This is a genomic window from Haloarcula limicola, from assembly GCF_010119205.1.
GTDB classification, from domain to species: Archaea; Halobacteriota; Halobacteria; order Halobacteriales; family Haloarculaceae; genus Haloarcula; species Haloarcula limicola.
The window spans coordinates 721,816-776,282 of sequence record NZ_WRXM01000001.1; the positions used below are offsets into that span (position 1 = coordinate 721,816).

The following is a 54,467-nucleotide window of genomic DNA, read 5'->3' on the forward strand; positions in this document are numbered from 1 at the left end:
TTCGATGTACTTGAAGTCGGGTTTCGACTCGACGTTCTCGTTCGCGACCTGGCTGTCGGTCAAATCGGTGTATTTCGCCGGGAACGGGGCATCAGCACCCTGTTCGGTGACGCCGACGGTGTTGACGGTCAGTCCCGCGACGTCACCCTGGAACGTCTCACCGGAGTCGTCGTAGTTCATCTCCAGCGCGACGGCGTTGTCGCCCTGCATGAGGTTCACCGAGACAGTATGGACGCCGTAGGTGTCCCAGTACTCCGTGAACGACGGGTTGATCTTCTCCGTCGACCCGTTGACGTTCAGCGTGAGTTGCGGACCGCTGGCGTCGATGACTCGCGGGGCGTTCTCCTCGGCGTCGCTCGCATAGCGGATGTGCAGGTCGTAGGTCCCGGCTGAACTGACGTTTTTGACAGTGAAGGAGACGTTCGACCCGGAGTCGTGTTTGTTCGGGTCGAACCCGACGTAGTTCGTTCCGAAGGTGTTGCGCCAGTCGTCGCCGGTGGTGAGTCCGTCGATGACTCCGGAGGGGGCTTGGACGTACTGGCCGACCTCGAACGCCTCGTCGATGTAGGCCTCGACGCGGTCGGCGGCCATCTGTATCCCGGCGTTGTACGTGGGATACATGGCGAGTTGCTTCGCGCGCGTCGTCTGAATCTGGTCGCCCTCGCTGTCGTTGAACGTGATGTCGAAGATACCGGGCTGGTAGCTCGTCGGGCCGGCCAGCATCCGCGTGAAGGGGAGCGTGACGTGGTGCTCGCGGCCGACGTTCGAGCCGAGCGCGCCGAACCCGTCGTACTCCTGGGCCTTCACGACCTCGCGGGCGGCGACGTTGGGATACGTCCGGCGCTCGCCGGTCGGGACGATGCCCTCGTGGATCTCGAGGGTCTGCCGTTCGCTCGCGGCCTCCTCGATGACGGTTCGGTGGTGATTGACCGCCAACTGGCAGTGCTGGTTGTGACTGGGCGAGCTCTGATTGTCGCCGAACAGACCGGGGTCGGAGACGTAGCCGTTCTTGATCGAACGGATGCCGTTTTGCTCGTACTCGTCGAAGATGCCGTTGTTCAGGATCTCGTCCTCGTAGTTCGGGAGGTTCCCCGACGTCTCGTTGTGGATCGTGAACTCGACGGGGTTCGGGAGGTTCGACCCGTACGTCGTTATCTCGCCGACGTCGAAGTCGGGGTAGGAGTCGGCGACGCCCATCTCGAGTGCGGACCCGGTCGCGCCGGCGTCCGACCCGTAGGAACTCCACCCCTTGTTCCATCCCTCCGCCAGCACGCTGTCGATCCCGTTCTGGCTGGCGAAGTGCATGTAGCGTTTCATCCGCTCGGTGCGCGCGCCGTGGATGTACGCCGCCGGGTTGTTCCCGTTGGCCTCGATGTCGGCGTCGCTCTTGTACTCCCACTTGGCGTTGCCCGCGATCATCGTCCACCAGATGCCGATGTACTTCCGGGGGGTCAGCCAGTCCGTGTCGACGCCGCCGTTGCCGTCGCTCGGCAGGACGGTGTCGTCGCGGTCCTCGTTCAACAGCGGCAGGAGCGACGATTCGACGAGGTCGCCGGGCGTCGTACCCAATTGGACCGTCCGCCACGGCGTCGCATTGGGCAGCGTCCACGAGACTTTCGTCTCGCCCGAGAGCGGCGCGAGCTGCGTCGCGAACTCGGTCCCACCGGAGTCCGATACTGGTGCCAGTGAGGCCAGCGCGTAGTCGTCTAAGTCCGCCTGATGCACGCTCAGATACGCGCTGTCGCTCGCTTTGACCGTCAGCGGCATGTGCGCGCCCTTCCGGCTCGGATCGTCGTTCGGTCGAACCGTCTCCGACCCGGCGGGAACTTCGCTGAGTTTCGATTCCGTGTACTCGGATTCGAACCGGGGATTCGTAAAGGCGTTCTCTATCCACCAGCAGGTGTAGTCGCCGGCGAAGTCGACCTGCGTGTTCTCCGAGATGATGACGGCCTTCCCGCTGTTGGCGGCGAAGTCGCTGTCGTCGAAGACGAAGCGGAAGCCGAGACCGTCGTCGAAGACGCGGAGTTCGAGATTCGCCGAACGTCCCGGGCCAGCCGTCTCTTCGAGGCCGAGTCGGAGCTCGTTGTAGTCCTCCGAAACGCTGCTATACTGGTCCCACTCGGGGGTCCAACTTTCGGTCTCCGTCCCACTTTCACTGCCGGTGACCGAGATCGCCGCCCCGCTCGTGCCGTCGGCGCCCGCGCCGAACGTCGCCTGATTCTGGAAGTCGAAGCCGAGTGACGACGGTTTGATGTACGTCGTACCGTTGAAATCGACGCTGTACGTGGGTATCCCCCCGGACACGTCCACGCTAACGCTGATGTTTCCGTTCGGTGAGCTAACGGTCCGCGTATCGCTGTCGTCGCCGCCCATTATCTGTGCGGCGACCGACTCGGGTACGTCCCGCGTGTACGCCGCCGCTGCCAGCAGCGACGCCACCCCGCCGAGGAACTCTCGGCGGCCCACCCCGTTAGGAGTTTGTTGAGATCGTCTAGTAACCATTTCCAACTCAGTAAGAACGGTTGTACAACATAAATCCAACGGTTATGTACGATTATGATATACGTCTGTGTGGGAATAGAACGTTATCAGAAAAGATACTTCAAAAGTCGCCCACAGGTTGGCTAGAGATTCGAGAGTGATTCTCAGAGGAGCGAGAGATAGGTCTCGTATTTTTCGAACGTTCGCCGGTGCTGCGCTGTCGTCGGCTATCGACCCGACTAATCGGTCTGGGGGAGGAGCCACGCGCCGACGAGAAAGCCGACGACGGCACAGACCGTGAGGACGGCGAGCGGCGTGATGGCACCTCCCTCGCCCGTCGTCGCCGCGCGCACGCCTCGCGAGAAGTACGTCAGCGGCGAGAGCCACGTCGGGAACCACCCCGGGAGGAGTTCCGGCGGGACGAACGTCTCCGAGAGGAACAACAGGGGAAGCGCGATGGCGTTGCTCGCGGAGATGACGCCGTCCTGTGAGTCGGCCAGACTCCCGAGCATCGCTCCGACGCCGCAGAACAGCCCCACGCCGAGGACGACGAACGGAATCAGCAACGGCGACAGCTCTATCTGTGCGCCGGTGAGCACGACCATCAGCGCCAGCAGGAGTATCCCCGCCAGGCCGATGACGACGACGTTCACGAGCGTCTGGGCGAGCAGCCACTCCGGGCGGGTCAGCGGCGTCGTCGCCAGTTTCTCGAAGCGGTTGCCCGCTCGGTGACGCGCCACCTCGCTCCCGACCCGAGAGAGCGGCGTGAACAGCACGACGACCGCGAGGTAGCCGGGCACGTAGTACGCCGGGGACTCGGTGAAGAGGCCGCCCCCGCCCGGCCGCGTCTGGACGAGGACGCCGAAGATGACGACGATGATCAGCGGGAAGAAGAAGGTGAAGAAGACCGCCGTCCGCCGACGGAGGAACGCCCGCGCCGCGGCCCGCGATTCCGCCCGAAGGCGACCGAGTCGGCTCACCGGACACCACCCGCCGTCGCCTCCTCGCTCCGCGGATCGCCGCCGCGACCGACGCCGGTTCCCGTCAGTTCGAGGTAGACGTCTTCTAGGTCCGGCTCCTTCCACGTCAGGCTGTCGTAGCCGACGCCGGCGGCGTCGAGTTCGGCGACGACCTGCCCGATGGACTCCGGTCGGACGCCGTAGACCACGAGTCGGCCGTTCCGCAGGACGGTCCGCGCCGGATAGTCGATGCGGTCGGGAGTCGTCTCGTCGAAGTCGCCGTCGACGATGAGTTGGCTATCGCCGCCGTGTTCGGCGACCAGTCGAGTCGGACTGTCCAGCGCGGCCAGTCGCCCGTCGGCGAGCAACCCGACGCGGTCGGCGAGTTGCTGGGCCTCCTCCATGTAGTGTGTCGTGACGACGATGGTGACGCCGCGGTCGGAAAGGCCCGACAGCAGGTCCCAGAGGGCCTGTCGGCCGGCCGGGTCGATTCCCGTCGTCGGCTCGTCGAGCACGAGCAGGTCCGGGTCGTTGATGAGCGCCGTCGCCACGCAGGTCCGCCGCTGCTGTCCGCCCGAGAGGTTCTCGTAGTACGTCTGGGCGCTGTCGGTCAGTCCCACGTCCGACAGCACGGCGTCGACGTCCCGCGTCTCGTCGTAGAGACCGGCGTAGTACGCGACGAGTTCGCGCGCGCTCAGGCGCTCGTGCGGGTCGAACGACTGCGGGAGGAGACCGATGCGCGAACGGTCCACGTCTCTCGGTGACTCCCCGAACAGTTCGACGCGGCCCTCCGCGTCGGTGGTCCCGGTCAGCGCGCGAACCAGCGTCGTCTTCCCCGCCCCGTTCGGTCCGACCAGCGCCAGCACCTCGCCCGCCGCCGCGGAGAGCGACACGCCGTCGAGCGCGACGGTGTCGCCGTAGCGCCGACGGACGTCCTCGGCGACCAGTACCTCGTCCATAGTTCACCGTCGGTCATCCCCTCCGAAAGCCGTTCCGTTCTGGCGATGACTACAGGTGACTCCTGACCTCGCGGACGATGTCGTCCACGTCGAACTCGTCCTCGTCCTTGTCGTACACCGTCCGGCCGTCGACGCGGACGCTGAAGACGCCGTGGTCGCCCATCACCAGGCTCAGTCGGTCGATCTCCTGTTCGACGCCGTTGAGTATCGCTCGCTCTACGTCGAGGGCGCGCTCGCGGAAGCCACAGGGCACGCAGTACTCGATTTCGATCTCGGTCATGTGTCGACGTACGTACCCGATAGTGACAAAGGCTCGCCTCGACGGACCGTCACCGGTACAGCGAGTAGGATATCAGTCCCATGCCGGCGAGGACGAACCCCGTTCGGAACAGTCCGGTGTGGAGCAGGCTCGGCAGATACGTATTCAACAGAGAACAGTCCATCACGCCGCCGAGGCTGATACAGACGAACCCCGCCGAGATGTACAGCATCGTCGCGTTCTGATGCCTGCGATACCCCCGGAACGACTGGGCCGCGATGAGGAAGCCGAGCGCGATGACGAGTAAGTTGGCCGCGACGAGCAACGCGCTCATTCGTCACCCCCGCGGATGTCTTCCCAGACACGCGTGAACCGATCGACCGCGTCAGATTGTTGTGTGATTGTCACGTCTAGCTCACCGTCTCGAACGTCGACATCGATGTGTTCGACTGCCGCTTCGTAGGAGGTGTAGTGGTTCCCCGACGGGTCGAGCTCGTTGTTTTCGACCACGAGCCCCGCGTCGACGAGGTCGTCGACCCGGCGGTACACCGTCGGGAGCGAGAACCCGCACGCCTCCGCCAGCTCCTTCGCCGACATCGCCTCCCGACTCGCCGCCACGAATATCTCGCGGGCGTACTCGTCGTGGAGTAGCCCGAGCGCGGCGATGCCGTCGGGGTCCTCGCTCACGGCCGGGCAATCAGCGCGGGCGTTGAAGTATCTCGCGGATACCTCCCTACCGTGCGACGAGATAGCACGATTTTTCCGAGTCTGAAAACGGCGACGGCTCACTATACGGACGGTCGGCGAAGGCCGCTACGTGACTCGAAAGACACGTCGGGCGTTGTTGCGGGGCGGCGTAGCGGCGACTATCGCCGGCCTCGCCGGGTGCAGTACCAGTGACTCGCAATCGACGTCGACGCCGCAGTCGGGCGCGTCCGCCTCGACCGACGCGGAAACGGCGTCGCAGTCGACGGCGACCGCGGAGGCGACTGACCGGCCGACACAGACCGAGGAATCGACGCCGATCTCCTCGAAGCCCGTCTCGCCGTCGTTACACGCGGCGTCCGGAACCACCGGCTTCGACGTCGACCTCGCCGGCAACCCGATAGTCGGGTCGCCCGACGCGGCCCTCGACCTCTACTACTGGAGCGATTACCTCTGTCCGTTCTGCAAGAAGTTCGAGGAGCGGACGTTCCCGAAGCTCGTCCGCACCCACGTCGCCGAAGGACGGATCCGCGTCGTGCTCCTGCAGTTCCCGAACATCGGCGAGAACTCCATGACCGCGTCGGTCATGAGTCGGTGCGTCTGGCGACAGGTCCGCGAGGACTCGCCGGACACCTTCTGGAACTGGCACTCGACGGTGTTCGACGAACAGGGGTTCACGCAGGGCGACTGGTCGAACCGGTCGAACCTGCTGGAGCTGACGGAGTCCGTCGAGGGCGTCGACGCGTCGGCGGTCGATTCCTGTCTGTCCGAGAACCGAGAGACGCTCGTCTCGGCGGTCGAGGCGGAACGCCAGCGCGGAAAGCGAGCGGGCCTCGACGGGACTCCCTCGTTCGTCCTCTACGACCCCGACTCCGACACCGCGGCCGACCTGCAGGGCGCACAGCCCTACTCCCGGTTCGACAGCAAGATCCGGTCGCTGACGGAGTGACGATGACCGAGCATACGGCCGACGGCTGGCGACGGCGGTTCGAACAGTTCGGGAGTAGACTCGGCGCGGCGCTGACGTATCCGCTCACGTCGTGGCCCCGGATACTCGCGGCCGCCGCTCTCGCCGTCGCCACCTTCGTCCTCCTCATCCTCAGTACGTTCCCGACCTACACGGTGCAGATGCTCGGGGCCGGCGTCCAGCGGTATCTACTCCGGGCCTTCCTCGATCTGCTCGATACGACGTACCGCTCCATCGGCGTCTTCGGCGTCGGTCTCATCGCCTGTTACGCCGTCCTCACCGGCGTCGCCGTCGTCAACGTCGCCGCGCAGTTGCGCGTCGTCGGACTGTCCAGCCTCTCGGATCTGACCGGCGTCCTCCCCGGTCTCGTGGCGTCCGGTTGCGCGAGTTGCGGGGCGGGCGTCCTCGGCTTTCTCGGGTTCACGGGCGCGCTCGCGGTGCTCCCGTTTCACGGTGGCCTCCTCCGCGTCGGCGGCCTCCTGCTCCTGCTTCTCTTCCTCGGACGGGCCGGCGACCCGCGGCAGTGTCGGCTGACCTGAGACGGGGGGAATCGGCATCGTCTCCGGCGCTTACCGTCCGATCGGTCGCCAGTACAGCAGCGCGAGCGAGACCAGATACACCACCGTCGCCGCGCCGTAGGACTGGGGGACTAACTGGCCGACGGCCGCGGCGGTCCCGCCGAGCACGCTCGATATCGTCGGCACCAGAATCCCGAGGACGCAGGAGACACAGGAGAAGAGGCCGGTCAGACTCCCGAGCGAGAGCCCCGACGTGTCAAGCACCATGACGTAGACGAGATAGGCCAGCGCGCCGTAGCCGACCAGTTTGTACGGGATGAGCGTCACCGACACGACGTTGCCGAAGTACGCCAGCATCGGGTTCCACCCCGGCGGGAGCTTCAGGAGGTTGAACTGGACGTACGAGACGATGTCCGGCGACCCGGGGCGAACGATCCCCCCGATGACCGCCAGGACGAGGAAGTAGGCGACGCCGACCGCCAGCGCGCGGCGTCGCTGTTTCGTCGAGGCGGGCGGCGGTGTCGTCTTCAGGACGACCAGCAGGCCGGCGTTGATCCAGACCAGCGGGTAGACGTACTGGGCGACCCCGCGCCACGAGGTGGCGCTGGTCCCGCCGAAGAGGACGTGGGCCGCCACCAGCAGTAACTCCGTATTGAGAAGCAACGCGCCGTACAGCAGCGTCTCGCGGTCGAACGACGGGTCGAAGCGGCGGGTGATCGTACTCATAGGACGAGCGCGTCGGCGACGATGGCCAACAGGAGCAGACCGAGGTACGCGTTCGAGGCGTGGAACGCGCGGAACGCGGCTTCCTCGGTCTGCTCGCGGTGGAGGCGGACGACGGCCCAGAGGAACACGCCGCCCAGCGTCGTTGACGTGAGCGCGTACAACCACCCCAGGGACGTGAGCGCGGCCAGTATCCCGGAGGCGACCAGCGTCGCACCGAGGTAGTAGACGATGTGCTTGCGCGTCTCCGTCTCGCCGCGGACCACGGGCATCATCGGGAAGCCGCCGGCCTCGTAGTCGTCCTTGTACGCGAGCGCGAGGTTGTAGAAGTGCGCGGGCGTCCAGAGGAAGATGACGCCGGCCAGCGCCAGCCCCGCCAGCCCGATGGTCCCGTCGATCGCCGCCCAGCCGATGAGCGCCGGGAGCGCCCCCGCCGCACCGCCGATGACGGTGTTCTGGACGGTGTTGGGCTTGAGGACGAGCGTGTAGACGACGCTGTAGAAGAGGATGGCCGTCAGCCCCAGCGCCGCCGCGAGGACGTTCACCTGCCAGAACAGCGCCATCGCGGCGGCCGCCAGCGCGACGCCGAAGGTCATCGCGTTCCGGACCGGAATCTGGTGGGTGGCGATTGGGCGGTCGGAGGTGCGGTCCATCCGCTTGTCGATGTCACGTTCGAGGACGTGGTTGAACGTGCCCGACGCGCCGATGGCGAGGACGCCGCCGCCCAGCGTCAGCAGCACCGTCCGAACGGTGAGCGACTGGCCGGCGTTCAGCGCCATCCCGGCGGCGGCGACCAGACACAGGAGCCACATCAGGCGCGGTTTCATCAGCCGGAAGTAGGCGTAGGCCGTGCCGAGGAGGCGCTCTCGCGTCGAGAGCGCGGCTCGCGGAACCGAACCGTCGTCGCTCTCCTCGGGCATCGGGGCCGGCGAGAGGTCGTCGACGGGCTCCTCGTCGTCGCTGCCCGTCTCGGCTTCGAGGTGCCACGCCAGCGCGAGGACGAACGCTCCGAAGATTGCCATGCCGACGGCCAGGTGCGCACCGGGGAGCCCCCCGGTCGCGCCGGAGGTGGCGACGAACGCGCCCAGTGCGACCTGAATCGGGTACAGGGCGATACCGACCAGCAGCGCGGCCTCGACGCGGCGGCGCGTCGCCGCGCGGAGTCCGAGGAAGACGGTGACGAGCGCGAGGACGCCGACGACCGCGGCGGTCAGGCGGTGGCCGCTGGCGATCAGCAGGGACGGGTTCGAGAGCGTCACCGGCCCCCGACAGAGCGGCCACGTGGTGCAGGCGGTCACCGCGTCGGTGATGGCGGCCGTCGCGCCGGCGATGACGAGGAGGTAGACGCCGACGGCGGTGGCGGCCAGCGACCCGGTGAACGTACGGCTCTCTGCCATTACCGTATCCTTCGACGGCGCACACTTAGACTCCTCGCTTTTCCCGTCGGGTGAGCCGGGTTCGTGCGACGGTGCCGGGGAGAAAGAACGCCCGCGGGCTTCGACAGCTCAGTTGCCGCCGACCTCGGCCCCGGTCACCCAATCGGAGACGAGCTGCTGGATAGTCGCGTCGTCGATGGTCTGTCCGTCGGTGCCGGGCACCTCGGTATCGGTCTGCCACCAGTTGATGGCCTGTTGGATCTCGCCGTCCTCGACCCGCGAGTCGTCGCCGTCGCCGTAACTCGCGACGGCCTCGCGCACGGTCATCGCCTCCGTCGACTCCACTGTGACGGTGACGGCGTCGGTGTCGGCGACGTACTCGGAGGTCGACGGGTAGATACCGGACCCCTCGTTCTCGACGGGGTACTCGCCGGCCGAAGCCGTCGAGGGAACCGTGAGCGTGTACGTCACAGTGTAGTCCCCGGCGGTGAGCCAGAGCCACTCGTTCGTCGAGGACTTGTACGTTCCACCGTCGTCGTCGGTGGCCTCGACCGCCCAGCCGTCGGGCACGTTGGCGTCGATTAGCGGGCCGTGGACGCCGTCGCCGTCGATGGTGGCTTCGACGGTGATGGTGTCGCCGGGTTCGACAGTGGTGTCCGAGACGGTCGTCGTCACGCCGACGGCGTCGGCCGGGGCGGCGACGGCGGCCGTCGGCGCGAGGGCTGCCAGTACGAGCAGGCAGGCGACGGCGACGACGCCGCGAGAGTGACGGCGCATGGTCAGTGGGAATCAGCCGCTCGAAGCGACTGTGAGACGGTGCGGTCGGGCGCGCGAGACTCCGGATGCATCAGTGTGCTGGCTTCGGTAGTTCCGGCCATTGTTATGGAGCGTTTGACCCCGGTAACACGCCGCCTTCGGTCCGAGCGCTCGGGTGTCAGGTGATCTATAAACGATTACCGGGTCGAGCAAGCGGCGGCATAACAATGCGGTGGGTGGCGCTATCGAACAGATATTCTGACATGACCAACCGCAATCCGATTTCGCGCCACGGGCTGCTCAAACGGGGGGCCGCCGCGCTCACCGCACTGGGGACGACCACCAGCGTCGGGCGGGCACGAGCGGCGACCGAACATCCCTTGCTCAATACGGCCTTCGACACCACGGACCGCTACGAAGACAGCGGCCGACTGCTCGACGACTTCGAGGACCTGAGCCAGTGGGAAGCGCGGTCTGGGCATCTCAATGCCGTGACCGACCAGCCCTACCGCGGCGACCAGTCGGCCGAGCTGCTACTGGGTCCGGACGAAGGTACCGACCTCGAGATCGTCCGCGTGTTCGACGATCCGATAGATCTCTCGAACAAGGACCTCTCGATCGCGCTCCGGTTGGAGAGCCCCTCGACCGAGCAACTCGACGTCCACCTCTACAACGGCAGCGATTCGGTCACGATGCGTCGGCGGACCATCACGACCTCCTACGGGTGGTTCCGCATCGACCTCGGCGTCACCAGCGAGTACGGCGACCCCGACCTCAGCAGCGTCGACGCCATCTCTCTGGAGTTCTATCGGGACTTCGAGACGGACCTCCGAGTGTGGGTGGACGACCTTCGGACGACCGAGCGAGCCGATACGGGGCGGGTCATCGTCACGTTCGACGACGGCGGTATCACCCAGTACACGAACGCGCTGCCCATCATGGAAGACCGGGGTATCCCCGCGCTCACGATGATAAACTCCGGGCGAGCGAGCGATAGCGACTTCCTGGGCGAGGACGAGATGCGCGAGATGCGCGGCGCCGGCTGGGAGATCGGTAGCCACACAGTCGATCACAGACATCTCCCTGATCTCTCCGACGCCGACGCTCGCGCGCAGATCGAGGAGAACAAGAAGTGGCTCCTCGAACGCGGGTTCGAGCGCGGCGCGTCGATGTTCTCCTATCCCTGGAGCGGGAACTCGCCCCGAATCCGTGACATCGTCAGCGACTACCACTACTTCGCGGTGACGGACGGTAGCTTGCCCCACGGGCAGCAGCTCACCGGCCCGCTGACCGTCGGCCGGGTGTTCGGCGAGGAACTGGAGCGGGTCTACGACGTGCTCGACATGGCCGAGAAGTACAACCAGACGGCCGTGCTGGCCTACCATCAGGTCGGCGCGAACGGCTGGATCTCCGAGGACGACTTCCGGGCGACGATGGACCGGATCGCGAGCGGCAGCATCGAGGCGATTCGGCCCTCGAAGCAGTTGACCGAACTCCAGTCGCCGCCGGTCGAGGAGATCGTCCCGCTCTCCATCCGCGAGGCGGTGGCCGGCGACGGGGTCTTCGAGGGTAGCGAGGCCCAGCGAGCGGTCCACTGGTACCGGGAGGACGAGTACGTCCCGCGGACGAACGGGAAGAAGATCGACGAGGCGACGATGAACGAGCTGGCCGCGGCGTGGTCGAACGACTGATAGATCAGCGAGCGTCGGCGGCGGCCACGCTATCGGCCAGTCGGCCGACCCCCATACACGCTTTCTGGAGTTGCTCTAACGCGTAGAACACGCACAGCGTGCGGAGCGGAAAGGTCGTCCCGGCGCGGTCCTGAACGTCCGTCGCGGAGTCGCGGAGCTTTCGCGGGGAGAGCGTCGGGAGGTAGTTCGCGGGCGTGAACAACGGGTGTCTGTCGAATCGGTCCGGGTAGTAGCGCCGTCGCTGGCTGAGTCCGCGGCCGATCCTGACGTACTTTTCCGCGAGCTCTCGCACCGACCGCGGCGGGTGGTACATCGTCACCGACGGGTCGAAGGCCTGCTCGAACCCGGCGTCGTGGACCCGACGACCAAACTCCAGATCGCCCGAGGAGCGGAACCGCTCGTCGAACCGCCCGACGGTCTCGACCACCTCGCGCCGAACCGCGAGACAGCAGGTCGGCGCGAACTGTTCCTCCTCGACGTAGCGTTCGATGGGAAACTCCGAGACGTGGTTGAACGCGACGACGGGGCCGTCCTCGGGTCGCCCCTCGATCTGTACGTCGAAGCCGACGTACTCCGCCGACTGCATCGCCGCGGCCACGTCGTCGACCCATGCGGGCCCGACCCGCATATCGGCGTCGACGAACGCCAGTATCTCGCCGCTCGCCCGCTCGATGCCGGCGTTGCGGGCCGCGTAGGACCCCTGAATCTCGTCCTCGACGAGGAGTTCGACGAGGTCGGGACGCGCCCGGCAGTACGACGCGACGACCGCAGGCGTCCGGTCGGTCGAACCGTTGTCGACCACCAGCACCTCGTAGGGCGTCGAGACCGCTTGCTCGGTGAGCGTCCGCAGCGTCCGGTCGACGCCCTCGGGATCGTCGTACACGGGGACGATCACCGAGACGGTCGGCGCGGCTCCCTCGGCGGTCATCTGTCTGCCTGCGATGCCGCACGATACCGGCATAGCTATGCACTGGCTTCCGCGCTCTCCGGTCCGTCCCGTCTCCGATTGCGGAACGCCGCTCCGGTCGTAGGAGTCCCATAACTTTGCGCGACCCCGCTCACAGCGCCGCCGTGGGACTCGTATCACGGCTCGTCGGCGCGGTTCGACTCGTTCGACTGGTCCCGCGCCTCCTCACGCCGGGCGACTCGGTCATGGAGCGAACCGCGACCGGCGGCGTCTGGCTGTCGCTGCTGACGGTCGCCGACCGAGTCCTCCGGCTCGGGATGTTCGTCGTCCTCGCGCGAGTGCTCGCCCCCGCGGATTTCGGCCTCCTGGGCCTGGGACTGCTCGTCCTCGCCGTGCTTCGACGCGTCTCCAGACTCGGTCTCGACGAGGCGCTGATACAGCGCGAGGAGGCGGACGTGGACGCCTACCTCGACACGACGTGGGTCCTCACCATCGCCCGCGGCGTCGTCATCGCCGCCGTCACCGTCGCCGCCGCGCCGACCGTCGCCGGGGTGTTCACTGAACCGGCGTTACGAACAATACTGCCGGTATTGGCCCTCTCGCCGCTCCTCGCCGGCCTTCGTAATCCCGGCATCATCTACTTCCGGAAGGAGCTGGCCTTCCACCGCCAGTTCGCCTACACGCTCTCGGGGACCGTCGCCCAGGTGGCCGTCGCCGTCGCCGTCGCCCTCGTCTATCAGAACGTCTGGGCGCTGGTGCTGGGTGTGGTCGCGGGCGCGGCCGTCCGCACCGCGGTGTCACACGCCATCCACGGCTATCGGCCCGGACTGGCGTTCGACGCTACGGCGGCGCGGGAGCTGCTCGGGTTCGGGAAGTGGATCTTCGGCTCCGGACTGGTGCTGCTGGCGCTCAACCAGGGCGACGACGCGCTCGTCGGCTGGCTGCTCGGCGCGTCGGCGCTCGGGTTCTACCAGATGGCGTTCCGGCTCTCGAACGCGCCCGCGACCGAGGTGAGCCACGTCGTCTCGAAGGCGACCTTCCCGGCGTTCTCGAAGGTTCAGGACGACGTCGAGCGACTCCGCGAGGGGTTCTTCAGGACGGTTCGGATCGTCGTCGCGCTCGCGTTCCCGATGGCCGTCGGCATCGCCGTCGTCGCCCCGGCGTTCGTCCGAGCCGCCCTCGGTCCCGACTGGCTCCCCATCGTCGATGCGATGCGGTTGTTAGCGCTCTGGGGGGCACTCCGGGCGCTGGTCGCCGTCGTCGGCCCGCTCTTTCAGGCGACCGGGCGACCCCAGTACAGCACGGTCCTCCAGCTGTCGCGGCTCGCCATCGTCGCGGCGCTCGTCTATCCCGCGGCCCTCCGATGGGGCTTCAGCGGCGTCGCGAGCGTCCTCGTCGCCAGCGCCGTCGTCCAGAACCCGGTCGCGCTCGCCGTCGCGCTCCGCGTCGTCGACGGGAGTCCGCGGCGGTTCCTCCGGGCGGTCGCCCTCCCGACCGTCGCGGCGCTCTCGATGGGTATCGTCGTCCTCGCGACGGCGGCGGCGCTCCCGCCGCTCTCGTCGCTGGCGGCGCTGTGCTGTCTCGTCGCGGTCGGCGTCGTCACCTATCCGCTCTTCCTCATTTTGGGCGCGCGGGCGCTCGAGACGAAACTCGGCGACGATCTCACCGTCGTCCGCGAGGCGCTCACCTGACTCGCGACGCACTACTGCGCGTACCGTCGAGCGCTCGCGCGAGCGTGCGCCGACACGCTCGGGCCGGAACCCACGTGTACTTCCCGCCGAGCGACGCCAGGAGGTACGCGTAGGTGCGAAGCGTCGTCGGGCGGTGACGGAGCGACCGGCGTAGATACGAGACCGCCTCGCGGCGGCGTCCGTTCCGGGCGGCGGCGACCGCGAGTTCGCGCAACAGGGCGGCGAGGAACGACCGTTCGTAGCTCTCGCCTCGCGCTGCGACAGTCTCTCGGTGCTTCTCGACCAGCAGCGGGAACGCCACGTCGCGCTTTCGCGCGTAGTCGTCGGAGATCTGCTCGTGGCCGGTGAACCGTCGAACCGTCAGCGGGTCGGGGACGGCCACGCACTCGAACGCGGTGGCGAGACGGAGGTACCACTCCTTGTCCTGCCAACACGGGAACCGCTCGTCGAGGACGCCGACCTCGTCGAACACCGAGGTGTGGACCGCGACCGTCGAGAACGGGCCGTACTCGGCGCCCGAGACCAGATTGCGCAGAAACTCTCCCCCGGTCGCCGGACGCGTGACGGCGGTGGTCGCCCCTGACGCGTCGACACATCGCTGACCGGTGAACGCGACGGCCGCGTCGTCGGCCGCCCGCAGCGCCGCCACCTGTCGAGTGAGCTTCGTCGGCTCCCAGCGGTCGTCGTCGTCCAGAAACGCGATGTACTCACCGGTCGCCGCCTCGATGCCGGTGTTCCGGGCGGCGTTCGCGCCTCGGTTCTCGTCGTGACGACGGACCGCGTATCGCGTGAGATCCGACAGCGACGCGTCGCCGAACGTCGCGTCGGCGAGCGCCCGCTCGACGTCGGCGCTTGAGCCGTCGTCGACGACCACCAGTTCCATCGGTCGATACCGCTGTTCGAGGACGCTCTCGACGGCGTCTACGAGGAACGTCGGCCGCTCGTAGGTCGGCACGACGACGCTGACCAGCGGGGAGTCACCGGCACCCATCGGCCGACTCTCGGCGGACGAACCACTTTGTTAGTCAATTTATACGGGCGGTGCCGCGAGAGGCGCGTTCGAAAAAACGGCGAGTTGTGTCGGGTACCGCGCTACTCGGGCACGTCGACCGTCACCGTGTAGGTGCCGTGGTCGTACGTGTCGGTCACCGAGTCTTCGAGTTCCTGCTGGTCCGCGCGCTCGCGGCTCCAGCCGGGGCCTTCCTTCTCGTAGCTCACCAGCGTGAGCTTCATCTCGCAGTCCTTCTTGACCTCGAACGTCATCGTCGCCTCGCCGTCGTCCACGTCGTAGTCCTTCACTTCGACGCACTCTCTCGTCTCCTCGCACAGCGTCGAGGGCTGTCCGTGCCGCGTGATCGCGTCGTCGGAGCTACCGTGGACGTACTTGATGAGGCGCTTCTGGTCGCTGTAGAACTTCTCGCTGTCGGCGTCGCCGAACTCCGCTATCGGCTCGCCCTTGACGAGGTCGATCTGGTAGTAGGCGTCTGCTCGGTCTTTGCCTTCTTCACCGTCTTCGTGGTCGTGTTCGTCGCCGTCTTCGCCGTCGTCACCGTCGTGGTCGTGACCGTCGTCGCCGTCGTGTTCGTCCTCATCTTTTCCGTCGTCACCGTCGTGTTCGTCCTCATCTTTTCCGTCGTCGCCGTCGTGTTCGTCCTCATCTTTTCCGTCGTCGCCGTCGTCACCGTCATCTCCGTCGTCTCCATTCTGTCCGTCATCGCCGTCGTCACCGTCGTCACCGTCATCGCCGTCATCTCCATCATCGCCGTCATCGCCATCGTCTCCGTCATCGCCGTCGTCTCCGTCGTCTCCATCCTGTCCGTCATCTCCGTCATCGCCGTCATCGCCATCGTCTCCATCCTGTCCGTCATCTCCGTCATCGCCGTCATCGCCATCGTCTCCATCCTGTCCGTCATCGCCGTCGTCACCGCCGTCGTCGGGCATCGAGCAGAACGCGAGGTAGCTGATCCCCTGCGTCGTGCTCACTTCGCCGCTGCTCGCACCGCCGACGTCGTTGACTTGCTCCGGCTGGCTGCCGCCGCCGGCCTGGACAACCACGACATCGACGTTCTCACTGGAGTCCCAGTCGACGTGGGTCGGCCCTTCCGCGGGGTTGCCGTCGTCGTACTCGAAGTCGCTGAACGAGACGACGTCGTCGCCCTGGTCTAAGACGAAGCCGTAGTCGCCGTTCGTCTGTTCCCAGTTGTACTTCGCGATCAGTTCCTCGTCGACGGTACAGGGACTGGACGGAGTGCGGTCACCGTCCTGGCCGTCATCCCCGTCGTCACCGTCCTGACCGTCGTCGCCGTCGTTACCGTCCTGCTCGTCTTCTTCGTCCTGCTGGTCGGTAACGGTGATCGATGCGCCCGCGGTGTCGGACACGCTGTACTCCTGGCCCTGGATGGTTCCGAGGGCGCTGACCGAGATCGAGACGGACGCCGTTCCGGGCTCGTCACCTTCGACGGTGACGGTCCCGATCGTCACGGTTCCGCTCGGCGACGAGCTCATGCCGGCCATCGACACCGAGGCCTCGGAGCCGTCACTCGCGACGCTGGTCTCGTTGAACGACGGGTTGCCGGCCGCGGAGATGTCCGCGATGGTCGCGACGTTCGTGTCGTCGACGCTGACGGTGTACGTCGCCGCGCCGACGCCGTCGCTCGCGCCCTCGACGACGACGTCGTAGGTCGTCGCTCCGCCCGCCTCGACCGACGAGCTGCCGGGATCGAGGGTTACGGTGACGCCGTCGGGTGCCTGTTGCTGCGCTACCCCACCGCCTGGACCGATCGCGGTCGCGGCCGCGCCGGCACCCGCGAAGGCGACGGCGACGGCCAGTGCGATGACTAGCAGACTACTCGCGCTCGCTCTGTTCTGTGGTTTCCGTATCTTCATATTGTGGTTCTCTCGTCGGACGGCAACGGGTACTGCCGACGGTGTACTCGACGCTGCCGTCGAAGTCGGACTGCACCGCCGGGTCCCGTCATCGGGCCGTCCCCGTCTGCGGGCGCTCCCCACCCCTCACCGCACCGAGGCTCTCGGTGTCGTCCGACCGCTCGTCGGGAGGGAGTGAACGCGGGATCGGTCCGCTGGGCCGGCGCTGGTCCGACATGCGTGCGATAAAGCGGCGATAAGTGGCTTGGTAATGGTCGAGTTATCGCGTCTTCCAGTTCCTTGCAAAGCTATCAGTATCTGGTTACTCACCGTTCGGAACCGTCTAGTTCGAGTGGTGACCGCACTCGAGACAGACTCGAAGAGCGACGGAAAAAGGAGAGAGAACCGACAGTACGGAACGCTGTCGTCTTTCGGCGACGACGGGCGGATTCCGCCCCCGGAAACCGAAGACAGCAGTTATTTATTCGTGACTTCCTAAGCCGCGAGCATGACCCGGAGACGTGTCGGTCTTGCCGCTCTGTTCGGCGCGGCGTTACTCGCGCTCGCCGTCGAACCGGTCGCCGCACAGCCGTCCGCCTCGACGACGGTAGAGCAGATCTGGGACCTGAACATGAATCTGCTCTACGTCGCGATCCCGATCACCGTCCTCGTCGAGGGGATCCTCATCTACACCGTCTGGCGCTTCCGTAAACAGGACGAGCCCCTACCGACGATGGAGAACCGCCGGCTCGAGATCACGTGGACGGTCGCCACCGCGATCATCCTCCTGTTCGTCGGCGTCGCCTCCTATCAGGTCTTGGCTAACCCCTACGTCACGGCCGAAGCGCAAGGCGCGAACATCCAGCAGGAGAACCCCGAACACATCGAGATACAGGCGTATCGCTACGGCTGGTCGTTCTACCACAACGGTTCGAGTTTCAGTAACGAGGCCCAGGCCACATCGACCGGAACGCTTCGGCTCCCGGTGGATAGAAACGTGAAGTTGCGGGTGACATCTCGCGACTGGCTCCACGCGTTCCACGTCCCGAGTCTGGGACTGAAAGCCGACGCCTTCCCGGGACAGTACAACCGCCTCACGACGAAACCGACGGAGACCGGAACGTATCAGCTCTACTGCGCGGAGTACTGTGGCTCCGGCCACTCCCAGATGCTCGGCGAGGTCGTCGTGATGCCCCAGGACGAGTACGACCAGTGGGTCCAGCAGCAGGCCCAGAGCAGCCAGTCGGGCAACCAGACGAGCCAATCGGGCAACCAGACCAGTCAGTCCGGCAACCAGACGACGGGAACGCCGCAAGGCACGCAGACGGCAGAAGGCAACGAAACAGGAACGCCACAGGGGACGCAAACTGAAACGCCTCAGGGAACCCAGAGCGGGCAGGCAACGCAGACCGCACAGCCGACGCAATCCGGTGAGGCAACGCAGACGCCCCAGACCACCGGAACCGCACAAGCGACCCAGACCGCGAACTAACGACGGCCGAATTTTTTCCTCGCAACTGTTAGGACCCGACCCCCGCTAGCGGTCGGTATGGAGTACTTCGAAGACCTCGCGATCGGCGATTCGGCGACGTTCGGCGAGTACGAGGTGACTCGCGAAGAGATAACGACGTTCGCGGGCCAGTACGATCCCCAGCCGTTTCACACCGACGGGGACGCCGCCGAGGAGTCGATGTTCGGCGGACTGGTCGCGAGCGGGTGGCACACGGCGGCGATGACGATGCGGTTACTCGTCGACCACCGGTTGTCGGGTACCGGTGCGATGGGCGCACTGGGCGTCGATTCGCTTCGGTGGCCGGTACCGGTTCGGCCCGACGACGTGCTCTCGGTGCGAACCGAAGTCGTCGAGAAAGAGGAGTGGGGCGACGCGCGCGGTCGCGTCGCGACGGAGGTCACGACGACTACCGACGCCGACGAGACCGTCCTCTCGATGATCGGACAGGTCCTCTGGCAGCGGCGTTAGTCGCCGGTCGCTGAGTACGCGGACTCCTCAGTAGCGGCGACGGCGCGACGACCGTCTCCGGTGACACGGTATACCGGTTCTGCCGTGACTCGTTCGAGGAGCCCTGCCGCCGCGAGCTGCTCGCAGCGCTGTCTGGCTTCGTCCAGCGGGACGGGACACCGACTGGCGGCGACGGTGGGGTACTCGGGCGCGGTCTCGGCGAGCGTTTCGAGGAGCGTCGAGTCGGTCGACGGCAACGATGGCGCGCGTGATTGTGCCATGGTATCGTATACCACGGTCGACGAACGGATATCTCTTAAACCTATCGGCCATAAAACGGCGTCTAACTGGTCACCCGCAGATGTTCGCGGTCGCGTATACGTCGCCGTCGTCGGTCACGACCACCCCGACGCCGAGTCGTTCCGCGTTATCGAGGAACAACCGTTCGCGGTAGGTGTCAGAGCGCAGCCACTCGTTTACGATCGCCTGTGCGACGGCGCTGTCGTTCGCGTTGAACTGCGTCTCGCCGTTCGCTTCGTAGGTCTGTCCGGCGACGGTCGCGCCGACCGCCTCGAAGCGATTCCGCCGGGGAGTCTCGATGTAGGAGTGTTCGGCCGACTTGAACTCGCAGTACTGCGTCAGGTCGTGGTTCTCGTATCGCTCCGCGCTGGTGACGCCGTCGATAGTGTGGGCCGCGTTTCGAGCCTCGGCCATCGCTTCGCTGTGACCCTGTGCCATCGCTTCGACGCGCTTTGCCGTTCTACCGCCGGTTTCGAACCTGTCGATTCCCTCAGCCGCCCGCGCGTCGCTGAGGTACGTGGCGACGTACGTGGAGATCGCAGTCTCGTTGAACCGCGACGGTGATATCGACGTTCGCCGTTCGGTTCGAACTGGCGTCGCCGTCTTCGTCGCCGTCGCCGGCGCGGGCGTCGCCGTCGCGGTTTCGATATTCCCCTGCGATTCCGTCGGCGTCTCGGTCGGCGCACTCGCCAGTCCGCCGTCGAGCTGTGAGCCGATTATCACGCCGACGCTGACCGCCGAGAGGAGGACGACCCCCGCCAGACCGATGAGGACCTTGTTGACCATCTGCTATCCCGTTACTTGTTCTGATATGTAAGTGTACCTTCACCGGTGGCATCGGAAAGGCACTTTAGCCAGGGAGGGCCACTGCCCGTATGGTCGAGAACGTAATCTGGCCGGCGGCCTTCGACGCGGAGCGCTCGCGCAGCGAGGGCCGACGGGTCCCCCGCGACGTCGCCATCGCCGATCCGACTGTGGACGAGATCGCCAAGGCCGTCCAGCAGGTCGGCTACGACGCCGTCATCGAGCGCGACAAGGCGTATCCGAGGGAATACGAGACCCGCGGGCGCGTGCTCGTGAAGAACGCCGACGACGCCACGAAGACGGACCTCCTCGGTGCCGTCGCCGTCTATCTGCAGGCCTTGCGCGAATGAAGCGCGTCGGCTCGGTCGTCAGAGTCGCTCAGGGCCTCGCGGTGGTCCGCTCGCCCGACGAGGGGTACGCGGACGTGGGCACGGAGACGCTCGACGAGGAACTGACGACGGTCGGCTCGGTCGTCGACGTCTTCGGGCCGGTGGACCGCCCCTACGTGGCCGTCTCGCCGGCCGAGGGCGTTCATCTCCCCGGACTGCTGGGAACCACGCTGTACGCTCGGTAGCGGCGAACTCTGCGGAGACGACGCCGTTCGCGCGCCTCCGTAACCCTGAAATCGCGGCCTCGCACACGTTGTCACATGGATATGCGCTGGCGTGCTGTCGCGGGGTGTGGCCTCATCGCGGGTATCTTCCTGTTCGTGCAACTCGGCGCGCTCGCGCTGGTCGAACCGTTTCAGAACGCCGGGTATCAGGCCGTTGAAGACCCGTCAAACCCGGCCAACAGCATCTTCTACATACTGGGGATCCTCGTCGCGACGGGCGTGATGTTGCTGGCGTTTCGCTACGACGCGGACCAGTTGATACGCGGCCTCGTCGTCTTCTCGGGGGCGTGGCTCTCGCTGTACGTGTTCCGAGTCCTCATCCCGCCGGTCGTCACGTACGGGGGTATCAACGTCCTCGCGGTCGGACTCGCGGCAGCCCTCGGTATCGCCCTGCTGGTCCACCCCGAGTGGTACGTCATCGACACCGCCGGCGCGGTGATGGGCGCGGCCGGCGCGGGGCTGTTCGGCATCAGCTTCGGTATTCTGCCGTCGCTCGTCTTGCTCACCGTCCTGGCGGTCTACGACGCCATCAGCGTCTACGGCACCGAGCACATGCTGACGCTGGCCTCGGGCGTGATGGACCTGAAAGTCCCCGTCGTGCTCGTGATCCCGCTCTCGACGTCGTACTCCTTCCTCGACGCGGAGACGCCGGACCCGACTGGTGAGCGGAACGCCGACGCCGCGGCGGACGGCGGCGACGCTGCTTCCCAGTCTGAAGACACTGCTGACGACGGCGAGGTGGATGGCGGTGCGCTCGAACGGGACGCGTTGTTCATCGGACTCGGCGACGCCGTCATCCCGACGGTGCTGGTCGCCAGCGCCGCCTTCTTCGCACCCGAGGGCGTCACGACGGTCCTCGGCGTGGCGCTCCCGGCGCTGACCGCGATGGTCGGCACCTTCGTCGGCCTCGCGATCCTCCTCTGGATGGTGCTCAAAGGTCGCGCACACGCCGGTCTCCCGCTCCTCAACGGCGGGACCATCGCCGGCTATATCGTCGGCGCGCTCGCGGCCGGTATCACCCTCGTCGACGCGCTCGGGCTCGGCCCGTACGTCTAACGGCCGTCCATCGCCTCGCTGGCGGGCGAGAACTCGATCTCCTCGCCGACGCCCGCCTCGCGGGCGCGGTCATACAGCATCTTCCCGGCCGCGACGGTCTCGATCGCCGTTCCGCCCGAGTCGAACACCGTGACCTCTTCGGGCGACGTTCGACCCGATTCCTTGCCGGCGACGACTTCTCCGAGTTCGGCGTGAACGTCGTCCTCGTCGACGACGCCCTCGTCCATCGCGTGGATGAACGACCCGGCGTCCCGCGTGACGCGGGCGCGCAGGTCGGGCACGTAGGTCGCTCGCTCGATGGTGGTCGTGTCGAGTTCGCGTCTCTCCGAGTGGTACTGCCCCATCGCCGTGACGTGTGCGCCCGGTTCGATCACGTCGCCGTCGAACACCGGCTCGCTGGCGTTCGTCGCCGTGATGATCACGTCCGCGCCCTCGACGGCCGCCGCCGACGAGGCGACGGCGGCGACGGTCGCGTCCAGGTTCTCGTTCATCTCCGCCGCGAACGACTGGCGGTGGTCCTGCGTCGGCGAGTACACCTCGATACGGTCGAAGTCCCTGACCGTCGCGGCCGCTCGCACCTGTCCGCGGGCCTGCGTTCCGCTCCCGATGACCGCGAGGTCGGTGGCGTCCCGTCGCGCGAGCGCGTCGACACCGACCGCGCCCGCGGCACCGGTCTTCAGGGGATTCATGCTCGCGCCGTCTAAGAGCGCCAGCGGGTCGCCCGACTCCGCATCGAAGATGGGCAGCGAGAAATGGGCGTCGCGGCCGCCGAATCCCGCGGCGTACGTGTATCCGCCCATCGCGCCCGTCTCGGGGAGGATGGCGAGATACCCCGTGAGCATCCCGGTGGGGTCGTCGTTGAACAGCGTCGTTCGCGGCTCCGCCGGCGCGCCCTCGCCCCGTTCCCGGTACCCCTCGCGGACGGGATCCACGTAGTCGGCGGGGTCGGCGAGGTCGGCGATCTCGTCGCTCGTGAGGAACAGCGCAGTCGCGTCGGTGGCCATACGCCACGTTTCGAGCGACCGCTTGTTAACGTACGGGACAGCGAAACCAGCAGAAGTCGGGACCGACGGGCGACGGGCTCAGTCTGCGCTCTGGAGCGAGTCGGACTGCATCGCGTCCGCTTGCGCGGCCGGCTCCGGGACCGGGTCTACGGGCGCGCGGACGAACATCGCGTGGCCGATGAGGCCGACCGCGACGACAGAGGCCATCGGAATGGCGGTCGTCAGCGCGAACCCGGAGATCGAGAGCACACCGGTGATTCCAGCCATCGCGAGCGGGATGAGACCGAGGACAATGTCGTAGTAACCCGTCATAAGTGTGAACTATACTTTGTGCTATGGGTACATAAGTGTTTCCCGTAATCACTGCATAGTATTTCATATAGGCATTCGATATTCTGTATAACTGCCTTGCAGACTATTTCTATAACTTATGAGAAGGTACCACTGAGGATCACACCGTAGCGGCCCGATATCCCCCTATTCTCGGAGAAACGTACCGGAGGCTACCCAGCGGTGTTGAAGGGCCGAAGAGACGTAACCGACTCTGTCAGTTTTGTTACGTTCGACCGCGAGTAGGCTATCCGATGCAGTCAGCGTCTGAGCGAAGCCGCGGCTTCGCGAGCCGTTTCAGCTTCTGAGAACTAGATATGCGGGACTACCGCCCGATCGCTGCCTGTTTTCTCGGGTGATAATTGGGTCCGAGCGCTTATTATATGTGCCAGGATAGGCTCGATAGAGGGAGAAGCGAACCCGCTGACTTCCCTCGTGACCAATGAGTACGAACGCCACGGACGACACGAACGACGCCGCGATGGACGAATCGGCACGACGCTACGCCGAGCTGAACATCGGTGACGAAGAGTTCGTCATCTACGACCGGGAGAACCACCAGGCGTGGATCCAGTCGACAGTGTCGCTACACGTAGACGAACTCCGTTGACCGTGGCGCGTTACTCGCTGTGGTAACGGACGCGACGACGGTGGACTGACGCGACATCTCTCAGACCCATTTTTCATTTTTAAAACCGCGAGAGCGCGAGCGTCGCGGCCGCTCGCCAGAGACAGAGGAGCGTCCCGCCGATCAGCACCGAGACGACAGCGAAGGTCAGCGCCGCGTCCCCGTGAAACACCGCGGTCGCGCGCAGCCCCATCGCGACGACGACGGCCAGTATCCAGCTGACAAGAGTGACGCCGAGCGTTCGTCGGAGGTCCGCCGTCGCGTCGGTCGCGTAGAGCCCCGCTGCTCCGGCCATCAGCACCCAGCCGACGAGAAACGGCGCGAACGTGCCGGCGACGCGCCCCACGTCGACGAGCGGGTTGTAGCCGTGTTGGTACTCGCCGGCCGCGACGAAGAGGAGGATCGCCGCGAGGTCTCCGACCGCCAGTACCGCCGTCCGCGCGGACGGCTCGATGCGTCGCCATCCGACCGTCGAGACGCTCATACGTCGCGTTCGGACTCCCCGTACTTCCCTGTCCCGCTCGTGACGCCGGCGACCGTGTAGCCGAAGCCCCGTTCGACCACGCGCGGGGCGAACTCCGCCGTCGCCATCCGCATCGTCAGTTCGTCCGGTCGGAAGAAGGTAGATTCGAAGCCCACGAGGTGCTCTACGGCCACCAGCGCCCGTCCTCGGAGCGTCCCCGGGTCGAACTCCCTGACGACGAGGACGCCGCCCGGACGCAGGACGCGACGGGCCTCGGCCAGTACAGCGTCGACTGCACCCATGTGGTGCAACGCGTCGACGATCAGCACCGCGTCCACGCTCGCTGTGGCGACCGGGAGCCTGCCCGCGTCGCCGACGACGGTATCGAGTCCATGTCGCCGTGCCTGTCGAAGCATGCCCGGTGCGGCGTCCACGACGATCCGTCGCGGGACGTCGAGCGACCGGACGGCCCGTCCCGAACCGCCGCCGACGTCGAGCACCCGTCGAACGTCCCGCTCTGCGGCTCCGAACCCTCGACGCAACTCGCTCGCTCGAGCCGGCGGCATCAGGCGGTCGTATGCCCACCCGAAGCGGTCGAACGGACCGACGTCGCTCTGCATACCCCTCGTTTGGAGAGCGAGCCCTAAATCGCTCGCCCGCCACAGCGTACAACTTTCCGGACCCCGAACCCCGCGTATGGAGTTCGTGTTGCTGGGGTGGCCCGAGGACGGCCACCGCCTGCGCCTCGATCACCGGCGCTTCGCCTACGCCGGGAAGTTCGTCATGACCTCGACGGGCAAGGCCGTCGTCGGCGACGACGGCGTGGTCGCCGCCGCGGCGTTCGACGCCGACCGAACCGACGCCGAGACGCTCTGTGTCCGTTACGTCACCGTCCGAGACGACCGGCGGGGGGAGCGGCTGGGCGCTCGGCTCCTGCGTTTCGTCAGAGAGCGGGCGAGAGAGCGGGGCTACGAGCGGGTGACCATCGGCGTCAACAACCCCTTCTCCTATCAGGCGGCCTACCGCGCGGGGCTGTGTTTCACGGGCGAGGAGAGCGGCCTCGCGGAGCTCACTCTCGCCTGGCCCGGTGACCGAAGTACGTCTCGGTACCAAGCGGGACTGGACGTGTTTCGCCAGCGCGACCTCTCGGCGGAAGAGGTATCGTTTCTTGACGACAAACGCGAGAGCGACCCGCCGACAGTGCTGCCCCCGCCGGCTTAGACCGGTTCGGACTCGAAGAGGCGCGCGTCGCAGTCCCCGCAGGCGACCGCGGCCACGTCGTACTCGCTGCAACAGGACTGGACCGTCTCCGTCCCGAACGTCGGGGTGCCGCCACATGCCGGGCAGGTGTCGAGGAACAGTCGCAGGCCGTTCAGTACTTGCCCACGCTGGCGGACCGACAGCCGTTCCCAATCGTCGTACTGGTCTTCGAGCACCCGCGCGGCGGCGATGTCGGCTTCGAACGCCGCACGCGACTCCCACGTCCCGACGTACCCCTCGTCGACTCGCGCGCGGAACGCCTCGCCGTGGTCCTCGAACTCGATCTCCGTGTCGTCGAGGTTCAGTTGCGCGAGCAGCGCCGTCCGGTCCGGGTCGGCCTCGTCCAGCGCGCCGCGCCACGCCTCGCTGTACCACTCGGTCAGACAGAGGTCGTCGCCGCACGGTTCGAGCGCGCCGATGTCGAGCAGCAACTGTTCGACGTCGACGGCCTCCTCGGGCGTCGTCGCGGTCTCCGACGGCTCCGCCGCCGGTCCCTTGCCGAACAGCGCCAGCGCGCTCGCGGGCATGTATCGCTTCGTCAGCGTCGGCGTCCCCGGCACCAGATACCCCCGGAGGTAGATCGCGGCGGCGGCGGGCAACAGGACGGCAGCCGCGGCGAGCGTCGCGACCGTCGAGCCACCGGCGCGGAAACCGAGAGCGGCGGCGACCAGCGCGAGACCGACGGCGATGACGCCGTTGACGACCGTACAGGGGAGACAGCGGTTCTCGCCGATGTACTCCGGTCGCTTGAGGCGGTCGACTACGCGCATCGACGGATAATTCGGCGTGCTCCCTGTTGAATCTTACCCGTCCCGGGAGATTCAAACCGCTGTCCCACCAACGAGGGCCAATGGGAAACGCAGACCTCCGGTCGCTCGCGGTCATCGAAGACGTCTCCTTCGACGATCTGGACGGAACCGTCGTCGCCGTGGACGCGCACAACTGGCTCTATCGCTATCTGACGACGACGGTCAAGTTCACGAGCGACGGGAAGTACACGACCAGCGACGGCACTGAGGTGGCGAACCTCATCGGCGTCGTCCAGGGGCTCCCGAAGTTCTTCGAGCACGGCCTGACGCCGGTGTTCGTCTTCGACGGCGCGGTCACCGACCTCAAGGACGACGAGGTCGAGAAGCGCCGACAGCAGCGGGAGCGCTACGAGGCGGAACTCGAAGAGGCCCGCGAGAGCGGCGACAGCGTCCGCGCTTCCAAACTCGACTCGCGCACCCAGCGACTCACCGAGACCATCGTCGAGACGACGCGTGACCTGCTTGAACTGCTCGACGTGCCCATCGTCGATGCTCCGGCAGAGGGCGAGGGGCAGGCCTCCTACATGGCGCGACAGGGCGACGTGGACTACGTCGGCAGCGAGGACTACGACGCCCTGCTGTTCGGCGCGCCCTACACGCTCCGGCAACTCACCTCCAAGGGCGACCCCGAACTGATGGACTTCGAGGCGACGCTCGACGAGCACGACCTCACCTGGGAGCAACTCGTCGACGCCGCCATCCTCATGGGGACCGACTTCAACGAGGGGATCGCCGGCATCGGTCCCAAGACCGCCGTCAAGGAGCTGCGCGAGCACGGCGACCTCTACGCCGTCCTGGAGGCGCGCGGCGACCACATCGACCACGCCGACCGCATCAGGAACCTGTTTCTCGACCCCGCCGTCACCGACGACTACGAGGTCAGGACAGATATCGAACCGGACGTGGCGGCCGCTCGCCGATTCGTCACCGAGGAGTGGGAGGTCGACCCCGAGGAAGTCACTCGCGGGTTCGAGCGCCTCGAAGAATCCGTCGTGCAGACGGGGCTGGACCGCTGGACGTAGTCGGAAAACGGGCCCCGTCGCGAGCGGAGAACGACCGCCGTCAGACGACGGACTGGACCTTCTCGACGGAGTCGAGATTCCGGTTCCGAACTGCCTCGCCGGAGCGCGAATCGAAGACGTGAATCGCCTCCTCGGGGAACCGGACCGCGACGCGTTCCCCGCCCTCGACGTCTCGCATCCCGTCGACGGTGGCGATGAAGTGTGACTCCTCGCTCCCGTCGAACGTGAGGTGGACCGTGTTCTCGTTCCCGCGCGGTTCGACCACGTCGACGACGGCGTCGTAGTCGTGACGGCCCGACGCCGTCTCGACCACTTCGACGTCCTCCGGGCGAACCCCGAGCGTGACGTCGGTGCGGTCGCCCAGTTCGTCGACGGTCCGCTCCGAGAGTTCGTACTCGAAGTGATCGGTGACGAGCGTCGAGCCCCGTCGGTCGGCCTCGAAGAAGTTCATCGATGGCTCGCCGATGAACCCCGCGACGAAGAGGTTGTTGGGCTCGTGATAGCACTCGAGCGGCGTCGCCGCCTGCTGGAGTCGCCCGTCGTTGAGGATAGCGATGCGGTCGGACATCGTCATCGCCTCGGTCTGGTCGTGGGTGACGTAGACGGTCGTCACGTCCAGATCCTCTTGCAGGTGCTGGAGTTCCGTCCGCATCTCCGAGCGAAGCTTCGCGTCCAGATTGGCCAGCGGTTCGTCCATCAGGAACACTTCGGGGTCACGAACGATCGCGCGGCCCAGCGCTACGCGCTGTTGTTGCCCGCCGGAGAGTTCGCCCGGTTTCCGGTCGATGAGGTCGTGGATACCGAGCAGTTGCGTCGCGTCGGTGACGCGCTCGTCGATCTCGTCGTCCGAGAGCTTCGTCGATTGTTCCAGCCCGAACGCCATGTTCTCCCTGACGGTCATGTGGGGGTACAGCGCGTAGGACTGGAACACCATCGCCACGTTCCGCTGGGCGGGTGGCTGGTCGTTGATGATGTCGTTTCCGAGTCGAATCTCGCCGGACGTGATGTCTTCGAGGCCGGCGATCATCCGAAGCGTCGTCGACTTCCCGCATCCGGAGGGGCCGACCACACAGAGGAACTCGCCGTCCTGGATGTCGACCGACACTTCGTCGACGGCGACGATTTCGCCCTCGTCGTCGTCGTGGAATACCTTCGTTACGTCGTCGAGTGTTAGATTTGCCATTCTGTGGACCTCCTATTCAGCGACACCCTTTGCGAACTGTTCACCGAAGAAGACGTACACGAGCAGCGTCGGCAGCGCGGCGACGATCGCCCCGGCCATCGTGGTGTTGAACGACTGGACGACGCCGCCGGTCAGGGCGGTGAGCCGCTGGGTCGCGACGTTGGCCGCCGGCTCGTTGACCAGCACGAGCGCGAACAGCAGGTCGTTGTACACCTGCGTGAACTGGTAGATGAGCGTCACCGCGAACATCGGGAGCGACAGCGGCAGGATGATGTTCTTGTAGATGCTGAACGCCGTCGCGCCGTCTAAGCGCGCGGCCTCGATCATCTCGTCGGAGATGCTCTTGTAGTACGACCGGAACAACAGCGTACAGATGGGCAGCCCGTATGCGGCGTGGGTGATCGATAGCTGCACGAGCTGCACGTCGCCGTTTCGACTCGGGTACACCCAGTTGCCGTCGGTGTAGAACCCGAAGACGGTGTTGACGAAGCCGTTCATGAGGTCCGGGAGGATCTGGTACCAGAACTGCGAGAGCGGCACCAGCACGGCCTGGTAGGGGATGAAGATACCCGCGATGATGAGCACGACGACGCCGACCTGTCCGCGCCAGTCGAGCGTCGTGAGCCCGTAGGCGGTCAGGCTGCCGAGCAGCGCCGACAGGATCGTCGCCGGGATCGCCATCAGCATGGAGTTAACGAGCCCCGGACGGAGCGTGTTCCACGCCGTCTGGAGCGCGGCCAACGTGAAGCCGTCGGCCGACGGTGGCGCGAACGGGACGGTCTGTGCGAACGCCTGCTGGGTCTTGAACATCGTCATCACGGCCGTCTCCATCGGGAAGAGATAGAAGACGATGCCGAACAGCAAGACGACGTAGAGGCCGATACGGCTGCGCTCCATGTTCCGGAGCCGCTGAATGGGATTTCGATCAGACGTACTCATAGCTGACCTCGCTTGTATTCACTGTAGAGATACGGGCCGATGACGAGCAGCGCGAGAACGAACAACACGATGGCGATCGCGGAGCCGTAGGCCCACCGGAGGCTGCTGAACGCGACGCGGTACATCATCGTCGCCAGGATGTCCAGGTTCGCGCCCGGCTGTGAGCCGCGGAGCGCGTAGATGAAGTCGAACGCTTTCAGCGCGAACACCATCAGCACGACCGACGCCGAGACGGCCGAAGCGCGCAGTTGCGGGATGATGACGCGGAGGTACATCCGCACCGTCGACGCGCCGTCGACGCGCGCGGCCTCGTAGTGTTCGTCGGGGATCGCGCGCAGTCCGGCGAGGAACACGACCATCGCGTAGCCGCTGAACTGCCAGATGAGCGCGAAGATGACGGCCGCGAGGGCCGTCGTGTTCCAGGAGAGCCACTGGACGACGGTGGCGTTGACCGTCTCGGGTTTCAGCAGCGAGACGACCACCCCCTCGAGATTCAACAGCCGGAGTAGCTGATTGAACACGCCGTTCTTGGCGTTGTACACCCACGCCCACATCGTCGCCGTCACGACGAACGAGAGGCTCATCGGGAGCAGGTAGATGGTCCGGAACGTGTTCTCGAAGCGGATGTTCTGGTCTATCAGTATGGCGACCAGCATCCCGAGGGCCAGACAGAGGATAGTGAACACCACCAGTAAGACGATGGTGTTCTGCGTCGCCTGCCAGAACGCCCCGTCGCTCAGCATCGTCGCGTACATGCTGAGATCGAGCTGGCCGTAGTTGGGTTCGCCGAGGCCCTGGAAGTCCGTCATCGAGAGGAGGACGTTCCAGAAGATCGCACCGTAGACGAAAAAGCCCGCCAGCAACACCGGCGGTAGCCAGAACGGGGCCGATTCGATCAGTTCCCACTGGACGGGCAGCGAATCTCGGAGCGTGTCCCGTCGTCGGTCGCCGACGACGGTCTCTGTCCCACCGTCTGTCGCTACTTGTCTATCACCCGATTCCTCCCGCGATGTCGCCGACCGGAGGGTATCCCCGGCTTTTCGGAGTCTATTGAGTATCTCGCGCATGGTTGTGTCAGTCTACGCGGACGTGAGTTCGTCGTACACCGCGTCGACGGCGTCGTCTGTGTCGGAACCCGACGCCCACGGTGGTAGTACCGTGGACGCCGCCGGTCCCCGCTCGGTCGCGGGGACGGTCACTACGTCGCTCACCCACCAGTGAGCGAGTCGTCGCGCCGCCGACACCGCTGGTGTACCACTAGCACCCGTCGTCGCCTCGCCGTTCTGTGGCTCCTCGCTGGAGCGACCGCTGCGGTCGGCGGAGGCGTCCGCGGCTACCGTCGCTCGCGTGCAGGTGGCGCGAGCGCGTGATAGCTGCGGATGTGGGTCGTCAGTCGCGGTTGTCACCGCGGAGTCGAACTCATCCTAAGTGGTAAGACCCAACACTTAATGCTTCCGAATATTCATGCATATCGGACGGCGGCTGAAACGCCGAAATTCGCCGCTATCGCCGTTCTATGGTGATAATTCGTGATTTTATTCGTCGCTCTCTTGGCTTGGGGTGTCATGCTCTCTATATTCCTCTGTAAGCATTCGAAATTCCGATATTCGTGAAAATCCTACGTAGGCATCGAAGAGTTCCCTCGCAGTTCCCCGAACGACGAGTCCGTCAGTCGACAGCGAGCTGAGAATACCCCTATTTCGTGTGGAGTTCGATAAATTGTGGTGAATAACTACGTAACGATTAGCGACCGACGGCTGTCGATGCGGGGAAGTCCCGAACGTACCGGTGGGTTTTACGCGGGGGCGTTCGACCGGTCGTACGTATGAGTGACGAGTTCAGGACCGAACAGGACAGTCTCGGTGAGATGGAGGTCCCGGCCGACGCGTACTGGGGCGCACAGACCCAGCGCGCGGTAGAGAACTTCCCCATCAGCGAGGTCACGTTCGGCCGGCGGTTCATCCGCGCACTCGGCATCGTCAAGAAGGCCGCGGCGCAGGCCAACCGCGACCTCGAAATGATCCCCGAGGAGAAGGCCGACTGCATCGTCGAGGCGGCCGACGAGGTCATCGCGGGCGAACACGACGATCAGTTCCCCGTCGACGTCTTCCAGACCGGCTCCGGGACGTCCTCGAACATGAACGCGAACGAGGTCATCTCGAACCGGGCGACCGAGCTCTACGGCGGCGAGATCGGCACCCGCGAGATCCATCCCAACGATCACGTCAACTTCGGCCAGTCCTCGAACGACGTCATCCCGACGGCGATGCACGTCGCCTCGCTCGAAGCGGTCGAGAAGGACGTCCTCCCGGCGCTGAAGTCGCTGCGCGACGCGCTGAAGGAGAAGGAAGACGAGTTCGAGAACGTCGTCAAGACCGGCCGAACCCATCTGCAGGACGCGACGCCCATCACGCTGGGTCAGGAGTTCTCGGGCTATCGCACGCAGGTCGAGAAGGGCATCTCGCGCGCACAGGACGTCGAGGGCCGGCTCTCGGAACTCGCGTTGGGCGGCACCGCCGTCGGGACGGGGCTCAACACCCACCCCGAGTTCCCCGCGAAGGCCGCCGAGTACATCAGCGAGGAGAGCGGCGTCGAGTTCCGCGAGGCCGACAACCACTTCGAGGCACAGGCCGCCCACGACGCGATGTCGGAGGCCCACGGCGCGCTGCGGACCGTCGCCGGGTCGCTGAACAAGATCGCCAACGACCTCCGACTGCTCGCCTCCGGCCCGCGAAACGGCCTCGGCGAGATCGACCAGCCGGAGAACCAGCCCGGCTCCTCGATCATGCCCGGCAAGATCAACCCCGTGGTCGCCGAGGCGGTCAATCAGCTCCACAAGCAGGTCGTCGGCAACGACGCCGCCGTCTCCGCCGGGGCCGCGGAGGGACAGATCGACCTCAACCTCTACAAGCCCGTCCTGGCCTCGAACTTCCTGCAGTCCGCGCGGCTCATCGCCAACGGGAGCGAGGTGTTCGCCGAGAAGTTCGTCGCCAAGCTCGAAGCCGACGAGGAACACTGTGCCGAGCGCGTCGAGCAGAGCATGGCGCTGGCGACGGCGCTCAACCCCGCCATCGGCTACGACAAGGCCAGCAAAGTCGCCAAGAAGGCGCTCGCCGAGGACAAGACCATCCGCGAGGTCGTCCTCGAAGAGGGCTACCTCGACGAAGACGAGGTCGACGAGGTGCTGGACCCGAAGAAGATGACCGAACGCGGGATTCTGGGGGAATAGCGAGGGGCGCGACTGAAAGAAGCGGCCCTCGCCAAAGCGCAGCGACCACAAAGATAGTTGTCTTCGAGGATAGAACGGTGAACCGATGCCCTCCAGACGTAGCTTCCTCGCATCGGCGGGAGTCGCAACAATAGCCGGCGTCGCAGGCTGTCAGACCGACTCGGGATACGACGACGCGGCGGACGCCGCCGGCGACGACACGGACTGGCCGACGACCGGCCACGACCGCCAGCACACGCGATACGTCCCGGCGGGATCGGGGCCTCGGTCCGGCGTCACCGAGCGCTGGCGTGTGGCATCGGGGCTGGTCACCGCCGAGCCGGTCGTCGTCGGCGACACCGTCCTCGCGACCGTCGGCAGCGACATGGTGGCACTCGACGCGGAGAGCGGCGAGAAACGCTGGTCGGCCGACCCGGAGAACCAGGGAGCGAGCTATTGGGCCGCACCGTCGGTCTACGACGGGACCGCGTACGTCACCGGCGACGGGCGGGCCCGGGCGTTCGACATCGAATCGGGCGAGCAGCAGTGGTCCCGAGAGTTCGAGTCTCCCACCGCCGGCTCGACGGTCGGGTACGAGGGGAGCGGGCTGTTCGTCGCCGCCGGAGAGACCGTCTACCGCCTCGACCGCGAGACCGGCGAGATAGCGTGGCAGCGCCGTCTGTTCGGCCAGATTCGACAGCCGGTCGCGGTGAGACCGCCGTTCGTCGTCGCCGTGACCGAGGGCGGCGACGTGTACGCACTCGACGAGAGCGACGGCGACGGATACTGGCGGACGGGATTGCCCGACGCGGTCCAGTGTACGCCGACGATGGCGGGCCGGCGCATCTTCGTCGGCTGTTTCGACGGCAACCTGTACGCGCTGGGCCACCGCGGTCAACGCGAGTGGAGAACCGAGATCGGCGGGTTCGCGAAGGGCGGTATCGGCGTCGCCGACGGCGCGGTGTACGCCGATGGCGGCCGCGAACTCCACGCCGTCGGGGTCGAGAGCGGCGATCGCCGGTGGCGGGTCGATCTGGGAACGACCGGCGACCACGCCCCGGTCATCGTCGGCGACACCGTCTACGTCGGCGGCGACCGCCTCCGCGCGCTCAGGCCCGGCGGCGGCGTCGGCGTCGGCGACGTCCGCGTCGAAGCCGCGCGGTTCACGGCGACTATCGGCCGCTACGTCGGCCAGTTGTCCGCCGCGAACGGCTCGCTGTACGCTCACGTGACCGAGGAGACGGCCGAAGGGAAGCGGAACGTCTTGGTCCGACTGGACCCCGAGTGAACCGAGCGCTATCGAGACGTCCGCTTCCCGTTCAGTCGATGCCGTCTACCCAGCGCGGCGTCGAGACGCCCGTGCTGTCGAACCCGCGGTATCGAAAACTGTACGTCACCCGGTCCGTCTCCGTCCGGTAGTGAACCTCCAGTCGGTGGACGACGCCGCGGGCGTCGACGAGGAGCGAGACCCGGTACGACTGCACGGCAGACCTGGACGGCGGGGTTCCACCGGACCCGGTCACGCGGAAGAACGGATCGCCGTCTCGTCGAACGATCCGAGTCCGGCTCCGCGGGACGGCCGCGTACTGCTCGATATAGAACGCGGCCTCGTAGGCGAACTGGTCCTGCGTGAACCGGATGCGGCCGCCGGTCTCGGTGACGTTCCCGTCGTCGCTGCGCTCGTACCAGCGCCGGCCGTCGGCGAACGTGGTCTGTCGGTAGTCGGCGACCGACTCGTCGTCCAGATACCGCTGGCGGTGCAGGCGATGGAGATAGCGCTTCGCGTCAGCCACTCGGGTCGTCTCGTTGCGGGCGAGGACGACGGTGCCGTTCGGCGTCTCGGTCGTTCGTCGATACCGCTCGTAGAAGGTGTACGAGCGGTTCCGCAGCGCCTGTCGGTGCGTCGTCGCGAGGACGTCCGCCCGTCGCAGCCCGTCCTCGGTGATGCCGGGCGGGAAGTCGAGTTGCGCCCGGGTCGCCGTCGGCGGGTCGGGGACCGGCGCTGGCGTGACTGTCGGCGAGCGCGGATCGTCACCGAAGCCCGAGAGACCGCTACACCCGGCAGTCGTGACGAGCAGGCCGACGAGGAGGGCGGACTGCCAGCGCACACCCGATGCAGGGACGCGACGGGCAAAAGCGCGAGGGAGGGAAGGGAGCGTTTTTTGCCCCCCGGTCCCGGACCATCCGACAATGACTGCCGCCGACTTCGACTACGAGGATCTGGGACTGGTGGCCGGACTGGAGATACACCAGCAACTGGACACCGCGACCAAACTGTTCTGTGAGTGCCCGACGGCCATCCGCGAACCGGAGGAGTCCGACCGGCGCTTCACCCGCTATCTCCATCCGACCAAGAGCGAGCTCGGCGAGATCGACGAGGCCGCCCTAGAGGAGAGCATGGTCGACCGCGAGTTCGAGTATCTGGCCTACGACTCGACCTGTCTGGTCGAGGAGGACGACGAACCGCCGCACCGCGTCGACCGCGAGGCGATGGAGACGGCGATGGAGATCGGCCAGCTCATGGACATGAGCGTCGTCGACCAGGTGAACGTCATGCGGAAGATCGTCGTCGACGGGTCGAACACGACCGGCTTCCAGCGGTCGATGCTCGTCGCCAACGACGGCGCGATCGAGACCAGCGACGGGCAGGTCGGCATCGAGGACATGCTCTTGGAGGAGGAGTCCTGCCAGCGCGTCGAGGAGACCGAAGACGGCGTCCGCTTCTCGCTGGACCGCCTCGGCATTCCGCTGGTCGAGATCGGCACGAAACCCGACATCCGCTCGCCCGAACAGGCCCGCGAGGCCGCCGAGCGGATCGGGATGCTACTGCGCTCGACCGGGAAGGTGAAGCGCGGGCTGGGGACCATCCGGCAGGACGTGAACGTCTCCATCGCCGAGGGCGCGCGTATCGAACTCAAGGGCGTCCAGAGCCTCGACGATATCGACGACCTCGTGCGCAACGAGGTCCGCCGACAGGTCGAACTGCTCGACATCGCCGAGGAACTCGACGAGCGGGACGCGGGCGTCGGCGACCCGCAGGACGTGACCGAAACCTTCGAAGAGACCGACTCGGGCGTCATCCGCGGCGCGCTCGACGACGGTGGTCGCGTGCAGGCCGTCCGTCTCTCCGGCTTCGACGGCCTCGTCGGCCGAGAGCTCCAGCCCGACCGCCGCCTCGGAACGGAGTTCTCGGACCACGCCAAGCGCCACGGCGCGGGCGGCATCTTCCACACGGACGAACTGCCGGCCTACGGCGTCACCGAGGCCGAAGTCGAGGCGCTGCGGGAGGCCGTCGGCGCGGGTCCCGAGGACGCCGTCGCCATCGTCGCCGACGACTCCAGCACTGCTGACCTCGCCATCGAAGCCGTCGCCGAGCGCGCCGAGACGGCGATCTCCGGCGTGCCCGAAGAGACGCGCGACGCGCTGGAGGACGGCACCTCACGCTACCTCCGGCCGCTGCCCGGAGCCGCGCGGATGTACCCCGAGACGGACGTGCCGCCGGTCGAACCGGACGTGACCGACGTGGAGACGCCGGAACTGCTGACCGAGAAGGTCGAGCGCTACGAGGAGGAGTTCGGCCTCGACTCCGGGCTGGCCGAGCAGGTCGCCTACGGACAGCGGTGGCCGCTGTTCGAGTCCCTCGTCGGACAGGACGCCGTCGACGCGACGCTGGCCGCCGGGACGCTCGAATCCACGCTGACCGAACTCCGCCGCGACGACGTGCCCGTCGAGCGGTTGACAGACGATCACCTCCGGGAAACGATTCTGCTCGTCGACAGCGGCGAGGTCCCGCGGGAGGGCATCGAAGACCTGCTCACGGCGCTCGCCGAGAACCCCGACTTCACGGCGGAGGAAGCGGTCGAACAGGAGGACTTAGGCGGTGTGGACGAGAGCGAGGTCCGCGAGGCCGTCGCGGAAGTGGTCGAGCGGAACGCGGAACAGGTCGAAACCGAGGGGATGGGCGCGTTCTCCGGCCTCATGGGCGAGTGCATGGGCGCGCTGCGCGGGAAGGCCGACGGCGACACGGTCAGCAGCGTGCTGCGCGAGGAGATTCAGAAGCGGGCCTGAGCGGTTTTACCGCGAACGTTCTTCGTTCTCCGCGCGTTCGATGCGCTGTCGCGCTTTCCGGAAGACGCCCCTGAGCGTGCGGGTCTCGCGACCGGTGGGATGCGCGCGACCGAGCAGCCGGCGGAACAGGCGTCGGGTCTTGGGCTGTTTCTCGTCGGGATGGCCGCTGGCGGCGAGGAACCGCTCGAACTCGCCGTGGAGGCCTTCGACGGCACTCTCGTCGGCCCGAGCGTGTAGTTCGTCGGGGTGCTGGTCGCGCTCGACGGTCAGCTCGCGCAGCTCGTAGAGGACGATCGTCGCGGCCTGCCCGAGGTTCAACACGGGATAGTCCGCGTTTGCCGGTATCGAGCAGAGTTCGTCGAGGCGAGCGAGTTCGTCGTTCGTCAGGCCGACGCGCTCGCGGCCGAAGACGACGCAGGTGTCGCTCTCGACGCCCCGCAGCGAGTCGGCGAGTTCGGCGGGCGTCTTCGCCGGGTAGCGGACGTGGTTCGAGGCGTCTTCGTTCGTCGTGGCGGTGCAGGCGACGGTGTGGTAGTTCTCGACGATGTAGTCGAAGGTCACTTCGCGGGCGTTCGGCAAGATGTCCTCGCGGGCCTGCCCGGCGAACCCGTAGGCCTCCCCGTCGGGATCCAGTTCCGGCGGGTCGACGAGCAGCAGTTCCGAGAGCCCGAAGTTCTTCATCGACCGGGCGATGGTGCCGACGTTTCCGGGCGTCTCGGCGTCGACGACGGCGACCGAGATCATACGTCGAGGTCGCTGAAGTCCAAGTCCATCGCCGCCTGCTCCTCGTCGTCGAGTTCCTGTAGTTCCTCTTCGAGACTCGGGACGGCGTCGGCGCGAGTCGGTGCCTCGGGTAGTGCCGTCGGGTCCTCGTCGACGTGCTCCAGCCCCTCGTAGCCGTCGGGCGCGCGGTTGCCGTCGAGGAACCACTGGTGGAACGCCTCCTGCAGTTCGAGGTCTCCGGCGTACTCGTCGCCGCCCGCCTCGCGGAACCAGTAGAGGAAGTCCGGCTCGTGGACCGAACAGAGGATGACCTCGCCGCCGGGTTCGCCGTAGATGACTTCGGCGACGTTACACTCCTCGATCTGCCCGTCGCCGTACTCCAACCAGCAGGCGTCACAGGGGTCGACCACCCGGTCGGCCAGCACGAGGAGGCGCTGACGCACCTCCGGTTCCAGCCCCGACAGCGGCCGAATCCGTCCCTCCTCGTTCAGTACGCCCTCGTCGAACCGCCAGCCCCGCAGCCCGATGTTGACCTTCGCCATGGACGGCGGTAGTCGATAGCGAGACTAAAAGAGCGCGATGTGGTCGCCTCAGCCCAGAAGCGCCCGGAGCCAGGGATTGTTCTCGACGAGGTCGGTGTCCTCGATGTAGCTGTCGAGGCCGAGGATGCGTCCGGCACCGAACGCGCCCAGCCCGAACAGCAAGACGGCGTAGACTATGTGGTCGTCGACGACCCAGCCGTGAGCGACGGGCAGGCCGGCCAACAGCCCGCCCTCCAACGCCGCGAGCCAGTAGAACAGCATCATCACCGCGCCCCAGAACGCGGCGAAGCGGACGAGCGCGCCGGCGAGCAACGCCAGCCCGGCCAGCGTCAGTCCGAGCATGTTCAGCCAGTCGATCGCGGGATTGCCGGCCATCGCGGCGAACGTGCCGGTCAGCGGGTTCCCCTCGGGAATTCCGTTCGTCAGGAACCCCGCCGCGGTCCAGTCGTTCGCCGGGTCGCCGTCGAGGTAGGTGACGAGCTTCGTGACGCCGCCCTGAAACAGCGTCCAGCCCATCACGACCCGGAGGAAGAACAGCGAGTAGCCGACCCACGTCTCGGAGTAGTCGAAGCTCACCGGTCGTCCGAGCACCTCCGATCGCAGCGTCTGTCTGGTACTCATACGCACAGCTAAGATGTAGTTCAAAATATATATGAGGGATAGTTCCGAAATCTTGGGGACCGGTATCCATCCATTATCGACGCCGCTCGCTCGTCGAGACCGACGGGAGGGGGGACGATAGCGGGTTTCAATCCGGCCCGGCCCGGAACTGCCGCTCGACCCAGTTCGTGCTGTCGAGCGCCTCGATACTCGCCTGCAGGCGGCCGAGTCTGTCGCGGCGGTCGCGCTCGTCGAGTTCGAGGGCTCGTTCGAGCGCGTCGGCGATCTCGGCGATGTCGTGTGGGTTGACGGTGAGCGCGCCGTCGAGCTGCGTCGCCGCGCCGGCCAGTTCGCTCAGGACGAGCGCGCCGTCGCCGTCGACGCAGGCCGTCGGATACTCGTGGGCGACGAGGTTCATCCCGTCGCGGTGGGGTGTCACGAGTGCCACGTCGGCCACCCGGTAGAGTCCGGCGAGCGTCTCGGCGGAGAGTCGCCGCTCCGTGTAGACGGCGGGGTGCCAGTCGTCGGTGCCGTACCGCTCGTTGATGCGCTGCATCTCGGCGACCACGTCCTGTCGGTACCGGCGGTAATCGGCGATCCCCTCGCGGGTCCGACTGGCCTTCTGGACGTACGTGAACGCCCCCCGGAGGTCCGGGCGGCGTTCCCAGAGGTGGTCGAGCGCGGCGATGCGTTCGGGAATCCCCTTCGAGTAGTCGAGCCGTTCGACGCCGAGGACGACGGGAATCGACGGGTCCGGCACCGTATCGCCGAGCATCTGCCGGCGCACGGCGTCAGTATCCGACGCCTCGGCGCGGCTGCGGACGCCGTCCACGTCGATGCCGAGCGGGTTTGCCACCGCTCGCGTCTCCGTGCCCTCGTAGCGGACCACGCCGTCGTCGAGGTCGACCGTCGCATCGGGGACGGTGGCCTCGACACAGCGACAGAAGTGGTCGGCGTCGGGTTCCGTATGGAAGCCGACGACGTCACAGGCCAGCAGGCCGTCGAGGACCGCTTCCCCCCGGGGACAGTGGTCGAACACCGTCGGCGCGGGCCACGGGATATGCCAGAAGTGATGCAGCGTCGCGTCGGGTCGCGCCGCCCGCACGCGACGGGGGGCCAATGCGAAGTGGTAGTCCTGGAACCAGACGGTGTCTTCGGGGTCGGTCACCTCTCGAACGGCCTCGGCGAACCGTTCGTTGACCGCCCGGTACTGCTCCCAGTACGTCGGCTTCGCCCAGATCCGGCCGGACTCTTCGTGGCACAGCGGCCAGAGGACCTGATTGGCGTAGCCGTGGTAGTAGCCCTCGATCTCCGCCTCGGAGAGGGGGACTCGCTTGAGGTCGTAGGACTCCTCGCCGGGCGGCACCGCCACGATGCCCTCGTCGGCGACGGCCATGTCGGCGTCGCCGCTGGCCCAGGCGACCCACGTCCCGCCGAGCGAGCGCATCAGCGGGTCGAGCGCGCTCGTCACGCCGCCCGTCGCCGTCGTGACCGCGACGTCGTCCGTCGTGATCGCGCCCTCGACCGGGTCGGCCGTCCACTCGTGGCTGTACGGCTGACGGTTCGAGACCACGACCAGCGACTCGGGAAGCGCGTCGGCACTCGACTGGCTCATCGCTCTCACGTTCGTCCGTGGCCGTCTTAGGGCTATCGCGGCGATGAGAACAAGTGGCGAATGGGCGTCAAGCAGGTGGCAGTAAGAGAAAGCTTATACCGCAGGGGTCGAAATACGGGCGTGAAAGCCGAAAGGGCACCCGGGTAGGGGTACACGGACGTGCCATTTCGGCTCAATCCGGTTTATCTGGGCGCTACGCTCGCAGTACCAACTATGCAATTCGACACGTGGGAACCGGTGTACGAAGCGATCCTCGCCGACTTCGGCTATCCGCGCGACGGCGACGAGACCGCCCGAGACGCGCTCGGCGAACTGCTGCGGGAAACCGACACCTACCGACCGGAAGGCGTGGGATTCGACGGGAAAACGGTCGCTATCGCCGGTGCGGGTCCGTCGCTCGAAGCCGAGGCCGACCGAGCCGACGAGGCCGACGTCGTCGTCGCCGCCTCGGTGGCCGCCGACCGCCTCCGAGACGCCAGCGTCGCCGTCGACGCGATGGTGACCGACCTCGATAAGAACCCCGAGACCGGCCGCGACCTCACGCGGGCGGGGACGCCCGTGTTCGTCCACGCTCACGGCGACAACGTCTCCGCGCTCGAAGAGCACGTTCCGACCTACGACGCCGCCTTCGTCGTGCCGACGACGCAGGCCGCACCCACCGAGGCGGTCCACGACTTCGGCGGGTTCACCGACGGCGACCGGGCCGCGTTCGCCGCCGATCACTTCGGGGCCGAGCGGTTGACGTTCCTCGGGTGGAACTTCGACGACCCGGACGTCTCCCCGGAGAAACGCCGCAAGCTCGGCTGGGCCGAGCGGCTGCTGTACTGGCTCGAACGCCGCCGCGACGAACGCTTCTCGGTCCTCGACGGGCGGCGGACCGACATCGACCCGGTAGTCAGTCCGCGGTAGCGAGGGACGCGAGCGACGCGAGTCGCCTCGAAGCGATCGGGTGAAAAATTCCGCTCACGGGGCCAGCACGTCGATGGTCGCGTCGATCACGTCGCGCTCGGCCGCGCGCGGGAACGAGACGTTGACGGCGTCGACGCCGTCGATATCCTCGAAGCGGGCGATCTGGTCCCGACACTCCTCGGGCGTGCCCGCGGCGGCGATCTCGTCCAGTAAGTCGTCGCCGACGGCCGCCGTGGCGGCTTCCTGTTCGCCGGAGGCCCACCGCTGGGCCACTTCGTCGGCCGTCGCCTCGTAGCCCTGTCTGGCCAGCGCGTCCCGGTAGTAGGTCCCCATCCCGCCGACGTAGAACGCGATGTGCTGGCGAGTCAGCTCCCTGGCGCGCTCGCGGTCCTCCAGTGCACAGCAGGGCAGCGAGAGCGTGACGCGCTGGCTCTCCCTGTTCCGGTCGCCCAGCTCCGTGCCGCGCTCGAAGTCGTCAAGTCGCTCGGCGACGCCGTCGGCCGTCAACAGCAGGGCGTGCCAACCGTCGGCGAAGCGGCCGGCGAGTTCGACCGACTTCGGGCCGAGCCCGCCCGCGTCCACCGGCGGCACCGGGTCCGGAGGGTCACAGCGCAGGCGAAAGCCCGACAGCTGGAAGACGTCCCCGTCGTAGTTCACCGTCTCGCCGGAGAGGACTCGCTTGACGATATCGACGGTCTCGCGGGTCCGCTTGAGCGGTCGCTCGAAGTCCACGCCGTGCCACCCCTCGATGACGATGGGACCCGACGGCCCGACGCCCAGCCGCAGGCGGCCGTCCGAGACCTCCTGTAACGTCGCCGCCGTCTGCCCGATGAGCGCGGGCGACCGGGAGTAGACGTTCATGACCGAGGTGCCGATACCGATCTCGTCGGTGTGCTCGGCGACGCTCGAGAGCGTCGTGACGGCGTCCCGACCCCACGTCTCCGGGAGCCAGACGCGGTCGTAACCGCTCGTTTCGGCGAGTCGGCTCATCCCGACGAGCGTCTCGACGGAGGGCTGTGCGGCGACGGGCAGGTAGACGTCTCGGTCCGTCATAGCTCCGGGGTCTCCTCTATCGACGGCACGCCGCGCGGGGAGAGGGTCTGGCCGGTGACGAAGGAGGCGGCGTCGCTGGCGAGGAACCGAACGGCGTCGGCGATCTCCGCGCTGACGCCGACATTGCGGTCGACGGACTCGCGGTCTACCTCCTCGGCGCTGATGCCCATCTGGGATTCGAGGCCCGGCGTCGCCACGTATCCCGGTGCGACGCAGTTGACCCGGACGTCTCTCCCGGCCCACTCGTAGGCCAGCGTGCGCGTGAGGTTGACGACGGCCGCCTTCGAGGCGGCGTAGTGGCTCATGTACGGCGCGCCGTCCGTGCCGGCCACGCTGGCGACGTTGACGACGCTGCCGCCGTCGAGGTGGTCGCTCGCCGCCTGTGAGCAGTTGACCGTCCCCGTGAGGTTCACGTCGACGACAGACTGCCACCCGTTCGCGGAGATGTCGTCGAACGACGACACGAACGACGCGCCGGCGTTGTTCACCAGCACGTCGAGCCCGCCGAACGCCTCGACGGCCGCCTCGACGAACGCGCCGACGCCCTCCCGGTCGCGGACGTCGCACTCGACGCCGATGGCGTCGCCCGGGTGCTCGTCGCTGATTTCGCTTGCCGCCGCAGTTATCTCGCTTTCGTCGCGCGAGCAGACGGCGACGTCGGCCCCGTCGGCGGCGAACGATTCCGCGACGGCCCGCCCGATACCCCGCGACGCCCCCGTGACCACCGCCGGTCCGTCGACGCTGAACCTGCCAGACATGGGCCGCACTCCGGCCGCGCGTGGCATAAACCCACAGGCACGTCCGACTCGGCCTGTTGAAACGGATTTCAATCTCCCGGCGGTTCCTTATCCGACTGGCTCGCCTACGAGCGCCCATGCCTTTCGACCCCGACGCCGTGACGACGGTCACGTTCGACTCCTACAGCACCATCGTCGACGTCGAAGCGGCCGAGGCGGCGTTACGAGAACGGGTTCCGGACCCCGAACCAGTCTCGCGGCTCTGGCGTTCCCGTTCGCTGGCCTACACGTTCATCGCCAACGCCATCGACGCGTACAAACCGTTCTACGAGATGAACCGCGACGCGCTCCAGTACGCGCTGGAGGCCCACGGCGTCGACCTCGACACGGCGGAGCGCGACGAGATTCTGGCCGTGTACCACGAACTGGACGTCTTCGACGACGTGCGCGACGGGATGAGCCGCCTCTCCGAGGCCGGCTACGACCTCTACGTCGTCTCGAACGGCAACCCCGAGATGCTGGAGTCGATGGTCGCCCACGCCGACATCGGCGGTCTCGTCGAGGACACCGTCAGCGCCGACGAGATTCGAACGTTCAAACCCGCCGCGGAACTGTACCGCCACGCGGCCGCGCGGACGGGGACGCCCATCGACGAGATCGCCCACGTCACGGCGGGGTACTTCGACGTCTACGGCGCGATGCACGCCGGAGCGCAGGGCGTGTGGGTGAACCGCGACGACGGCCCGTGGGACGCCTTCGCCGGCGATCCGGACCTGACTATCGAGTCGTTCCACGACCTCGTCGAGGAGCTGGCCTGAGCGGCAGGAATGGACGACGCAGACGACCGTCGCGTCAGTCGAGTGAGCTGTCGCAGCGCCGTTCGAGCGCGTCCCGCGAGGCGTCGACGACCGCCGACGGCGCGAGGCCGGCGTCGACCCACGCCGGGAGCCGGTCGTCCGGCCCCGGCGGCCGGATGCTCTCTTCGTACTCCGAGATCTGTGCTCGCTCCCCGTCGGGGTCGTAGTCGAGGCCGTTGAACGCCGCGTCCGCGGCGTACTGCTTGATGTAGCGGTCCGCGGCCGTCCGGTACGCGTCGGGAAGCGTCCCGTAGTTCGGGGCGACGCCGCCGTCTTCGAGGGCGCGGAACAGCGCCTCGCCGACTTCGGTCGCCATCGTCGAGAGGCCGCCGCGGCCGCCGACCGGTCGGTGGTCGTGTCGGTGAATTCCGAGGTCGACCTGCGCGGTGCCCGTCTCGCCGGCCACGCTGTAAGTCTCGCCGAGCATCCCGAGTTCCAATCCCCACGCTCGCTGAGCGCGAATCCGTCTCGCGGCGTCGGCGGTGACCGCGAACTCGCCGGCCAGCGGATACCGGAACGCGGAGAGGTACCCCAGCAACGGGTCCGTGTGCCGGTCCTCCAGGGCGCGCAACAGCGGCGCGACGAACAGCCGCGCGAGGCGGCCGTACAACCGGTCGTCCTCGACGCGCGCGTAGTAGCCCTTGACGAACTCGTGGCCCATCGTCAGCGGGGCCAGCAGTCGGGGAACGTGCTTCTCGGCGTACGTCGTCGCGTCGGCGTCGTGGACCGCGACGTAGTCGGCCCGACTCGCGGCGACGCCGAGGCCGAGCCAGACGTCCCGCCCTTTGCCCGTCCCCCCGCCTAGGCCGCGGTCGTCGAGGAGCGTCTCTAACGGCGGGGAATCACACCACAGCACCGTCACCGGGACGGCGAACTCGCTCGCCCACTCTCGGAACGCGAGGGCGACCTCCCGGGGCGCGCGAAGCGGGACGACGACTTCGCTCGGTCCGACCGCCGCGAGCGTCTCGAAGACGTGGGCGGGCGTCACGGCCGCCTCCGTCTCGCCGGCGATGGGGACGACGACGGCGCTCTCGGCGACCGGCGCGTCCGGCGTCGGGTCGGTCAGGTCGTGCAGCGTCGTGATCCGCTCCTGGGCGTAGTCCATCAGTTCGCCTCCGGTGATCGGTCAGTCATGGGTCGAGCGCCTCGGCGAGCGGTTCGAACGCCGCCGTCTCCGGGAGCCGCGCCGTCGCCTCCCGCAGCGCGTCGAGGCGGCCGCCGACGAGGAGGCCGCTCTCTCCCACTCGGACGACGAGACCGGCCCTCTCGGCGACGGTCAGCAGTTCGTCCACGGACTCGGAGTCGAGCCCGTTCACTTCGAAGACCCGGCCGACGTACGCCTCGCTCGCGTCCCCGTCCGCACCGATGCGTTCGAGGTGACGAGCGACCTCCATCGGCCGGCGGACGTCCAGTTCGCTCACCGTGACGCCGTCTCGAACGACGCGCGAGCGCTCGGTGAACGCCTCTCCGACGAGCGCCGCGTCCCGCGTCTCGGCCACGTCGTGCGTGCGAACGACGTGCGCGCCGCGTTCGACCGCCATCGACGTGGCGGCGAGGCTGACCGGCAGCGCGTCTTCGGTCGAGCGGTCGGCGACGGACTTCAGGAAGTTCTTGCGGTTGATGGAGACGAGTATCGGACGGGCGTGACCGCGGAACTCCCGAAGGCGGCGGAACGTCTCGCGGTCGTCTTCCAGGGTCTTTTCCTCGCTCCACCCGCCGAAAGCGGGGTCGACGATGGTCTTGTCGGTGAAGCCGTTCTGTTCCAGCGCCGCGTATATCTCGTCGACGTAGTCGGCGCGCTCGGCCCACTCCGGGGAGCGGGCCGCTTCCCAGTCGGTCTCCTCGACCGCGCCGGGCCGCGCGAGGTCCGGCGGGCTCGCCATCTTGGCGACGGCGGCGTCGTGCTCACGACAGACCGCCGGCATCTCCGGATCCGCGAAGCCGCAGATGTCGTTGACCATGTCGAAGCCCCGCTTCAGCGCCGCGTCGGCGACCTCGGCGTAGCGCGTCTCGATCGAGAAGACGGCGTCGCCGCTCACCGACTCGATGGTTTCGACGGCGGTGTCCAGCCGCGCCAGTTCCTGCTCGGGCGTGAGCACGTCCAGGCGCTTGTTCGCCGATTCGAGCCCGATATCGACGATGTCCGCTCCCTCCGCGACGAGTTCCTCGTCGACGTACGCGGCGGCCTCGCTCGGGTCGTCGTAGACCGACGGGTCGTACGGCGACTCCTCGCTGACGTTCAGTACCCCCATGATGCGGGGCGGGTGGTCGTCACCAATTCCCAACCCTGCCGCCTCGACCGTTTGCATGTCCGTCCGAACGGACCGGAGTAGCTAAGGGTTGATGATATCGAAGGACGCGCCCCGCTCACTCGCCGCTCGGCGGCGAGCGGGGGTCGTCGTGGACGTACTCGACGACGTCGAAGGTGTCGTAGGCGTGGCGGGCGGTCACGGTCCAGTCGGTCCCGAGGTAGGGGAAGACGCGGCTCCCCACCTCGTACTCGGGCAGTTCGGAGACGAGCGCTCGGTCGGCGTAGGGGAGAAACATCGAGTAGACGGACTGCCCGCCGATGACGTAGCCCCGCTCGTCGCGCGCCGCGACGGCGTCGACCGCGTCCGCGACAGTCGAGACGTAAGTCACCCCCTCCTCGTCGTACCTGTCCGGGTTTCGAGTGACGACGACCGGGTGGGTGCCCCGGATCCGACTCATCCCCTCGTGGGTCCGCCGCCCGACGACGACGGGATGGTCAGCGACGCGCTCCTTGTACTGCGTCTCGTCTTCCTCGTAGTACCACGGGATCGTCTCGCCGTCGCCGATGGCGCCGGTCCGGGCGACGCCGGCGATCAGCGTCAGTTCGGGCATGTGCGGGGTTACGCCCGCACCGACAAGCGAGTGTCGGCTACGGAATCGGACCCGGCTTCGACCCGAGTTCGGCCGAGTGAGGCGACTGACACTTTTATTTAGCCCTCCGTCCTACCCGCTTGCAGTGTCGACACCGGAACGGGACATCGAAGCGGTGCTCGACGAGTCGGGTCCCGACTACGAGGGGTTCTCGTTCGAGACGCCGGCGGGGGGCCACCAGAGCGACGTCTACATGGTGACGCTCCGGCACGGCGGCGAGTCCTACGAGGTCGTGGTGAAGTTCAAACCGGCGGGCGACGCGCCCTTCGCCGTCGAACCGAAGCTCCACGAGTACGTCGCCGACCGCACCGACGTCCCGGTGCCGCGCATCCTCGTCTTCAAGGAGGACCCCGAGATGGACGTTCGGCCCTACTTCGTCACCGAGCGCGTCCACGGCGAGAACTTGGCCGAGGAGTTCGCGGGTCTCTCGACTGAGGACCGACGACGCGTCATGCGACAGGCCGGGGCCGTCCTCGGCGACATGCACTCCGAGGTCGGCTTCGAGGCGTTCGGTCGCCTCGATCTCCACGACGGCCGGCTCATCGTCCGAGACTGGATGGGCAGTTGGCGCGAGTACTTCGAGACGCTGACTCGGACGCACCTCTCTCGGCTCGACGATACGCCGTTCGCGGACGTGGCCGAACGGGCCGAAGAGCGCATCGAACCCGCGCTCGACCTCGTCCCGGAGGACGGCGTGCCGCGGCTCGTCCACGACGATTTCCGCCCGGCGAACCTCCTGTTCGACCCCGGGGCCGACGAGCCGATCACGGCCGTCCTCGACTGGCAGGACGTGCTGGCGGCCCTCCCCGAGTACAACCTCGCACAGACGGAGTTCCTCTTCGTCGACTCGTCGTTTCGGGACCCCGAGGTCCGCCAGCGGCTCCGCGCGGAGTTTCGCGACGGCTATCTCGAACAACGACCGATGGAGTTCGGCGGCGGCTACGAAGAGCGCCGACCGCTGTATCAGCTCTCGACGCTGCTGTGGCGGATGGCCGGGTTCGAGGCCGCCTTCGCCGAGCAGTCCGGCTTGGCACAGGCCCGGGCCGAGGCCCAGTACCGCCAGCAGTTCGAGCGGTTGCTCGACGGTATCCCGCTCTGAGAGCCGTCTCCGGCCACCGTCGCGGTCGGCGGTCGCGTCGCTCGCCGAAAATTTCACGGTCGTGACAGGATACTTTCACCAGTTATAAATCGTAGTCGAGTGGACGGAGACACATGGAACAGGTCCCCATCTGTCGCGAGGTCGCCCTCCAGCCCGAACCTCGAACGAACGTTCGACCGGCGAGGGAGGGACGATGCGGCGTCTGACGGCGCTCGTCCTGATAGCGAGCGTCGCCGTCGTCCCGGTGACGGTCGCCGGTGCGGGCGTCGACGCGTCGGTGTCTAACGTCACCATCTCGCCCGCCAGCCCGGCGCCCGGCGAGTCGATCACGTTCACGCCGACGATCCGGAACGCGCAGTCGAGTACCGCGCCGCTACAGGTGAACGCGATCGCCATCAGAAGGGCGTCGGGGCAGGGGATCACCGAGTACGAACGCGTCACGGACGTCGGAACGATATCCCCCGGGTCGGACATACAGGTCCCGCTGACCCACACCTTCGACGAGGCCGGCACCCGGAACCTCCGGCTCATCGTCTACGGCGAGAACGCGAACACGAACGCGTCCGTCCAGTTGCGCTATCCGATATCGCTCTCGGTCGAAGAGAACCACCCGCAGCTCGACGTCCGAGCCAACGAGTCGGTCGCCGGCGTCCCCGCCTCGGGAGCCGTCACCGTGGCGAACGGGCTCGACACCCCGGTCTCGAACGTCGAGATAACCGTCTCCGGCGACGGCGTCACGATGCTCGAAGACCGGACCGTGCTGGCGACGCTCCCCGCCGGGAACACCGCCTCGGCCCCGTTCCGGTTCCGCCCCGAGAGCGACGGAGCGCACGAACTCGAAGCGACGCTCTCCTACACCGTCCCCGGCGGCACGGACCGGACCGTGACGCGGACGCAGACGATCCGAACGGAGGAACTCCGTGAGGGCGTCGTCCTCGACGCATCTGGCGTCGGCACCGGCACCGACCGCGCTCTGGCCGTCGACGTGATCAATCAGGGGAACGCGCCCGCGGAGGACGTGGTCGTCACGGCCTCGTCTGCCAACGCGACGTTCCAGCGGGCGATCGTTTCGTCGGTACCCGCCGGCTCCTCGAAGCGGGTCCGGCTCAACGCCACGATGTCGGAGGGGAGCGCGGACGTCTCGGTCGACGCGAACTACGAGATCGGAACGCGACAGCGAAGCGCCGGCACGACCGCGCAGCTCCGCTCGGTTCCGGGCGCGATCCGGCTGACCGGCGTCTCCGTCAGCCGAGAGGGAGGTCACCTCCAGATAAGCGGGAGCGCGAGCAACGTCGGGATGTCGAGCGCGAACAGCGTCATCGTCGGCGTCGCTCCCACCGAGAACGTCGAGCCCGTCGAACCGAACAAGGACTACTTCGTCGGGACGGTCCCCTCCTCGGACTTCGTCTCCTTCGACGTCACGGCCCGCACGACCGGCAACGTCTCCTCGGTCCCCGTCCAGGTGTCCTATCTCGTAGACGGGACCCGCAAGCAGCGGACGTTCCAGGTCGAGACCGGAACGACGTCGACCGGACCGGTGCAGACGCCGGCCCAATCGAACGACAGCGGCGGCGGCCTGCTCCCGATACTCGCCGTCGGGGCCGTCGCGGTGGTCGTCGTCGCCGGCATCCTCATCCGCTGGTCCCGTCGCTCCGACGAGCCCGACGACATATGACTGTCATCGACGCCCGAAACATCGTCAAGCGGTACCGGACCGGCGGCGAGACGCTGGAGGCCCTCGGCGGTATCGACTTCGCGCTCGAAGCCGGCGAGTTCGTCTCCATCATGGGGCCCAGCGGGAGCGGGAAGTCCACACTGCTCAACATCCTCGGCCTGTTAGCGACGCCGACGGAGGGCCGAGTCATTCTGAACGGCCGGGACGTGACCGACCTCGGCGACCGCAAGCGGACCGCCCTCCGGAAGCGGACCATCGGGTTCGTCTTCCAGCACTTCTACCTCCTGCCGACGCTGAACGCCGTCGAGAACGTCGAGGTCCCGCGCCTGTTCGACCGCGACCCCGACCGTGCGGCCCGCGCTCGCGACCTGCTCACGCGGGTCGGCCTCGGCGACCGCTTCGACCACAGACCCGACCAGCTCTCGGGCGGGCAGAAACAGCGCGTCGCCATCGCCCGCTCGCTCATCAACGACCCGGCGATCGTCCTCGCCGACGAGCCGACGGGGAGCCTCGACCGCGAGACCGGTCGGCAGATCCTCGACGAGTTCCGCCGCATCGCCGACGAACAGGACGTCGCCATCGTCGCGGTGACCCACGACGAACTGGTCAATCAGTACGTCGACCGGACGGTCCACCTCGTCGACGGCACCGTCGGAAAGGAGATATTGGATGCTTGAGCCGCTGTATCGCCGCTTCCCCGCGGCGCTGATGGCCAGCCGCAACCTCACGCGGACGAAGATGCGGTCGCTGCTGGCGTCGCTCGGTATCGTCATCGGCGTCGTCGCGATCGCGTCGCTCGGGATGTTCGGCGTCGCGCTGCAGTACTCGTTCACGCAGAACCTCGGGGGCGTCGGCAACCAGCTGACCGTCTCGCCGAATCAGGAGGCGGGCTTCGATTCGCTCTCGGAACGGGACGTCAGAGACATCAGACGCGCCGCGGGACCGGACGCGACGGTGTCGCCGGTCAAGCAGGGCGTCCAACCGGTCGCTTTCGACCGCAATCAGAACACGACGCAGTTAGTCTACGGGCTTCAAAACCCGGCGGAGGTATACAACGCTACCGAGGGACGCGTCCCGGAGCCGTTCCGCTCCGGCGCGCTCGTCGGTAGCGCTCTCGCAGAGCAACACGACTTGCATCCGGGGAGCACGATCGCCGTCAACGGGAGCGCCGTCAGGGTGCGCGCGGTGCTCGAATCGGGCGACGCGTTCTCGCCGCTCAACCCGGCGAACAGGCTCGTTCTCCCGGCCAGTAGCTTCGACCAGCGCGGGTACTCGCAGGTGTACATCACCGCTCAGTCGGGGTCACAGGCCAACGAGACGGCAATGGCGATCCGGGAGTCGCTCAACGGCCGGCAGGAGCGGGTCACCGTCACGGAGTTCGGCGACATAGTCGACCTCATCGAACAGCAGTTCCAGATCATCAACACCGTCCTCGTCGGCATCGCCTCCATCTCGCTGTTCGTGGCCGGCATCTCCATCCTCAACGTGATGCTGATGTCGACCGTCGAGCGCCGAGAGGAGATCGGCGTCCTGCGCGCGGTCGGCTATCAGAAGCGCGACGTGCTCAAGGTGATGCTGACCGAAGCGACGCTCCTGGGCGTCATCGGCGGGCTCGTCGGCGTCCTCATCAGCCTCGTCGCCGGACTGGCCATCAACCACTACACCGTCGGCGACGCGATGGCCGTCTTCCGGATGGCCAACGCGTGGTATCTGCTCGCGGCGTTCGGCTTCGGCGTGGTGACGAGCATCCTGAGCGGCCTCTATCCGGCGTGGAAAGCCGCCAGCGAAGAACCGGTCGAGGCGCTACGCGGCTAGGGCGTCGTCTCGACGCCGGGTTCGAGCCACGGTTCGGTGCGGCCGACGGTGACGGTGTCGAACTGCGCGAGCCACTCCTCGTCGCCGCGTTCGAAGGCGTCCAGCGCGTCGCCCACCGTGTAGGTGTACTCGCCGTCGGTACACGGGAAGACGGCCTCTAACTGCGTGTCGTCGTAGATCGCCAGCGAGACGACCGGGAAGACGACGACGTCGTCGACCCGGTCCAGCCCGACGTAGCTCCGGGTCCGCCGTTCGAAGGCCGGTTCCAGCGACGTGGCGTTGCGCTCGGCCCAGTCGCGGAACTCCTCGTAGGTCGCCAGCGCGCCCGACCGCTTGTCCTCGGCCATCGTCCGGATCCGCTGCCACTCGCCGGCGACCATCGACTCCGTGAACACGCCGTTGGCTTCGAGCCGCTTGACTCGGTTCAGGACCTGCTGTTGGGCGTCGAAGGTGCCGTACGTGTCGCCGCGAAGATACAGTTCCGCCCGAAGGTGTGTGTCGTCAGTCATGTTCTCTCGTCGTGAGTCAACACCCGAGAGTGACTAAACTCTTTCCCAGAGTGTCACTGTTTGCCACTCTATGGTTCCTACGTGAAATATCGGGCCAAAGAATCGCTAAAGACCACCGCAACGGCAATTTAGATGAAACAATTCTCGGCGGTAAATGACAATCTACCTGAATCAATTGTGGTCGGTGGTCGATAGTAATTTCGGCTTTCGTCGAACTCCCGATAACACTTCCCACGCCTCGTGCGACCTGTATTCGCATAACGCGGTTAGCCGTGAGAGACCGACGGCCGATCGGAGAGATGCAACAAAACGAAGTCCGAGCGATCGGAGAGGGGCCTGCTCGACGTCGAGGTTCTTCGCTCCGTCGTCGGGCGACACCGCCGCCCGACTGCCCGAGAGACCGACGGTCTCTCGCTGCTCAGAACCTCGCTGCTCACGGGTCACTCCGTTCCCCGCTCGCTTCCGAGATTTCGGAGAAATCCCGCTAGTCGTCCGCGCTCGCTTCCGCACCACCGCTCGCGACGACGTCGATCTCGCCGGCGTCGAGTTCCTCCTCGATCTCGCGGGCCGCCTGCACCATGTTCTCCATCTTGCCGTAGGCGACCTCGCGGGGCAGGAGTTTCACGCCGCAGTCCGGCGAGACGGTGAGTCGCTCCGGCGGAACGACCTCCAGTCCCTTCTTGATGTTCTCCTTTATCTCCTCGACGGACTCGACCTCGGCCGTGTGAGCGTCCAGAACACCCATCGCGAAGTCCTTCGTGAACTCGTGCTCCTTGAAGACGTCGAGCTGCTCGTAGTCGCCGTTGGCGAGTTCGAGGTCGTACTCGTGGACCGGGTACTCCAGAATCTCGGGGTAGATGCGCGAGTAGTCGCCGTAACAGACGTGCAGGCCGAGGCGGACGTCCTCGGGCACGTCGTCGACGATGCGTTCGAGGCACTCGCCGACGATGGCGTGGTCGTCCGGCGTCGTCGCCAGCGCCGGTTCGTCGATCTGGATGTAGCGCGCGCCGGCCTCGACCAGCGCCTCGATCTCCTCGTTGACGAGGTCGGCCAGCTCGTAGGCCAGTTCCTCCTCGCTGTCGTAGACCTCGTTGAACGACCAGTTGGCCAGCGTGTAGGGGCCGGTGATGGGCACCTTGACCGGGCGCTCGGCCACCTCGTCGGTGAACTCGAACTCCTCGACGAGCCACTGCTCGCCGTACTCGACCTCGTCGGCGACCGAGGGCTTATCGAAGTAGTTGTGGCCCCAGACCTTCACGCGGCCGTTGAACTCGTAGCCGTCGATGCGGTGGGCGAAGTACTCGACCATCTCGTTGCGGCGCATCTCGCCGTCGCAGATGACGTCGAGACCCGAGCGCTCGTGTTCGTGGGTGATGAGCCGCGAGGCGTCGTCTTTCGACTCCTCCCACTCGTCCTCGCCGAAGTCGGCGTCCCCGTCCTCGAACATCTCGCGGGCGCGGTCGTGCCACTTCGGCTTGGGGTAGGAGCCGACCACCGTGGTCAGTAGGAAGTGATCGTTCGGGTGATTCTCCGGTCGGAACTGCTCGCGTGGTCCAGTCATGGTTATGCCTCCACCTCCAGCGTCGTCGCGTTCGCAAGCGACTGTAGTTTATCCGCGAACTTGTTGACGGGAAGATAGAACAGCTCGGTGTTCGCGGTGGCGTAGACGGTGTCGTAGACGGTGTTGGTCTGCTGTTCGAACCAGTCGATGCGGTCGCGAATCGTCTCGGGCGCTTCGACGAGCGTGTTCTGTCCGTCGACGACGCCGAGCGCCACGTCGTCTTTCGTGCCGTACTCCTGGACGTTGTAGACGTTCTGGTCGTGGTTCGCTATCAGATCGAAGCCGATGGCCTCGACGTCTGCGTCCATCAGGTGGGCGTACACCTTCTCCTCGATCGCTCCCCAGTAGGTGTGCGCGACGACGTCGGCGTCGACGGCGTCGGCGACGGTGTCGATGGCCTCGCTGGCTCGTTCGTCCTCCCCGTCTTCGGGGGCGTTCTCGACCAGCGACGGTTCCAACAGGAACAGCGTCTCGACGTCGGGGAACTGCTCGGCCTCGCCGGCGAGGAAGTCGGCGATGGCGTCGAGGAAGGCGGCGTCGTCGCCGTAGTGCTCGTCCGTGGCGAGGTCCGCGAGCGAGTACGGGCCGGGCAGCACCGCCTGCAGCCCGTCGTCGACGAGTTCGGCGGCCGCGTTCAGGTCGGCGGCGACGTCGCCGTCGGCCGAGAGGTCGCCCTGCACGACCGGCTCTCGGTAGAAGTTGTTGTTGTCGTAGTAACGGACGATCCCGCGCGTCTCGACGCTGTCGTGGACCGCCAGCGGGTGAGCGAGCATGTCGTCCCACCGGAGCTGGCCCTCGACGACGCGGTCGAGCCCCGCTTCCTGCTGGAGCGAGACGACTTCCTCGCGGGCGCGGTCGTAGGCCTGCGTGATCTCTCCGCCCTCGTCACCGCTGATGAGGTCGGTCTTCTGGTGTCCCTTCAGATCGGACAGTTCGTCCTTGGCCCAGTCCGGCAGCGGGAACAGACCGGGGGTCGTGGCGACTATCTCTGTCATTGCGCCCGCCTACGAAATGACGGGCTTTAATATTTCCTATTCGAGAAAATGCCCTATGGTAATTACTGACGAGTGAACCGCAGGACGACGAGCTCCTCGTACGGATGCTTCTCGCTCGCGACCCGCTCGCTCGCTAGTCCGCGTTCGCGGCCGTACTCGCGGACGGCGTCGGGGTCGGTGAGGCTGCTGACGAGCAAGAGCGCCGCGCCGTCGGGCGCGAGGACGCGACCGACGGACGCCAGAAACGGGTCGACGAGGCGGCGACCGTCTTCGCCGCCCGAGAGGGCGTGTTCCATCCAGTCGTCCCACTCCTCCTCTTCCGGCGTCGGGAGATACGGCGGATTGAACGTCACGAGGTCGAAGACGCCGTCG

General features: G+C 66.9%; 57 protein-coding genes and 1 pseudogene (2 of these 58 only partly in view). 21 read left to right on the top strand and 37 right to left on the bottom strand.

The annotated features are described in order from the left end of the window. The 6 genes from GO488_RS03710 to GO488_RS03735 all read right to left on the bottom strand — a co-directional run. A protein-coding gene (locus GO488_RS03710; RefSeq protein ID WP_338401334.1) for a glucodextranase DOMON-like domain-containing protein crosses the window boundary here: on the bottom strand, positions 1 to 2,466 show its 5' portion. Its footprint begins 2,286 nt before the window's first position; 2,466 of the gene's 4,752 nt are visible here — the first part of the coding sequence; its start codon is at positions 2,464 to 2,466; its stop codon lies off the left edge, out of view. A gap of 254 nt (positions 2,467 to 2,720) precedes the next feature. Then, the gene (locus GO488_RS03715; protein ID WP_162316449.1) at positions 2,721 to 3,461 is read right to left on the bottom strand and encodes an ABC transporter permease; all 741 of its coding nucleotides are present in this window, start codon (positions 3,459 to 3,461) and stop codon (positions 2,721 to 2,723) included. Then, a complete protein-coding gene (locus GO488_RS03720; protein ID WP_162316450.1) occupies positions 3,458 to 4,399 on the bottom strand; it encodes an ABC transporter ATP-binding protein in 942 nt (313 codons plus the stop codon). Before GO488_RS03720 ends, GO488_RS03715 begins: the two co-directional genes overlap by 4 nt. 49 nt (positions 4,400 to 4,448) lie before the next feature. Next, the gene (locus GO488_RS03725; protein WP_162316451.1) at positions 4,449 to 4,679 is read right to left on the bottom strand and encodes a SelT/SelW/SelH family protein; all 231 of its coding nucleotides are present in this window, start codon (positions 4,677 to 4,679) and stop codon (positions 4,449 to 4,451) included. Between the two features lie 49 nt (positions 4,680 to 4,728). Further along, on the bottom strand, positions 4,729 to 4,992 hold the full coding sequence (locus GO488_RS03730) for a DUF7521 family protein (RefSeq protein WP_162316452.1): 264 nt from the start codon (positions 4,990 to 4,992) through the stop codon (positions 4,729 to 4,731). Next, a complete protein-coding gene (locus GO488_RS03735) occupies positions 4,989 to 5,345 on the bottom strand; it encodes an ArsR/SmtB family transcription factor (protein WP_241692887.1) in 357 nt (118 codons plus the stop codon). The genes GO488_RS03730 and GO488_RS03735 overlap by 4 nt, the downstream gene beginning before the upstream one ends. A 130-nt stretch (positions 5,346 to 5,475) precedes the next feature. On the opposite strand from GO488_RS03735, the gene GO488_RS03740 reads away from it, so the two are divergent. Further along, positions 5,476 to 6,312 (top strand): DsbA family protein, encoded by an 837-nt coding sequence (locus GO488_RS03740; RefSeq protein ID WP_162316453.1) that lies wholly within the window; start codon positions 5,476 to 5,478, stop codon positions 6,310 to 6,312. Between the two features lie 2 nt (positions 6,313 to 6,314). Further along, entirely contained in the window at positions 6,315 to 6,869 is a 555-nt protein-coding gene (locus tag GO488_RS03745) for a hypothetical protein (protein ID WP_162316454.1), read from the top strand. A gap of 30 nt (positions 6,870 to 6,899) precedes the next feature. Here the strand turns inward: GO488_RS03745 and GO488_RS03750 are convergent, their stop codons facing one another. The 3 genes from GO488_RS03750 to GO488_RS03760 all read right to left on the bottom strand — a co-directional run bounded on the left by GO488_RS03750 (position 6,900) and on the right by GO488_RS03760 (position 9,724). Further along, the gene (locus GO488_RS03750) at positions 6,900 to 7,574 is read right to left on the bottom strand and encodes a DUF7546 family protein (protein WP_162316455.1); all 675 of its coding nucleotides are present in this window, start codon (positions 7,572 to 7,574) and stop codon (positions 6,900 to 6,902) included. Then, entirely contained in the window at positions 7,571 to 8,968 is a 1,398-nt protein-coding gene (locus tag GO488_RS03755) for a heme o synthase (protein ID WP_162316456.1), read from the bottom strand. The genes GO488_RS03750 and GO488_RS03755 overlap by 4 nt, the downstream gene beginning before the upstream one ends. Positions 8,969 to 9,076: 108 nt before the next feature. Beyond that, positions 9,077 to 9,724: a hypothetical protein gene (locus tag GO488_RS03760; protein ID WP_162316457.1), complete on the bottom strand. Its 648-nt coding sequence runs from the start codon at positions 9,722 to 9,724 to the stop codon at positions 9,077 to 9,079. Positions 9,725 to 9,966: 242 nt separating this feature from the next. On the opposite strand from GO488_RS03760, the gene GO488_RS03765 reads away from it, so the two are divergent. Beyond that, positions 9,967 to 11,394 (top strand): polysaccharide deacetylase family protein, encoded by a 1,428-nt coding sequence (locus GO488_RS03765; RefSeq protein ID WP_162316458.1) that lies wholly within the window; start codon positions 9,967 to 9,969, stop codon positions 11,392 to 11,394. 4 nt (positions 11,395 to 11,398) lie between these two features. Here GO488_RS03765 and GO488_RS03770 read toward each other — a convergent pair whose 3' ends face one another. Beyond that, the gene (locus GO488_RS03770; protein ID WP_162316459.1) at positions 11,399 to 12,322 is read right to left on the bottom strand and encodes a glycosyltransferase family 2 protein; all 924 of its coding nucleotides are present in this window, start codon (positions 12,320 to 12,322) and stop codon (positions 11,399 to 11,401) included. Between the two features lie 143 nt (positions 12,323 to 12,465). Between GO488_RS03770 and GO488_RS03775 the strand changes: the two genes are divergently transcribed. Next, positions 12,466 to 13,992 (top strand): lipopolysaccharide biosynthesis protein, encoded by a 1,527-nt coding sequence (locus GO488_RS03775; protein ID WP_162316460.1) that lies wholly within the window; start codon positions 12,466 to 12,468, stop codon positions 13,990 to 13,992. Here the strand turns inward: GO488_RS03775 and GO488_RS03780 are convergent. Beyond that, complete coding sequence (locus GO488_RS03780; RefSeq protein WP_162316461.1) at positions 13,985 to 14,983, bottom strand: glycosyltransferase family 2 protein; 999 nt, start codon at positions 14,981 to 14,983, stop codon at positions 13,985 to 13,987. The genes GO488_RS03775 and GO488_RS03780 overlap by 8 nt on opposite strands. A 101-nt stretch (positions 14,984 to 15,084) precedes the next feature. Then, complete coding sequence (locus tag GO488_RS19785; protein ID WP_174242481.1) at positions 15,085 to 16,878, bottom strand: hypothetical protein; 1,794 nt, start codon at positions 16,876 to 16,878, stop codon at positions 15,085 to 15,087. Between the two features lie 487 nt (positions 16,879 to 17,365). Between GO488_RS19785 and coxB the strand changes: the two are divergent. Then, positions 17,366 to 18,103: pseudogene (coxB, locus tag GO488_RS03790) on the top strand (cytochrome c oxidase subunit II); the annotation flags it as partial. Positions 18,104 to 18,406: 303 nt separating this feature from the next. Then, the gene (locus GO488_RS03795) at positions 18,407 to 18,838 is read left to right on the top strand and encodes a MaoC family dehydratase (RefSeq protein ID WP_162316463.1); all 432 of its coding nucleotides are present in this window, start codon (positions 18,407 to 18,409) and stop codon (positions 18,836 to 18,838) included. On the opposite strand, the gene GO488_RS03800 is transcribed toward GO488_RS03795, so the two are convergent. Both GO488_RS03800 and GO488_RS03805 read right to left on the bottom strand, forming a co-directional pair. Continuing rightward, on the bottom strand, positions 18,835 to 19,098 hold the full coding sequence (locus tag GO488_RS03800) for a DUF2250 domain-containing protein (protein ID WP_162316464.1): 264 nt from the start codon (positions 19,096 to 19,098) through the stop codon (positions 18,835 to 18,837). The genes GO488_RS03795 and GO488_RS03800 overlap by 4 nt on opposite strands. Positions 19,099 to 19,168: 70 nt before the next feature. Continuing rightward, on the bottom strand, positions 19,169 to 19,903 hold the full coding sequence (locus GO488_RS03805) for a CAP domain-containing protein (protein ID WP_162316465.1): 735 nt from the start codon (positions 19,901 to 19,903) through the stop codon (positions 19,169 to 19,171). An 89-nt stretch (positions 19,904 to 19,992) separates the two neighbouring features. Between GO488_RS03805 and srp19 the strand changes: the two genes are divergently transcribed. The 3 genes from srp19 (at position 19,993) to GO488_RS03820 (ending at position 21,590) form a co-directional block, all read left to right on the top strand. Further along, positions 19,993 to 20,271, top strand: a complete 279-nt coding sequence (gene srp19 / locus GO488_RS03810) for a signal recognition particle subunit SRP19 (RefSeq protein ID WP_162316466.1) — start codon at positions 19,993 to 19,995, stop codon at positions 20,269 to 20,271. Beyond that, on the top strand, positions 20,268 to 20,495 hold the full coding sequence (locus tag GO488_RS03815; protein ID WP_162316467.1) for an H/ACA ribonucleoprotein complex subunit GAR1: 228 nt from the start codon (positions 20,268 to 20,270) through the stop codon (positions 20,493 to 20,495). The genes srp19 and GO488_RS03815 overlap by 4 nt, the downstream gene beginning before the upstream one ends. Positions 20,496 to 20,570: 75 nt before the next feature. Further along, entirely contained in the window at positions 20,571 to 21,590 is a 1,020-nt protein-coding gene (locus tag GO488_RS03820) for a presenilin family intramembrane aspartyl protease PSH (RefSeq protein ID WP_162316468.1), read from the top strand. Here GO488_RS03820 and GO488_RS03825 read toward each other — a convergent pair. Both GO488_RS03825 and GO488_RS03830 read right to left on the bottom strand, forming a co-directional pair. Further along, the gene (locus tag GO488_RS03825) at positions 21,587 to 22,594 is read right to left on the bottom strand and encodes an ornithine cyclodeaminase family protein (RefSeq protein WP_162316469.1); all 1,008 of its coding nucleotides are present in this window, start codon (positions 22,592 to 22,594) and stop codon (positions 21,587 to 21,589) included. The genes GO488_RS03820 and GO488_RS03825 overlap by 4 nt on opposite strands. Positions 22,595 to 22,672: 78 nt before the next feature. Next, entirely contained in the window at positions 22,673 to 22,906 is a 234-nt protein-coding gene (locus GO488_RS03830; RefSeq protein WP_162316470.1) for a DUF8015 family protein, read from the bottom strand. A gap of 460 nt (positions 22,907 to 23,366) precedes the next feature. On the opposite strand from GO488_RS03830, the gene GO488_RS19595 reads away from it, so the two are divergent. Next, entirely contained in the window at positions 23,367 to 23,534 is a 168-nt protein-coding gene (locus tag GO488_RS19595; protein WP_164509614.1) for a DUF7331 family protein, read from the top strand. A gap of 79 nt (positions 23,535 to 23,613) precedes the next feature. Here GO488_RS19595 and GO488_RS03835 read toward each other — a convergent pair whose 3' ends face one another. Together GO488_RS03835 and GO488_RS03840 are read right to left on the bottom strand one after the other, a co-directional pair. Continuing rightward, complete coding sequence (locus tag GO488_RS03835) at positions 23,614 to 24,036, bottom strand: DUF3054 domain-containing protein (RefSeq protein WP_162316471.1); 423 nt, start codon at positions 24,034 to 24,036, stop codon at positions 23,614 to 23,616. Then, entirely contained in the window at positions 24,033 to 24,635 is a 603-nt protein-coding gene (locus tag GO488_RS03840) for a class I SAM-dependent methyltransferase (protein WP_162316472.1), read from the bottom strand. The genes GO488_RS03835 and GO488_RS03840 overlap by 4 nt, the downstream gene beginning before the upstream one ends. A gap of 76 nt (positions 24,636 to 24,711) precedes the next feature. Here GO488_RS03840 and GO488_RS03845 point away from each other — a divergent pair, with 76 nt between their 5' ends. Beyond that, positions 24,712 to 25,236 (top strand): GNAT family N-acetyltransferase, encoded by a 525-nt coding sequence (locus GO488_RS03845; protein WP_162316473.1) that lies wholly within the window; start codon positions 24,712 to 24,714, stop codon positions 25,234 to 25,236. On the opposite strand, the gene GO488_RS03850 is transcribed toward GO488_RS03845, so the two are convergent. Continuing rightward, positions 25,233 to 26,045, bottom strand: coding sequence for a DUF8054 domain-containing protein (locus GO488_RS03850; protein WP_162316474.1), 813 nt, complete (start codon positions 26,043 to 26,045; stop codon positions 25,233 to 25,235). The two genes, GO488_RS03845 and GO488_RS03850, sit on opposite strands and share 4 nt — an antisense overlap. Before the next feature lie 80 nt (positions 26,046 to 26,125). Between GO488_RS03850 and fen the strand changes: the two genes are divergently transcribed. Further along, positions 26,126 to 27,106, top strand: coding sequence for a flap endonuclease-1 (gene fen, locus GO488_RS03855; RefSeq protein ID WP_162316475.1), 981 nt, complete (start codon positions 26,126 to 26,128; stop codon positions 27,104 to 27,106). Between the two features lie 40 nt (positions 27,107 to 27,146). On the opposite strand, the gene GO488_RS03860 is transcribed toward fen, so the two are convergent. Genes GO488_RS03860 through GO488_RS03875 form a run of 4 tightly spaced genes read right to left on the bottom strand, consistent with a single transcriptional unit; the run spans position 27,147 to position 30,634 of the window. Next, positions 27,147 to 28,289, bottom strand: a complete 1,143-nt coding sequence (locus GO488_RS03860; protein ID WP_162316476.1) for an ABC transporter ATP-binding protein — start codon at positions 28,287 to 28,289, stop codon at positions 27,147 to 27,149. Between the two features lie 12 nt (positions 28,290 to 28,301). Then, a complete protein-coding gene (locus tag GO488_RS03865) occupies positions 28,302 to 29,228 on the bottom strand; it encodes a carbohydrate ABC transporter permease (RefSeq protein ID WP_162316477.1) in 927 nt (308 codons plus the stop codon). Continuing rightward, complete coding sequence (locus tag GO488_RS03870) at positions 29,225 to 30,295, bottom strand: carbohydrate ABC transporter permease (RefSeq protein ID WP_162316478.1); 1,071 nt, start codon at positions 30,293 to 30,295, stop codon at positions 29,225 to 29,227. Before GO488_RS03870 ends, GO488_RS03865 begins: the two co-directional genes overlap by 4 nt. Before the next feature lie 12 nt (positions 30,296 to 30,307). After that, positions 30,308 to 30,634, bottom strand: coding sequence for a hypothetical protein (locus GO488_RS03875; protein WP_162316479.1), 327 nt, complete (start codon positions 30,632 to 30,634; stop codon positions 30,308 to 30,310). Positions 30,635 to 31,053: 419 nt separating this feature from the next. Here GO488_RS03875 and GO488_RS03880 point away from each other — a divergent pair, with 419 nt between their 5' ends. Together GO488_RS03880 and GO488_RS03885 are read left to right on the top strand one after the other, a co-directional pair. Further along, complete coding sequence (locus GO488_RS03880) at positions 31,054 to 32,457, top strand: class II fumarate hydratase (protein WP_162316480.1); 1,404 nt, start codon at positions 31,054 to 31,056, stop codon at positions 32,455 to 32,457. A gap of 85 nt (positions 32,458 to 32,542) precedes the next feature. Beyond that, on the top strand, positions 32,543 to 33,724 hold the full coding sequence (locus GO488_RS03885; protein ID WP_162316481.1) for a PQQ-binding-like beta-propeller repeat protein: 1,182 nt from the start codon (positions 32,543 to 32,545) through the stop codon (positions 33,722 to 33,724). 31 nt (positions 33,725 to 33,755) lie between these two features. On the opposite strand, the gene GO488_RS03890 is transcribed toward GO488_RS03885, so the two are convergent. Then, the gene (locus tag GO488_RS03890) at positions 33,756 to 34,544 is read right to left on the bottom strand and encodes a hypothetical protein (RefSeq protein WP_162316482.1); all 789 of its coding nucleotides are present in this window, start codon (positions 34,542 to 34,544) and stop codon (positions 33,756 to 33,758) included. 82 nt (positions 34,545 to 34,626) lie between these two features. Here GO488_RS03890 and gatE point away from each other — a divergent pair, with 82 nt between their 5' ends. Further along, on the top strand, positions 34,627 to 36,504 hold the full coding sequence (gene gatE / locus GO488_RS03895; RefSeq protein WP_162316483.1) for a Glu-tRNA(Gln) amidotransferase subunit GatE: 1,878 nt from the start codon (positions 34,627 to 34,629) through the stop codon (positions 36,502 to 36,504). A gap of 6 nt (positions 36,505 to 36,510) precedes the next feature. On the opposite strand, the gene GO488_RS03900 is transcribed toward gatE, so the two are convergent. The 4 genes from GO488_RS03900 to GO488_RS03915 all read right to left on the bottom strand — a co-directional run bounded on the left by GO488_RS03900 (position 36,511) and on the right by GO488_RS03915 (position 39,984). Beyond that, positions 36,511 to 37,248 (bottom strand): RNA methyltransferase, encoded by a 738-nt coding sequence (locus GO488_RS03900; protein ID WP_162316484.1) that lies wholly within the window; start codon positions 37,246 to 37,248, stop codon positions 36,511 to 36,513. Further along, entirely contained in the window at positions 37,245 to 37,769 is a 525-nt protein-coding gene (locus GO488_RS03905) for a DUF8114 family protein (RefSeq protein WP_162316485.1), read from the bottom strand. The genes GO488_RS03900 and GO488_RS03905 overlap by 4 nt, the downstream gene beginning before the upstream one ends. Before the next feature lie 48 nt (positions 37,770 to 37,817). Beyond that, entirely contained in the window at positions 37,818 to 38,390 is a 573-nt protein-coding gene (locus GO488_RS03910) for a DoxX family membrane protein (protein ID WP_162316486.1), read from the bottom strand. Positions 38,391 to 38,517: 127 nt separating this feature from the next. Beyond that, positions 38,518 to 39,984, bottom strand: a complete 1,467-nt coding sequence (locus tag GO488_RS03915) for an alpha,alpha-trehalose-phosphate synthase (UDP-forming) (RefSeq protein WP_162316487.1) — start codon at positions 39,982 to 39,984, stop codon at positions 38,518 to 38,520. Positions 39,985 to 40,197: 213 nt separating this feature from the next. On the opposite strand from GO488_RS03915, the gene GO488_RS03920 reads away from it, so the two are divergent. Beyond that, complete coding sequence (locus GO488_RS03920; RefSeq protein WP_162316488.1) at positions 40,198 to 40,893, top strand: 6-hydroxymethylpterin diphosphokinase MptE-like protein; 696 nt, start codon at positions 40,198 to 40,200, stop codon at positions 40,891 to 40,893. 54 nt (positions 40,894 to 40,947) lie between these two features. Here GO488_RS03920 and GO488_RS03925 read toward each other — a convergent pair whose 3' ends face one another. Both GO488_RS03925 and GO488_RS03930 read right to left on the bottom strand, forming a co-directional pair. After that, positions 40,948 to 41,946 (bottom strand): TIGR04024 family LLM class F420-dependent oxidoreductase, encoded by a 999-nt coding sequence (locus tag GO488_RS03925; protein WP_162316489.1) that lies wholly within the window; start codon positions 41,944 to 41,946, stop codon positions 40,948 to 40,950. Next, the gene (locus GO488_RS03930) at positions 41,943 to 42,704 is read right to left on the bottom strand and encodes an SDR family NAD(P)-dependent oxidoreductase (protein WP_162316490.1); all 762 of its coding nucleotides are present in this window, start codon (positions 42,702 to 42,704) and stop codon (positions 41,943 to 41,945) included. The genes GO488_RS03925 and GO488_RS03930 overlap by 4 nt, the downstream gene beginning before the upstream one ends. 116 nt (positions 42,705 to 42,820) lie before the next feature. Here GO488_RS03930 and GO488_RS03935 point away from each other — a divergent pair, with 116 nt between their 5' ends. Then, positions 42,821 to 43,501: a haloacid dehalogenase type II gene (locus tag GO488_RS03935; protein WP_162316491.1), complete on the top strand. Its 681-nt coding sequence runs from the start codon at positions 42,821 to 42,823 to the stop codon at positions 43,499 to 43,501. 34 nt (positions 43,502 to 43,535) lie between these two features. On the opposite strand, the gene GO488_RS03940 is transcribed toward GO488_RS03935, so the two are convergent. Genes GO488_RS03940 through GO488_RS03950 form a run of 3 tightly spaced genes read right to left on the bottom strand, consistent with a single transcriptional unit; the run spans position 43,536 to position 46,402 of the window. Then, positions 43,536 to 44,645, bottom strand: a complete 1,110-nt coding sequence (locus GO488_RS03940) for a glycosyltransferase family protein (protein WP_162316492.1) — start codon at positions 44,643 to 44,645, stop codon at positions 43,536 to 43,538. Positions 44,646 to 44,670: 25 nt separating this feature from the next. Beyond that, the gene (folP, locus tag GO488_RS03945) at positions 44,671 to 45,849 is read right to left on the bottom strand and encodes a dihydropteroate synthase (RefSeq protein ID WP_162316493.1); all 1,179 of its coding nucleotides are present in this window, start codon (positions 45,847 to 45,849) and stop codon (positions 44,671 to 44,673) included. Positions 45,850 to 45,907: 58 nt separating this feature from the next. After that, positions 45,908 to 46,402 carry a dihydrofolate reductase gene (locus GO488_RS03950; protein ID WP_162316494.1) on the bottom strand — a complete coding sequence of 165 codons (495 nt, stop codon included), beginning with the start codon at positions 46,400 to 46,402 and terminating at the stop codon, positions 45,908 to 45,910. A 124-nt stretch (positions 46,403 to 46,526) separates the two neighbouring features. On the opposite strand from GO488_RS03950, the gene GO488_RS03955 reads away from it, so the two are divergent. From GO488_RS03955 to GO488_RS03970, 4 genes are all read left to right on the top strand, one after another. Next, complete coding sequence (locus GO488_RS03955) at positions 46,527 to 47,540, top strand: phosphotransferase family protein (RefSeq protein ID WP_162316495.1); 1,014 nt, start codon at positions 46,527 to 46,529, stop codon at positions 47,538 to 47,540. A gap of 193 nt (positions 47,541 to 47,733) precedes the next feature. After that, positions 47,734 to 49,215: a COG1361 family protein gene (locus tag GO488_RS03960; protein ID WP_162316496.1), complete on the top strand. Its 1,482-nt coding sequence runs from the start codon at positions 47,734 to 47,736 to the stop codon at positions 49,213 to 49,215. Next, a complete protein-coding gene (locus GO488_RS03965; protein WP_162316497.1) occupies positions 49,212 to 49,892 on the top strand; it encodes an ABC transporter ATP-binding protein in 681 nt (226 codons plus the stop codon). Before GO488_RS03960 ends, GO488_RS03965 begins: the two co-directional genes overlap by 4 nt. Further along, on the top strand, positions 49,885 to 51,030 hold the full coding sequence (locus GO488_RS03970; protein ID WP_241692888.1) for an ABC transporter permease: 1,146 nt from the start codon (positions 49,885 to 49,887) through the stop codon (positions 51,028 to 51,030). The genes GO488_RS03965 and GO488_RS03970 overlap by 8 nt, the downstream gene beginning before the upstream one ends. On the opposite strand, the gene GO488_RS03975 is transcribed toward GO488_RS03970, so the two are convergent. The 4 genes from GO488_RS03975 to GO488_RS03990 form a co-directional block, all read right to left on the bottom strand. After that, on the bottom strand, positions 51,027 to 51,539 hold the full coding sequence (locus GO488_RS03975) for an HTH domain-containing protein (RefSeq protein WP_162316498.1): 513 nt from the start codon (positions 51,537 to 51,539) through the stop codon (positions 51,027 to 51,029). The two genes, GO488_RS03970 and GO488_RS03975, sit on opposite strands and share 4 nt — an antisense overlap. A gap of 484 nt (positions 51,540 to 52,023) precedes the next feature. After that, on the bottom strand, positions 52,024 to 53,100 hold the full coding sequence (locus GO488_RS03980; protein WP_162316499.1) for a methionine synthase: 1,077 nt from the start codon (positions 53,098 to 53,100) through the stop codon (positions 52,024 to 52,026). Between the two features lie 2 nt (positions 53,101 to 53,102). Continuing rightward, positions 53,103 to 54,095 carry a 5-methyltetrahydropteroyltriglutamate--homocysteine methyltransferase gene (locus GO488_RS03985; protein WP_162316500.1) on the bottom strand — a complete coding sequence of 331 codons (993 nt, stop codon included), beginning with the start codon at positions 54,093 to 54,095 and terminating at the stop codon, positions 53,103 to 53,105. A 62-nt stretch (positions 54,096 to 54,157) separates the two neighbouring features. Next, positions 54,158 to 54,467 carry the 3' portion of a HemK2/MTQ2 family protein methyltransferase gene (locus GO488_RS03990; protein ID WP_162316501.1) on the bottom strand. The gene runs 335 nt beyond the window's last position, so the window shows 310 of its 645 coding nt (coding positions 336–645); its start codon lies beyond the right edge, outside the window; its stop codon occupies positions 54,158 to 54,160.

Excerpts from the sequence above, each read along its gene's own strand:
- GO488_RS03720 (WP_162316450.1), bottom strand. The coding sequence starts at position 4,399 with ATGGACGAGGTACTGGTCGCCGAGGACGTCCGTCGGCGCTACGGCGAC.
- GO488_RS03725 (WP_162316451.1), bottom strand. The coding sequence starts at position 4,679 with ATGACCGAGATCGAAATCGAGTACTGCGTGCCCTGTGGCTTCCGCGAG.
- GO488_RS03730 (WP_162316452.1), bottom strand. The coding sequence starts at position 4,992 with ATGAGCGCGTTGCTCGTCGCGGCCAACTTACTCGTCATCGCGCTCGGC.
- GO488_RS03745 (WP_162316454.1), top strand. The coding sequence starts at position 6,315 with ATGACCGAGCATACGGCCGACGGCTGGCGACGGCGGTTCGAACAGTTC.
- GO488_RS03750 (WP_162316455.1), bottom strand. The coding sequence starts at position 7,574 with ATGAGTACGATCACCCGCCGCTTCGACCCGTCGTTCGACCGCGAGACG.
- GO488_RS03755 (WP_162316456.1), bottom strand. The coding sequence starts at position 8,968 with ATGGCAGAGAGCCGTACGTTCACCGGGTCGCTGGCCGCCACCGCCGTC.
- GO488_RS03760 (WP_162316457.1), bottom strand. The coding sequence starts at position 9,724 with ATGCGCCGTCACTCTCGCGGCGTCGTCGCCGTCGCCTGCCTGCTCGTA.
- GO488_RS03765 (WP_162316458.1), top strand. The coding sequence starts at position 9,967 with ATGACCAACCGCAATCCGATTTCGCGCCACGGGCTGCTCAAACGGGGG.
- GO488_RS03770 (WP_162316459.1), bottom strand. The coding sequence starts at position 12,322 with ATGACCGCCGAGGGAGCCGCGCCGACCGTCTCGGTGATCGTCCCCGTG.
- GO488_RS03780 (WP_162316461.1), bottom strand. The coding sequence starts at position 14,983 with ATGGGTGCCGGTGACTCCCCGCTGGTCAGCGTCGTCGTGCCGACCTAC.
- GO488_RS19785 (WP_174242481.1), bottom strand. The coding sequence starts at position 16,878 with ATGAAGATACGGAAACCACAGAACAGAGCGAGCGCGAGTAGTCTGCTA.
- GO488_RS03795 (WP_162316463.1), top strand. The coding sequence starts at position 18,407 with ATGGAGTACTTCGAAGACCTCGCGATCGGCGATTCGGCGACGTTCGGC.
- GO488_RS03800 (WP_162316464.1), bottom strand. The coding sequence starts at position 19,098 with ATGGCACAATCACGCGCGCCATCGTTGCCGTCGACCGACTCGACGCTC.
- GO488_RS03805 (WP_162316465.1), bottom strand. The coding sequence starts at position 19,903 with ATGGTCAACAAGGTCCTCATCGGTCTGGCGGGGGTCGTCCTCCTCTCG.
- srp19 (WP_162316466.1), top strand. The coding sequence starts at position 19,993 with ATGGTCGAGAACGTAATCTGGCCGGCGGCCTTCGACGCGGAGCGCTCG.
- GO488_RS03815 (WP_162316467.1), top strand. The coding sequence starts at position 20,268 with ATGAAGCGCGTCGGCTCGGTCGTCAGAGTCGCTCAGGGCCTCGCGGTG.
- GO488_RS03820 (WP_162316468.1), top strand. The coding sequence starts at position 20,571 with ATGGATATGCGCTGGCGTGCTGTCGCGGGGTGTGGCCTCATCGCGGGT.
- GO488_RS03825 (WP_162316469.1), bottom strand. The coding sequence starts at position 22,594 with ATGGCCACCGACGCGACTGCGCTGTTCCTCACGAGCGACGAGATCGCC.
- GO488_RS03830 (WP_162316470.1), bottom strand. The coding sequence starts at position 22,906 with ATGACGGGTTACTACGACATTGTCCTCGGTCTCATCCCGCTCGCGATG.
- GO488_RS19595 (WP_164509614.1), top strand. The coding sequence starts at position 23,367 with ATGAGTACGAACGCCACGGACGACACGAACGACGCCGCGATGGACGAA.
- GO488_RS03835 (WP_162316471.1), bottom strand. The coding sequence starts at position 24,036 with ATGAGCGTCTCGACGGTCGGATGGCGACGCATCGAGCCGTCCGCGCGG.
- GO488_RS03840 (WP_162316472.1), bottom strand. The coding sequence starts at position 24,635 with ATGCAGAGCGACGTCGGTCCGTTCGACCGCTTCGGGTGGGCATACGAC.
- GO488_RS03845 (WP_162316473.1), top strand. The coding sequence starts at position 24,712 with ATGGAGTTCGTGTTGCTGGGGTGGCCCGAGGACGGCCACCGCCTGCGC.
- GO488_RS03850 (WP_162316474.1), bottom strand. The coding sequence starts at position 26,045 with ATGCGCGTAGTCGACCGCCTCAAGCGACCGGAGTACATCGGCGAGAAC.
- fen (WP_162316475.1), top strand. The coding sequence starts at position 26,126 with ATGGGAAACGCAGACCTCCGGTCGCTCGCGGTCATCGAAGACGTCTCC.
- GO488_RS03860 (WP_162316476.1), bottom strand. The coding sequence starts at position 28,289 with ATGGCAAATCTAACACTCGACGACGTAACGAAGGTATTCCACGACGAC.
- GO488_RS03865 (WP_162316477.1), bottom strand. The coding sequence starts at position 29,228 with ATGAGTACGTCTGATCGAAATCCCATTCAGCGGCTCCGGAACATGGAG.
- GO488_RS03870 (WP_162316478.1), bottom strand. The coding sequence starts at position 30,295 with ATGCGCGAGATACTCAATAGACTCCGAAAAGCCGGGGATACCCTCCGG.
- GO488_RS03880 (WP_162316480.1), top strand. The coding sequence starts at position 31,054 with ATGAGTGACGAGTTCAGGACCGAACAGGACAGTCTCGGTGAGATGGAG.
- GO488_RS03885 (WP_162316481.1), top strand. The coding sequence starts at position 32,543 with ATGCCCTCCAGACGTAGCTTCCTCGCATCGGCGGGAGTCGCAACAATA.
- gatE (WP_162316483.1), top strand. The coding sequence starts at position 34,627 with ATGACTGCCGCCGACTTCGACTACGAGGATCTGGGACTGGTGGCCGGA.
- GO488_RS03900 (WP_162316484.1), bottom strand. The coding sequence starts at position 37,248 with ATGATCTCGGTCGCCGTCGTCGACGCCGAGACGCCCGGAAACGTCGGC.
- GO488_RS03905 (WP_162316485.1), bottom strand. The coding sequence starts at position 37,769 with ATGGCGAAGGTCAACATCGGGCTGCGGGGCTGGCGGTTCGACGAGGGC.
- GO488_RS03910 (WP_162316486.1), bottom strand. The coding sequence starts at position 38,390 with ATGAGTACCAGACAGACGCTGCGATCGGAGGTGCTCGGACGACCGGTG.
- GO488_RS03915 (WP_162316487.1), bottom strand. The coding sequence starts at position 39,984 with ATGAGCCAGTCGAGTGCCGACGCGCTTCCCGAGTCGCTGGTCGTGGTC.
- GO488_RS03920 (WP_162316488.1), top strand. The coding sequence starts at position 40,198 with ATGCAATTCGACACGTGGGAACCGGTGTACGAAGCGATCCTCGCCGAC.
- GO488_RS03925 (WP_162316489.1), bottom strand. The coding sequence starts at position 41,946 with ATGACGGACCGAGACGTCTACCTGCCCGTCGCCGCACAGCCCTCCGTC.
- GO488_RS03930 (WP_162316490.1), bottom strand. The coding sequence starts at position 42,704 with ATGTCTGGCAGGTTCAGCGTCGACGGACCGGCGGTGGTCACGGGGGCG.
- GO488_RS03935 (WP_162316491.1), top strand. The coding sequence starts at position 42,821 with ATGCCTTTCGACCCCGACGCCGTGACGACGGTCACGTTCGACTCCTAC.
- GO488_RS03940 (WP_162316492.1), bottom strand. The coding sequence starts at position 44,645 with ATGGACTACGCCCAGGAGCGGATCACGACGCTGCACGACCTGACCGAC.
- folP (WP_162316493.1), bottom strand. The coding sequence starts at position 45,849 with ATGCAAACGGTCGAGGCGGCAGGGTTGGGAATTGGTGACGACCACCCG.
- GO488_RS03950 (WP_162316494.1), bottom strand. The coding sequence starts at position 46,402 with ATGCCCGAACTGACGCTGATCGCCGGCGTCGCCCGGACCGGCGCCATC.
- GO488_RS03960 (WP_162316496.1), top strand. The coding sequence starts at position 47,734 with ATGCGGCGTCTGACGGCGCTCGTCCTGATAGCGAGCGTCGCCGTCGTC.
- GO488_RS03965 (WP_162316497.1), top strand. The coding sequence starts at position 49,212 with ATGACTGTCATCGACGCCCGAAACATCGTCAAGCGGTACCGGACCGGC.
- GO488_RS03970 (WP_241692888.1), top strand. The coding sequence starts at position 49,885 with ATGCTTGAGCCGCTGTATCGCCGCTTCCCCGCGGCGCTGATGGCCAGC.
- GO488_RS03975 (WP_162316498.1), bottom strand. The coding sequence starts at position 51,539 with ATGACTGACGACACACACCTTCGGGCGGAACTGTATCTTCGCGGCGAC.
- GO488_RS03980 (WP_162316499.1), bottom strand. The coding sequence starts at position 53,100 with ATGACTGGACCACGCGAGCAGTTCCGACCGGAGAATCACCCGAACGAT.
- GO488_RS03985 (WP_162316500.1), bottom strand. The coding sequence starts at position 54,095 with ATGACAGAGATAGTCGCCACGACCCCCGGTCTGTTCCCGCTGCCGGAC.